Genomic DNA, 56,548 nt, shown 5'->3' with positions numbered 1-56,548 from the left:
GCGGACTCAAACCCATCCCAGCGTGGGTCCTGGACAAGGCGAGATACTGACATGCGCATCGCAGTCATCGGCTCGGGAATCTCTGGCCTGGCCAGTGCATGGTGGCTGGACGGCGAACATGACGTCACGTTGTTCGAGGCCAACGACTATCTCGGCGGACACACCCACACCCACGACATCGAGCTGGGCGGGACGCGGATGGCTGTGGACACCGGGTTCATCGTGTTCAATCCGCTGCACTATCCGCTGCTGAGCGCGCTGTTCGACGAGCTGGGGGTCACCTCGCGGCCCACCACCATGAGTTTCTCCATGCACAGCGAGCGTTCGGGCGTGGAGTACAACGCCACCTCGCTGGACGGCCTGTTCTGCCAGCGACGCAACCTCGTTTCGCCGCGCTTCTGGGGAATGCTCTCCGACCTGCGGCGCTTCTATCGCGATGCGCCGCTGCTGCTGGCCGAGCAGGAAGGTCCAACGCTGGGCGACTACCTGCGCAGCCAGCGCTATGGCCAAGCCTTCGTCGACGAGCATCTGCTGCCGATGGCGTCGGCGTTGTGGTCGTCGCCGACGGCGACCGTCCTGGACTTCCCCGCACGCTACCTGGCCCAGTTCATGGCCAACCACCAGATGCTGCAGATGACCGGCCGCGCGCCGTGGCGGGTGGTGGAAGGTGGTTCGGCGCGCTACGTGGACGCCCTGCGCCGCCGCTGGCGGGTGCACGAGCGCCTGGAGTGTCCCGTCCTCGCCGTCGAGCGGATGCCCTGGGGCGCGCGCGTGCACAGCGCTGCCGGCGTGGAAGGATTCGATGAAGTGATTCTCGCCTGCCACAGCAACCAGGCGCTGGCACTGCTGGCCGATGCCGATCCGATCGAGCGTGACGTACTCGGTGCCATCCGCTACCAGCCCAACGACGTCGTACTGCACACCGATGCATCCCTGCTGCCCCGCAACCGCAAGGCATGGGCTGCATGGAACGCGCATGTGCCACGCGATCCCGCCGCCCCCTGCACCGTCAGCTACTGCATGAACCTGCTGCAGGGACTGCCCGGCGACATCCCGCTGGTCGTGACGCTCAACCGCACCGAGGCGATCGACCCACGCCGCATACTGCGCCGCATGAGCTATGCACACCCGGTGCACGATCATGCTGCGGTCCGAGCCCAGCAGCGCTGGGCCGACGTACAGGGCCGCCGCCATACCTGGTTCGCCGGTGCCTACTGGGGGTGGGGTTTCCACGAAGATGGCATCCGCAGTGCCCGTCGTGTCGTCGACGCGATGCGGACCTGTTCCCCGCAGCCACGTCCCATGACGCAGGACGAGGCCGCCGCATGAGCGCCAGCGCCCTCTACTTCGGCCACGTGATACACCGCAGGCACCAGCCGCACGCGCACGCCTTCCGCTACCCGGTCGCGCAACTGCTGCTTGATCTCGACGAGCTGGACACGATCTTTGCCGGACGATGGCTGTGGTCCGTAAACCGTCGCAATCTGGCGGAGTTCCGGCGCAGCGACTACTTCGGCGACCCCTCGATGCCGCTTGCCGAGGCGGTCCGCCGCCATGTCGCAGGCGTGCGGGGTCATCGCCCGGCGGGTCCCATCCGCCTGCTGACCCATCTGCGCTTCGGCGGCCACGTCTTCAATCCGGTCAGTTTCTATTACTGCTACCAGCCTGACGGCAGCACACTGGACTGCATCGTGGCCGACATCACCAATACGCCCTGGAAAGAGCGCCACGCCTACGTCCTGTCAGTAGCAGAAGCGGCCAGCGAGCCGGGCTCACTGCGCTGGCAGTTCCAGAAGCGCTTCCATGTGTCGCCCTTCATGGCGATGGACTGCACCTACGACTGGCGGTTCAGCACGCCCGGCGAGGACCTCAGGATTCACATGCAGGTTCTGCAGGAGGGCGTGCGCCAGTTCGACGCCACGCAGCACATGCAGCGACGACCGCTGGACGCGCGCGGCCTGGCGAAGGTGCTCACCCTGTATCCATTGATGACCGTACAGGTCGTTGCAGCGATTCACTGGCATGCGCTGCGGTTGTGGCTCAAGCGCAACCCTGTCCATGACCACCCCTCACTTGCCGGAAAACCGCGATGAACGAGATGACTCCATCGGCAGCCATGCCCCGGGCCGGCGCGCTCGACGCATACCTGCGCCAACGCCTGCTGTCCCAGCTTGCGCCGCTGCGCGAAGGCCAGCTGCGGGTACGGGATGCCCTCGGCGAAACACTGCTGGGCGACGCTGCGGGGGAAATGCATGTCACTGTGACCATCGATGACCCGGCGTTCTACCGCAAAGTCGCCGCACAAGGCAGCGTAGGCGCCGGCGAGAGCTACATCCATGGCGACTGGCAGTGCGACGACCTGGTTGCGCTGGTACGCCTGCTGGTGCGCAACCGCGACCTGCTGGACGGCATGGAACGTGGCCCTGCACGCATCGGCGGCTGGCTGCTGCGCGGCTGGAACCGGCTGCGCCGCAACAGCCGCGAAGGCAGCCGGCGCAACATCGCGGCTCATTACGATCTCGGCAACGACTTCTTCGCCCTGTTCCTGTCAACGGACCTGATGTATTCATCGGCGCTGTTCGCCAGCGAGCAGGACACGCTCGAGGACGCCTCGCGACGCAAGCTCGATCGCATCTGCCAGCAGCTGCGCCTGGCACCCGGAGACCGGGTGGTCGAGATCGGCACGGGCTGGGGCGGATTCGCACTGCATGCCGCGCAGCATTACGGCTGCCATGTCACTACCACCACGATCTCCGCCGAGCAGCATGCGCTCGCCACGGCGCGGGTGCGCGCCGCGGGCCTGGAGGATCGCATCACCCTGCTGATGAAGGACTATCGCGACCTGGACGGGCAGTACGACAAGCTGGTCTCGATCGAGATGATCGAAGCGATCGGCGCCCAGTATCTGGACACCTACATGGCCACCCTGCAACGGCTGCTCACGCCGGACGGGCTGGCCCTGCTGCAGGCGATCACCATTGAAGACCACCGCTACGAGCAGGCGCGCCGAAGCGTGGACTACATCAAACGCCACGTGTTCCCCGGCAGCTTCATCCCTTCCATCAACGCGATCATGGCCGCCAAGACCCGTGCCAGCGATCTGCAGCTGCTGGCGCAGCAGGACTTCGGTCATTCCTATGCGCTCACGCTGCGGGCGTGGCGCCAGCGATTCCTCGCACAGCTTCCCGCAGTGCATGCGCAGGGGTTCGACGCGCGGTTCTGCCGTCTGTGGGAGTTCTACCTGGCCTACTGCGAGGGCGGCTTCCTGGAACGTTCGATCGGCGTTTCACACCTGCTGCTGGCACGCCCCGGCCATCGGGGCAGCGCGCACGCCACGGGTGCACACTGACATGCGCCGCACCTGGCTCAATCTGCTCGGCAATCAGGCGGTCTGGCTGTGCGCGGTCGCCGGCGCCGGGCACGGGCTGCAATGGCCAGCACTGCTGGCCGCCACACTGTTCGTGGCCAGCCAGCTCAGCACCAGTCCCCTGCCCCGGGTCGAGCTCCGCCTGCTGGTCCTGGCCCTGGCCTGTGCGTGGCTGGTCGATGGCGTCGCTGCCGCCGCGGGCGTGGTGCGTTATGCCGCTGCGCCCCTGGGCTGGGTACCACCGCCCTGGATCCTCGCACTCTGGGCGTCCTTCGCGATGACGATCAATGCATCGATGGCCTTCCTGCAGCGGCACACGGTGCTCCCCGTGTGCTTTGGCCTGCTGCTTGCCCCGCTGGCGTACCTGTCCGCCAGCCGCGGCTTCGACGCCGTGGAGCTTTCGTCCCCGGCCTGGAAAGGCCTGCTGACGCTGGGTATCGGCTGGAGCATCGCCCTGCCGCTGCTGTGCATCGCCGCGCGTCGCTGGTCGAGGGCGGCCATCCACCCACCCTTTGCCGGAGCCCGACCATGAACGCCCTGCCCTGGGTTGCCCTGTATGCCCTGCTCATCTTGGCCTGGGGATGGGCATGGCAACGTCGCCACCGCAACATCGGCATCGTCGATGTGCTGTGGGCGAAGGGCGTAGGTGCGTCAGCGCTGATACTGGCCCTGCTCGGTGACGGCGCCACGCTGCCGCGCGTGGCCCTTGCGGTGCTGGGCGGCCTGTGGGGCGGCCGACTCGCACTGCACCTGTGGGGCCGCGTGCGGCGCGAGGCCGAGGATGGGCGTTACCGATACCTGCGAGATCACTGGCAGAGCCACCAGGGCAAGATCTTCGGCTTCTTCATCGCCCAGGCGCTGCTGATCGTGCTGTTCTCCCTGCCATTCGTGGCCGTCGCCAGCAACGACTCGCCCGCCACGGCGGGCTGGGTTGCCGCCGCTGCCGCGGTCTGGCTGTTGAGCGTCGGCGGCGAGGCGCTGGCCGACCATCAGCTCGCACGGTTCCGCGCCGACCCGGCCAACAAGGGGCGCACCTGCCGCACCGGCCTCTGGCGGTACTCGCGGCACCCCAACTACTTCTTCGAATGGCTGCACTGGTTCACCTACGTCCTGCTCGCGGCCGGCTCGCCATTGGGCTGGCTTGCCTGGACAGGACCGGTGCTGATGTACCTGTTCCTGCGCTATCTCAGCGGCATTCCCTTCACCGAAAAGCAGGCGTTGCGCAGCCGTGGTGAGGACTACCGCGACTACCAGCGCAGCACGCCGATGTTCTTCCCGTGGTTCCCGCGTTCGTCCAAGGAGCACCTGCCATGACTGTCGCCACATCACTCGCAACGCCTGCCGATCCGGAAACCGGGCTGATCGCCTGGGCCGAGCGCGGCCTCATTCCGGATGTGGCCCTGCGCTCCGGTATCCGCCGGCTGTGCGCCCAACGCCTCCAGGAAGAGAGTGCCGGGGGCATCGAGGCGCAGTCCGCGCGCTTCAACCAGTGCCTTGAGCAGTTGGCCGGCAGCCCGGTCGCGCTTCATGTCGATGCCGCCAACCGGCAACACTATGAAGTCCCCGCCGCATTCTTCCAGGCCTGCCTGGGCAAGCGCCTGAAATACAGCAGCTGCTATTACCCGAGCGGTCGCGAGACCCTGGACGAAGCCGAAGTCGCCATGCTCGAGCTCTACGGCGAGCGTGCCAGCCTGGCTGACGGGCAGCACATCCTTGAACTGGGGTGTGGCTGGGGCTCGCTGACCCTGTGGATGGCCGAGCGCTTCCCGGGGGCGCGCATCACGGCGGTGTCCAATTCGCACAGCCAGCGCCAGCACATCCTTGAACAGTGCAGGCTGCGCGGGCTGGGCAATGTCGAGGTGATCACCTGCGATGTGAACCGGCTGGAGCTGCCCGCCGGCCGTTTCGACCGCTGCGTTTCGGTGGAGATGTTCGAGCACGTCCGCAACCATGCGCAGCTGATGTCACGCATCGCGCAGTGGCTGAAGCCCGACGGCGCGCTGTTCGTGCACATCTTCGCCCACCGCACCCTGATGTACCCCTTTGAAACCGAAGGCGGCGACAACTGGATGGGGCGGCACTTCTTCACGGGCGGGCTAATGCCTGCCGCTGACACCCTGCTGCACTTCCAGCAGGACCTGCGCCTGCAGCGGCGCTGGCTGCTGGATGGCACGCATTACCAGCGCACGGCTGACCACTGGCTGGCGAACCAGGATGCCGCGCGTGAACGCATCATGCCGATCCTGGAGGCAACCTATGGCAGGCCGGCGGCAAAGCAGTGGTGGAACCGCTGGCGCATGTTCTGGATGGCCTGCGCCGAGTTGTTCGGCTACGACAACGGCCAGCAGTGGCTGGTTGCCCATTACCTGTTCCGGCCACGTTGAGGTCACCATGCGCCCCCTTCCGCTGCTCTCGTTCCTGGCGATCGCCCTGTTCGGCACCGGCTGCAGTTCAAGTGACCTGCGCCCCCTGCCGCGGCCGCAGGCGGTCGACGTTCCCCGCTTCATGGGCGACTGGTACGTCATCGCCCATATCCCGTCCTGGCCGGAACGCGAAGCGTTTGACGCCATTGAAAGCTACGCGCCGCGGCCGGACGGCCGCATCCAGACCACCTTCACCTATCGCAAGGGCAGTTTCGACGCACCACAGCGATCGATGCACCCGATCGGCAGGGTCGAGAAGGAAGGCAACGGCGCCATCTGGGGCATGCAGTTCGTATGGCCCATTCAGGCCGAGTACGTCATTGCCTGGATCGATAGCGACTACCAGCAGACCATCGTTGCGCGTAGCAAGCGCGACTACGTGTGGTACATGGCCCGCACCCCGCAGGTCTCCGCGGAGGACTATGCGCAGGCAGTGAAGCGCATCGCCGAGATGGGATACGACACCCGCGAACTGCGGCGCGTGCCGCAGTCACTGCGCTAGTCCAACGACTCAGCGGAGGCTCCATCACCTGCTAGAGAGCCTTCCGCAGCTCCCGGAACACAGCTGGATGTGCCAGGTATCGAAGCACGTCGTGTGCATCCTCAACACCGTTGTCGACGTCCGCCATGTTGTGCACTTGGTCGCAGCCAAAGCTCTTGACGGTCAGTTCCGGGTGCAGGGCGACGAAGTCCTCCTCATCGGAAACGTTCAACCAATGCTTCACATTCGGAAGGCATCGAAGCGGCGGGCCAATTCCGACCTTGACCACATTCACCCCAAGCGGCGAACCGCAGGTCAGCAGGAGCCGGCAGCCGACCACGGAATGCAAGCGACGCAGAAGGTCATAGGCGATGACCGATCCGAGCGAATGCCCGATCACCACCACCTCTTCATCTGTCCGGAGTGAATCGAACAACTGTTCACGGACCTTTGCGTCGATGCGCGCCTTCAATCCGGGCTTCTGCAGGTACGCCGACGCCTGCCGCAGGAACTGACGCGCAACCGCCTTTCCTCGATCAGGCAGGATGCTTTCCAAAGCGCGTGCGATCGCTTTCAGCCACTTTTTGTGGATTCCTTTTGCCATGCGCTTTGCGGACAAAGGTTCATCGCCGGGATCAAGGGCCAGCGCAACCTGCGCATCAGAAATGCCATTGCCCCGCTGATATTCGATATAGAGTTCGGCGATCCGATCATCCACATAGTCCGAGTCCAGTGCATCCGGCCCCATCGGCGTGACTGCCGGCCCACTCTTGCCCCACGACTCGGTCTCCTCATGCAGCAGATCGCCGTAGAAGGCCGCGTGGAAGGTCACGTGGTCGGGAATGCTCATGCCCGCCGCCACCGCCCCCTTGCGCAGGGCATCGCCCCAGCTGCTGCGGATGATCTCCTCGGACTTTCCCTGGTTGTTGATTCCATGGATCAGCAGAATCTTGGTCACAGCAGAACCTCGGTTGGGACATCGATCAGCACGTCATCACCGCCACCCTGCCCCAGCTCGACAAAGCGATAGTTGAAGGCCTTGAGGAAGACGGGCACACCCTTGCCGAAAAGGCGGGGCGTAGCGCCGCCATGGATGTGTTCGGCGATGACCCGGATATCGCGTGGCACGTAGGAATCCGCTGAGCGCAACAGGCTCCAGCCCGAGCGATGGGCTGGCAGCGTCCCCCAAAGCGGCACCCCTCTCAAGCCGCTGTAGCCGCGCCAGCCTATGTGCGGCGAAACAGCTTTGAATCCATCGCCATCGCGCTCTCCCTCCACCGCAGGCAGAGCCGCAAACGCGATTTTTCGTGAACCCTCCTGCACCCATTCGATCTTGTCGGCACACAGCAGGGCCAGATCGAATGGAAGAACGGGCTGCCCTGTTCCTGCGTCCAGCCCCCGTCGTGCCAGACGTTGCGCGAGCTGGATGACCCGATCGCGCCGTCCCGAATACTCGTAGAGGTAGCCTGCCAGCACCGCCAGGTGCGGGAATGCCTCTCCATCCCTGGCAAAGGCCGCTGCCAATGCATCGGCGCGCGCCAGGGGGCGGCGCGCACGCCTCTCGCCCTGGCTCGACTCGTTCAGGCCGGGCTGCCATTGGTTGGTGTCGGGCCGGTAGAGAACGGCCTGCTTCGGCTCCTCTCCCAGGACTGCCGTAGCCACGCCCGGGTAGCTGGACAGCAGCAGGAAGTCGTCTCCTGCAGGCATAAGCATCGGCATGCCATCAAACTGCGAGGTACGGATCGCGCGCATACCGGCGACGCGCAGGGTATCCACGCGACTGCTCGTCCCGACGGCCACGAATGCCGGCAGGTGATCGCAGAAAACAGCCAAAGGTTCATCATCCCGTGATCGATCCACGAAGCCATCGCGCCGCCAGGACGGCCTCACACCCCGCTCCAACCCACTACGAGACGCAAGGGGCATCTGCAACGAAAACTGCATGTGCGCGACCATCATCTGCGAACGTCGCGCCGCGAGCTCGAGGGCATTCCTCGATGGAGGCTCCACTCCCGGGCGATTGTCCGCTGGAGGCCCGTAGCGACCTGCCGCAACGGGGAGAGCCGTCACTGGCGCGAGACCCTGCAGCCGCTTGTAGTCATTGTGAGGCGGCCGGATCTGCGTGTCGATTGTCGGGGAACATGCCTCGCCGAGCAGCTCGGCCCGGCGAGGTACTTCGAACTCCAGATAGTCTGCAAGCCGATGGTTGGTCACGACCGGCCTGAACTCGTGGTTGTCGTGCTCGACGGCTTCGGCGACATTGCCGGACAACGCATCGATCAGCACGTCTGAGAAAAGACAATAGGCAGGCGCTTCACCGGTAGCATCGATGTGGAAAGCCGCCTGGCCCTGTTGGCAGGACAGGAAACGGTCCACCTGCAGCGGGCGTGCAGTCCCCTTCTTGCTCACGATCGAGTCGCCGGTCAGCTTCAATGAGTCACTGCCGACCACGCGGCAGGCGTCACCGACCAGGCACAACTGACCCGCGCGCGCCTGCGGGTTGCTGCCGCCGATGTTGTACTCCGCCAGGCTGCGGCGCAGCGCTTCCACGTCGATCGCTTCCCGCCGGTCGTTGCCAGCATTGGTCAGCAGCCAGAACTCGTTGACATCCGAAGCAATCGCGCCGTGTCCGGCGAAGTACACCACCAGGCGGTCGATGAAATTCGTGGCAAGAAACTGCCCGATCCGGCGCCGCAACAGGTCCACGGTGATGCCATCCTGCGCGATCTCCGGGCTCTCGTCATCGTCTCCCAGATAGAGAACGGCATAGCTCTCCTGCAACGCCCAATCCTGCAGGCGGCGCGCTGAATTCACCGTCCCCGGCAGGTCGCCGTACGCTCCCATGTAACGGGATACGGCGATGATGACCATTGCCTTGTTCATCCCCATGCACGTCATCTCCGGACCTGCCGACAGCGCCTTAGCCCCCTTCAACGCCCCTAGGGAGACTGCTCCTCCTACCCAGCCTAGCACTCCGGCAACCAACACCCAAGCGCCCGATGTTGCTCGCGCCAGGTGCCACACAAAGCGCGCAGACCGGGCCCCGCTGCGCGGGAGCCCGGCCCTTCAGCCCGCTCAGGCTGCCAGGCGTTCGACCTGGCGACGGGTCAGGTCGTTGAAGCGGCCCAGCGACATCAGGTGCTGATGGATCAGGGCCAGCCAGCCGCTGCGGTGCCATTCGATCACGGTTTCCTCCGGCAGCGCGACGAACTTCTCGACGTCGACCACCTGGAAGCCGTTGAGGTTGAACTCCTGGCCGTTCGGAGCGCGTACGGTCGCGTTGCGCTCGACCAGCAGTCCCTTTTCGATGAGCGCCTTGGAGAAGGCCTGGGTCTGCTCGTGCTCGCGGGTGTACTGCCCGCAGAACTCCAGCGCCTGCTGCACCATGTCGGTGGCCTTGCCGTCGGCGAACAGCGCCTGACCTTCTTCGCCTCCCTTGACCACGCGCGGGCTCGCTTCATCGATGCCGAGCAGGAAGTCATTGTCCGCGCCGGTGTCGATGAAGATGAAGGGATGGCGACGCAGATAGGCCGGAACGTAGGCCTCGTCTTCCCACAGCCCGTCCTTGATGAACAGGTTCTCGTTGGTCACGCCGACGGCAGCCATCGGAACGGCGCCGGGGCCGGCGAACAGGATCGGGAAATGGTGCAGTGCCAGCGAGAACTCGCCGAGCACCAGCGGAATGGCATTGTTGCCGGCGGCAAAATCAAGCTTGCCCGGCAGGATGCGCAGGTCGGCGTGCACATCAGCCTGCAGCGGCACCGGACGGGTGTAGAACAGGGGGGTGCCGGCCTGCGCCGCTTCGGTGGTGGTGTCGCTGGTGGTCATCGTAGGAACCGTTTCATCATGCGCGCCTGCCATCCCGGGCGCGCCAGCGGGAACAACCTGAATCCCGCATTATCAACAAGCCGGGTGACGACCACCACCCCGGCACCGACTTATTTCAGCTGCAGCGGATAGCGCTGCCACAGGACGTGGACAAGGAAGCCCGCCAGCTCGGTGTCGCGCGCACTGACCGCGGCGCGGATCTTGTCCAGCAGGACCATGTCACTGCAGGAGCGCACGTCCGCGTGGTTGGCCTGCCCTGCCCGGCGTGCGCGGTAACGCGCGGCCCGCTGCGCATCGCTCATTGCGTACCCGAATTTGGGCGGACGACCGCGCTTGCGCGGCAGGGTCAGCTCCAGGGTTCCGGGGTCTTTGTCATCACGCATGAGTGGGGGCAGACAGCGGCAAGCAACGGCGGGTGCGCAATTTATCGTGAGGCATCACTTTAATCCAGCTTTTTCTACACTTTTGTTGCACCGCAATGCGCCCTGCTGCCACTCGCCGGCAGCAAGAGGGGCCCGCGAACGGGCCCCTTGCACACTTCAGGCAGCGCGTACCGGCTCGTAACCGTGCAGGTGCGCCTCACTGCTGGCGCGCCCCTGGCTGAGCGAGCGCAACGCAGTGGTGTAGCCCACCAGCTGCGCCAGCGGCGCAAAGCCGCTCACCTCGGCGCGACCGTCCTGGTCCTCGATGCGCGCGACGCGACCGTGGCGACGGTTGAGGTCGCCGACCACATCCCCCACCGACGCCGACGGCGAATGCACCGTTACCGCCATCACCGGCTCCAGCACCTGCGTGCCGGCACTGGCCAGCGCGGCCCTCACGGCCTCACTGCCGGCCCGGTGGAACGCCATGTCCGAGGAATCCTTGGCATGGGTCTGGCCGTCCACCAGGGTCACTTCGATGCCCACGACCGGATGCCCATGCGGCCCTTCCGACAGCGCCGCACGCACACCCTTCTCCACCGCTGCGATGAAGCCACGGGGAATCACGCCCCCTGCAATGCGGTCGTTGAACACCACCTGGTCGTCCTCGCGCGGCGCCACGTCCAGCACCACATGGGCGAACTGGCCCTGGCCGCCGCTCTGCTTGACGACCCTGCCGACAACGCCGGAGACCGCGCGCAACGGCGTTTCCTGGTAGGCAACGCGCGGCGAACCGATGCCGACATCGACCTTCCATTCGCTGCGCAGGCGCTCGACCATCACCTCCAGGTGCAGTTCGCCCATGCCCCATACCAGCGTTTCGCCGCTCTCAAGATCGGTTTCCACGCGGAACGAGGGATCCTCCTGGGCGAGGCTGGCCAGCCCCTGCGCCATGCGGATCAGGTCCGCTGCACGCGCAGGTTCCAGGCGCCACGCCAGCACCGGTGCCTGTGCCTGGATGCTCTCCAGGCGCAGCGGCTGGTCGCGTGCGCTCAGCGTTTCACCGCTGACTGCATCCTTCCAGCCCATCACCGCGACGATGTCACCAGCCACGGCCTGCTCGATGTCATGGGTCTGGTCCGCCTGCACCCGCACCAGACGGCTCACACGCCGACCCTGCGGATGCTGAGAGCTGGCCACAGCGTCGCCTGCCTTCAGCGTCCCCGAATACAGCCTCACGAAGCTCAGCGCACCGTGCTGCTGATGGGTGATCTTGAACAGCAGGCCCGCCAGCGGACCCTCCGGATCCGGCGGCAGCAGCACGTCGCCGGCCTCGCCTTCGGCAGTGACGGCAGGCCGATCCAACGGCGAAGGCAGGTAATCGACCACCGCATCCAGCAGCGCCTCGATGCCTTTGTCCTTGAACGCCGCACCCGCAAGCACCGGCACGCCCGCACCGGCCAGCGTCGCCCGCCGGAGTGCCGCGCGCAGCAGTTCCGCATCGATCACCCGGCCTTCCAGCCACGCATCGGCCAGACCCTCGTCATGGTCGGCCACGGCCTCCACCAGCGCGTCGCGCCGCGGTTGCCACTGGCTGCGTGCAGCGTCATCCCACGGCGTGATGGTCACCACGCCGCCGTCGCGCCACTGCAGCACGCGCTCATCCACCAGATCGACCCAGCCGTTGAAGTCGCTTTCGCTGCCCAGCGGCACACCCAGCGCCCACGGCCGCGCCTGCAGCTTGTCCTGCAGCTGCTCCAGCACGCGCTCGAACGAGGCGCCGACACGATCCATCTTGTTGACGAAGGCGATCAACGGCACCCGGTGCCGGCGCGCCTGGCGCCACACCGTTTCCGACTGCGGCTGCACGCCATCCACGGCAGAGAACACCGCAACGGCACCGTCGAGCACCCGCAGCGAACGCTCGACTTCAATGGCGAAATCGATGTGGCCCGGGGTGTCGATCAGGGTCAGCCGATGCGGCGGCAGATCGCGCGGCGCCCACTGCGCCTGCACGGCTGCTGCGCCGATGGTGATGCCACGTTCGCGCTCGATCGCCGAGAAATCGGTGGTGGCGTTGCCGTCATGGACCTCACCGACGCGGTGGATCTCGCCGCTCTTCCACAGCAGTCGTTCGGTGAGCGTGGTCTTGCCGGCGTCGATGTGGGCAATGATGCCGAGGTTGCGACGACGGGAAAGGATCTGGGTGTTCATGTGATGGGTTCCTGCAAGCCAACTTCGGGGGCCGCGCACCCCGGTTGGCGACAGGGTGCGCGGCTAGCGTTCGGTCTCGGCGATCTGGTGCATGGCACGTTCTCCTTGCGGTGCAGCGGGTGGATGAAAGGGACTGCGGAAACGAAAAGAGCGCCCCGGAGGGCGCTCTGTGGATGGTCCAACGGTGGCCGGTTCAGCGGCCCCGTCGAGCTCCAGGCAGACACGCCCGTTCCGCGCTTGCGCGGGTCAGGGTGAAAAACTTCAGGAGCGGCATCCGGTTCATGGGGCGCATTCTAGACCTGTGAATCTGGCGCGCAAGCGCTGATTGCGCGCACCAGTGGAACGATGAGGATTCCTTTCGCCGCCCGGATCAGGTGACCACCACCAGCGGCACGCCCCGCTTCGGATGCTCCAGTACGACCACGTCCTGCTGATAGACGCGTTGCAGCGTCTCCACGGTCAACACCTGCGCGGGTGAACCATCGGCGGCCACCCTGCCCTGCTCCAGCAGCACGATGCGGTCGGCATGGCCGGCGGCCAGATTCAGGTCGTGCAGCACCACGATCACGCACGCCCCGGCCTCGGCACAGGCACGCACGCTGCGCAGCGTGCGCTCCTGGTGGCGCAGATCCAGCGCGGCCGTCGGCTCATCAAGCAACAACAGCGGCGTGTCCTGCGCCAGCACGCGCGCGAACGTGGTCCGGGCCGATTCACCACCGGACAACTGCTGCACCTCGCGCAGGCGCAGCGCCTGCAGTTCGGTCGCGTCGATCGCGGCTTCCACCTGCGTGTCATCGCGTACGGGATCGGGCGGGTGTGGCAGGCGCCCCATCGCCACCACCTCCTCCACGCTGAAGGCGAAGCGCACGCCGTGCTCCTGCGGCATCACCGCGCGCTCGCGCGCCAGTGGTCCGGCCTTGTAGCTGGCCAGCGCTTTGCCAAGCAGGCTCACTTCACCCGCATCGGCATGCAGATCGCCCGCAGCCACAGCCAGCAGCGTCGATTTGCCAGCGCCGTTGGGCCCGACCAGTGCAGTGACCGTCGCCGGCTCGAACGCCAGGTTGATGCCGTGCAGGATCTCGCGCTGTCCGCGCCGCACCACGACATCGCGCAGTTGAAGCAGGCCCGTCATGGGGCTGCCTTGCGGCGCTGCTGCAGCACCAGCCAGAGGAAGAACGGTGCGCCCAGTGCGGCCGAGAACAGACCGAGCGGAATCTCCGCCGGCGGGTCGAGCGTGCGCGCGGCCGTATCGGCCACCACGATCAGCAGCGCCCCCAGCAGGCCGGAAAGAGGCAGCAACCAGCGGTGCCCCGGCCCCACCAGCAGGCGCGCCACGTGTGGCACCACCAGGCCGACGAAGCTGATCGAACCGGCGAACGCGACGGCCGCACCTACCAGCAGGGCACTGAACGCCACCAGCCGGCGGCGGGTCCGTGCCACGTCCAGGCCCAGATGCTGGGCCTGGCGTTCCCCCAGCGCCAGCATGTCCAGTGGCGTTGACAGGCGCTGCAGCGCGAACACGCCGATGGCGAACAACGGCACCACGGCGGCGACATCACTCCAGCTGGCGCGGGCCAGCGAACCCATCTGCCAGAACACCAGCGACTGCAGTTCGCTCTCGCTGGCAATGTAGGTCAGGAAACCGATCAGCGCCGAGCAGAACGCCGCCATGGCGATGCCGACCAGCAACAGGGTGGCATTGCCACTGCCCTTGCCCGGCCGGGCAAGCGCGTAGGTCAGGCCGATCGCCAGCGCACCGCCGACGAACGCGGCCACAGGCACCAGCCAGCCCGCCGCACCGGCGGCGCCCAGCACGATGGCGGCCACCGCACCCAGTGCAGCACCCTGGCTGACACCGACGATGCCGGGGTCGGCCAGCGGGTTACCGAACAGGCCCTGCAGGCTGGCACCGGCCATCGCCAGAGACGCGCCCACCATCGCACCCAGCAGGGCACGCGGAATGCGCAGTTGCCAGACCACGGCCAGATCGCGGCTGCTCACCGCCTGCGGATCGAGCAACCCCATCTTCACCGCCAGCGCCTGCATCACCTCCAGCGGCGGCAGCCGCAGCGGGCCCACGGCGAACGACGCCAGCACTGCCCCCAGCAGTGCCAGCAACACCACCATCAACATCGTCCGCCCGCGACGACGGCGCCGGTCCGCCGGACTCATGCCTTCGGCAGCGCCGCGAACGCCTTCGCCAGCGCCAGCGCACCGGCACCGGAGCCGACACTGGTGTACTTCAGCTGCACATCCGGCATCACCCAGACCCGGTTGGCCTGCCCGGCCGGCGTCTGCTTCAGCGTCGGGTACGACTTCCACAGACCCTCGGCACCGCCGAACAGCTGCAGATCGTGCTCGGTCACCAGAATCACCTCCGGTGCCGCGGCGACCACGCCCTCATTGCTCAGCTGCGAGTAGTTCTTCACTCCCGCTTCGGTGCCGATGTTGACGCCGCCGGCCAGCGCGATCAGTTGCGCCGATGCACTGTCGGCGCCCGCAACGGTCGGTGCGCCACCGGCACCGGTGGCCGACACATGGATCACACGCGGCGCATGGCCCAGGCCCCGGCCGATCGCTGCGGCCTCATCCAGCTGACGCTGCACCTGCGTGGCAAGCGTCTGCCCTGCTTCGGCCAGCCCGAGTGCGGCGGCGACCTTGCGCACCTTGTCCGGCGCCGGCTGCAGATCGTCGATGACCACCGCCGGCTCCCCCACCTCGCGCAGCTTCTTCGCCAGCTCGGTGTGGCGGCGCAGGCTGTTGCCCAGGAACAGCGAACCCTGCAGGCTCAGCACACCCTCCACACCCGTGGTGCGATTGAACAGGAACTGGTGCGGCGCAGCCCGGCCAGCCTCGGTGGTGGTGTTGGTCGGGGCGGCAAATACCTGCTTGCCCAGCCCCAGCGCCTCGATCACCGCGATGACGTCGTCGCCACCGGCGATGATCCGGCGGGTGTCGGTCACTGCGATATCGGCGCCGTCATCGGAATGCACCTTGGCCGGCAGCACGGCCTTCTGGTCATGCACGGCCGGCATCTCGGCACCGGCCACGCGTTGCCAGCCTGCCGGCAACGCGGTGTCCGCGGCGGCCGCCATTGCCGCCGGCGGTGGTTCGGAAGGCTTCTTCGCATCGGAGGGAGCCGACGAGCCGCCACAGGCAGCCAGTACCAGCGAGACGGCCAACGGAAGTGCGCACAGGCGCAGACGGGGCACGATGTTCATGGACGTTCTCCTTGCTGGCAGGGCGACGCGCACGCCGCCCTGCCGTGTGACTTACTGCTTCGGGGTGATGCGGGTGATGCGGTCACCCTTCGGGTCTTCAGCGCCGCGCGACTTGTTCACCGCGAACACGTTGCCCTTGCCATCGGCACGGACGTGGTTCGGCAAAGTGCCGCCGTCGAGGTTGGCGACCACCTTGCCCTCGCGGTCGACCACGGTCACGGTGCCGGCGCCACGGTTGCTGACATAGGCCAGGCCGGATGCATCATCGAAGGCGACGTTCAGCGCACCCGCGCCCACCGGCACATCGTGCAGCACCTTGCCGGCTGCGACGTCGACGATCAGCAGGTTGTCGGTGCCCTGCGACGCCACGTACAACCGGTTGCGCGTCGCGTCGAACGCCACGCCCGACGCGCTGATCGAGTTGCCCAGGTCGATCACCTTCTCGACCTCACCGCTGGCCACGTCGATCACCGCCGCCTCCGGCGTGCCGATGCTGACGGTGAACAGCTTGCCGCCCTTCTCGTCCAGCACCAGGCTCATCGGCGTGAACTTGCCGTCATCCACGCCCGATTCAAGCGTCACCGCGGGCAGCTCCTTGAACGTCTTCGCATCGAATACCGACAGGTGATCCTCACCGGTGGCCGAGGCAAACACCTTGCCGCGGGTACCATCGATCACCACGTCGCGCGCATGCGGCACCGCATCGACCGGGAACTGGTGCACCAGCGACAGATCCTTCTGGCGATAGACGGCCACGCTGTTCTGACGGGTATTGGTCACCCACACGTTGCCGTTGGCATCATCCACGCCCACGCCGTACACCGCATAGACCGCGCCGTTGGTACTGCCCGGCACCTGCGCCGGAGTGATCGCCTTGCTGACCTTCAGCGACGCCGGGTCGATCTTCAGCAGCTGCGACTGGGTCACCGGCGGCCGGCCGACCGCGGAGGTCACGAACAGCGCATTGCTGGCGGCGCTGTAGGCGGACTGGTACAGGCCCGGCACCAGCTTGTTGGACTGGGTGGTGAACTGCGCCTGGCCCGACAGCGGCAGCTGCGGCGAGACGCGCAGCTTCAGCACCGTCGCGGCGGCCGGCTGGCTCGCCCGCACCACGACCGGATGGGTGCCCGGCACGGCATCGGCGGGAATGGCCAGCTGGGTCTTGAAGTTGCCATCGGCATCAACCACCACCGGCTGGGCGTTCAACACGCTGTCGCCGCGCAGCAGGCTGACCTTCTGGCCCGGCACGAAGCCGCGACCGACCACATCGGCGGTGCTGCCCGGCACCACATTGTCGCCGCGCGAGACCACCTGGCCCTTGAACGTGGCGTTGGCCGGTTGATCGAATACCGGCTGTGCGGTGGCCGCGACGGCCAGCAGCAGGCCGGTGGCCAGAGTGGTGAAGCGAAGCGAAGGACGAAGGGAGGAACGGAACGACATGACAGGCTCCTTGCACACGTAGGCCGCGCCACGTGGCGCGGGATTCATCGGTTGCCTGGGCCGCTGCACGCGGGCAGCCTCGCCTGGGTAGTGGGGTCGCACGGCACACCGTGCGAAGGGATTCATTCGCTGGACGGCCCATCCGTTGTACTGGCGCCATCGCCTGCACTGCGATCGGTCACTCCGTACAGCTCATGCAGCGCCGCGTGGAAGGACGCCGGCAGCATCGGGCCATGACCCAGGCCAGGAAACTCGCGGTACTGCACGCTCAGGCCCGGCACCTTGGCCAGCCGCTCGGACAACTGCATCGCCGCATCCGGCGTGGCACCGCCAATGCGGCGCAGGTGCGCGACCACCCGTGGGTTGCTCAGGTCACGCTTGCCGCGGTCGCCGACGCGCTCGGCGCCTCCCAGCATCAACCAGACCCTCGCCGGCTGCCCATGCACGTTCTGCACGAACTGCTGTTCGGGATCGCCCAGCGCCGCGCCCTGCGCCCACCACAGTGACGGACTGGCGGCGAGATAGGCCTGGAACGCGGCCGGCCGGGTGTACAGCGCGTTGAGCACGAACAGGCCACCGAGCGAGTGCCCCCACAGCGCCTGCTGCCCGGTATCGACGTGCGCGCGACGCTCCACCTCGGGCTTGATGCGGCGTTCGATCACATCAAGAAACGCCGCAGCGCCCCCACCGACCGCCTGGGTTGCGCCGCTCTCGTCGTCGGCGCGATCGATCCATGCCGTGTAGTCACGGGTCCGCGCCTTCGAGTCGATGCGCAGGTCATTGTCATAGCCGATCAACACCAGCACCGGAGGCGCCTTGAGCGCTGCAAGTTCAGCCAGCAGCGGCTGGTCGAGCACCATCGCCACCGCATTGCCATCCAGCGCGTACAACACCGGCGAAGGTGCACTGGAGGCGCGGACCGGAATCGCCAGATTCACCCGCCAGCGGCGCTGCGTGTCGGCACTGTCGATCACGAAATGCTCGAAGCGATAGCTGGCGGCCGGCTCATCCAGCACGGTGTGGCCGATCTTCTGCAGCGGATTGCGCTGCTGCGCGTACGCATACGGGGTAGCCAGGAGCAGACCCATCATCAAGACGGCGAGGCCGCGGGCCAGCGGACCACGGTGCGGAGGCAGGACGAAATGCTTCATCGGAGGGCGACGTCAGCGGCCTGGGCCGCCATCTCACAAGGGACCGCAGTCTACCTTAAACGCGAATGATTATCACAACGATCACACGTCACGTTGTGTATCACGCGCGCGATATTGCGGCGTCATGGGAGGCATCATCTCGTTCCCGCCAAGCCGGGAGGGCCGATTCCAAGGACCGGGCGCTGCCGGCCGGGTGCCGCGTCAAGGGCCCGCAGGCACCGGGCCGTACGGGTTTTCCTGCGGCGTGCCCGGCAGCAGAGCGAACACCAGGATCACCAGGCCGCCCACCGGCACCAATGCCAGAAGATAGAGCCAGCCGGACTGGTTGCAGTCATGCAGACGGCGCACGGTGACGGCGATCAGCGGCACGATCGTCGCCAGCCACATCAGGCCCAGCAGCACCATCATGCCGATCAGGATGGCGCTCAGTGCATCCGGACTGGAGCGCATGAGGACCGCCAGCACGCCGGCCAGCAGCGACACCGCCGAGGCCACCAGAAACAGGAACAGCTGGAACATCCAGTATTCGCGGCGATTGGCCCGACCTTCGAACTGGGCGTAGCGCTTCAACGCCAGAGTCATGTCCTGCATGAACGCCATCCTTGAGAAGTGAGCCGGGGATTCTCCCGAATCAGCGTGAACCCGACAATGGGATTCGTTGCATAACAGCGATCAACGCCGCTTCGCCGCCCGCGCCGCCTCGCGCTCGGCGCGCAAACGGTCGAGCTTTTCCTTCAGCTTGATCTCCAGTCCGCGCGGCACCGGGTTGTAGTACACGCGCTCGCCCATCGCATCGGGGAAGCCGGTCTGATCCAGGGCGATCCCGCCTTCCGCATCGTGGTCATACTGGTACTCGGCGCCGTAACCCAGTTCCTTCATCAGCTTGGTCGGCGCGTTGCGCAGGTGCAGCGGCACCTCTTCGGTACCGCTCTGGCGCACGTCGGCCTTGGCCTGGTTGAACGCCGCGTAGCCTGCATTCGACTTGGCGGTGCTGGCCAGGTACAGCACCAGCTGGGCGAACGCGAGCTCGCCTTCGGGGCTGCCCAACCGTTCGTAGATGTCCCACGCTTCCAGCGCCATGCTCTGTGCACGCGGATCAGCCAGGCCGATGTCCTCGATCGCCATGCGCGTCAGCCGGCGCGCCAGGTACGACGGATCGCAGCCGCCGTCGAGCATGCGGGTCAGCCAGTACAGCGCCGCATCGGGATTGGAACTGCGCACCGACTTGTGCAACGCCGAGATCTGGTCGTAGAACTGCTCGCCGCCCTTGTCGAAACGACGGGTGCGGTCGGCCAGCACCTGGGTGAGCGTCTGCGGGGTGATGTGCCCGCCCTCGCCCCCTGCCAGTTCGGCGGCGATTTCCAGCAGGGTCAACGCGCGGCGCACGTCACCATCGGCAGCGGTGGCGATCTCCAGCAGCAGCTCGGGCGCAACCTCGATGGACTCCTGGCCCAGGCCGCGCTCGCGATCGCCCAGCGCCCGCTGCAGTGCCTCGACGATGTCGGTAGGCGAGACCGCCTCCAGCACGTGCACGCGGCAGCGTGAGAGCAATGCCGAGTTCAACTCGAAGGACGGGTTCTCGGTCGTGGCACCCACGAACAGGATGGTGCCGCGCTCGATATGCGGCAGGAACGCGTCCTGCTGCGCCTTGTTGAAGCGATGCACCTCATCGACGAACAGCACGGTACGCCGGCCTTCGGCGAAACGCTGCGCCGCTTCGGCCAGGACCTGACGCACCTCCGGCAGGCCGGACAGCACGGCGGAGATGGCGCGGAACTCGGCATCGGAATACTCGGCCAGCAGCAGCGACAACGTGGTCTTGCCACAGCCCGGCGGGCCCCACAGGATCATCGAATGCACGCGACCGGACTCGACCGCCCGGCGCAGTGCGCTGTCCGGAGCGAGCAGGCGCTTCTGTCCGACCATTTCGTCGAGCGTCTGCGGACGCATGCGCTCGGCGAGCGGGCGCAGATGATCCCGATCGACACTCAGCAGATCGGGGCCGGGGAAGGAAGTGGAGCGTTGTCTTGGCACCCGCTCATTGTACCGCGCCCCCCGTCGGTCGCGCCGGACCATGCCCGGCGGATCGGCGAAATGCGCACATCGGTAGCGCCGGGCCATGCCCGGCGTCACCCATCAGTTGCCGATGACGTCGGTGCCGGCCGGCGGGCTGAAGCGGAAGGTCGAGGCCGCGAACGTCGGGTTGCGCTTCCAGCCGCTGAAATTGATCACCGTGCGCTGGCCGACCGCGTCGGTGATCTCCATCCTCGCCAGCCCCTGGGCGTTGAAGCCCAGCGCGGCGTACTGGAAGCTGGCCTCGGTATCGCGCTTCGGCGACAGCGACAGCCACTGCAGGCCATCCCGTTGTGCCGCCTCCTCGCTGAGGTCGTACTGCTGCTCCAGCAGCGCCGGGTTGATCAGCGCGGTCAAAGGGCTGTTCTGCTCTTCCTTGCCCTGCTCGCGCACGGTGGCCTGCTCCAGGTCCGGCTCGTACATCCAGACCTTCTTGCCGTCGGCCACGATCAGCTGTTCGTGCGGCCGCACGTACTCCCAGCGGAACAGGCGCGGGGCAGAGAGGGCCACGCGGCCACTGGTCGACTCCTTGACCTTGCCGCGGCTGTCGAACACCTGCTGGCTGAACTGGCCATCCAGGCCCTTCAGGCCGCTGGTGAAGGTCTTCAGGTCATCGCGGGCACCCGCCCACGCACTGCCCGCGGCGGCGCAGGCCATGGCGAGAGTGCTGGCGGCAAGAATACGGCGGAGGCGGACGTTCATGCGGGAATCCTGTGGGCGCGGGCGCAAGGAAAAGTGGATGTCAGTGTGCCCGGGCAAAGATGAATGGGCGATCAGGGCGACATTATGCCGCCCCGCACGTCCATCGGCGATTCAGTTGGCCGGCGCAGGCAGCCTTCCGTACAGAACCTGCCCGCGGAAGCCGCGACGCACTTCGCGATACAGCGCGCGGAACGCGGTGTAGTCCTGCGGCTGGCACAGTGCCTCCGGTCCACGCACGGCATTCTGTTGCAGGCGATGGTGGACGATCACCTCCTGGCCCTGCCGGCTCCAGTCCACCTTGTACTCACCCGCGGCATTGGCGAAACGCTGGCTGGCCGGAATGGCGATGATCGGCGCGTTGGCCGGGAACTGCAGGCGATAGGTTTCTTCACGCAGGCTCGCGTTGCAGTAGAACGGCGTCTCGTTGGCCGGTGCAGACGCGGTAGCGTACAGCCCGCGCACCGACTCGCCGCCCGGCGGATCCGGCACCGCCATGCCCCCGGCCACGCTGAAGTCCACGTAGTCTTCCGCCTGGAAGGCCATGCGGTAGCCGAACGGCCGGGTCAGATCGACCGGGACGCCCAGCAGCTGCAGTTGGCCGCGGCCATCAAAACCGGACGCCGCCATGATCGACTCCTCGGCACGCGCTCGATTCTGCGCGTTGAGCTGGGCGAATTGTGCGCGCATACCAATCTCGGCATTCTCGCCCAGCTGCGGAATCGTCTCGCCACGCAGATTGCCGTTGGCGTCGAACGTGAAGCGCACCTCCATCGAGGTGGCATTGCGCTGCGGCGTGTTGGCCGGGGTGCGCGCCAGCGTGGCATCGCGCGTGCGCATCACCGGCGCACCCAGGTCACCTTCCGGCAACTGCCCGAAACGCGCCCATGCGGTAGTCGAATCCAGGTACAGATCAAATTCGGGAATGTAGGTGATGGCGTGGTTGAAGCGGCCCAGCACCGGGATCTTCGGCAGCGTCGGTCCGCCACCGGCACCAATCAGCACCGGTGAACTGGCGATGCCCTTGGCTGCCAGCAGCGCCTCCAGGATCGTCACATGGTCCTTGCAGTCGCCGTAGTGGTTGTCGAGGATGCTCTGCGCACTGTTCGGCTCCAGGCCGCCATTGCCCAGGTACACCGCCACATAGCGGATGTTCTGCGCCACCCAGCGGTACAGTGCATCGGCCTGCTCGCGCCGGTCGCTGATGCCAGCGGTGATCTCATCAGCCAGCGCCTGCAGCGCCGGGGTCACCTCGGCCGCCGGGCCGGCCTTGAGCTGGTAGGCGCGGCCCATCTGCGACCAGTCACGATAAGTGCTGGCCATGATGTTCGGGCCGAACTCCCAGCCCGCCGCCGACCAGTTCTGTGCCGGCATGGCTTCGCGCCGCTGGTAGCGCCAGCGCCACTGTGCCTGTCCGTTCTTCACCGTCGGGCGATCGCTGCCCTGCACGCCGCGACTGTCGACGAACATCGGCAGGTTGGCCGGTGCGCTCAGCGTCACCTCGGCATCCTCGTATTCGGTGAACACGTTGAAGGTCTCCCACAGGCCGAAGTAGCCCGGGAAGTACGGCGTGGCCTGGGTGCGGCGCACCTGGTAATACAGGCGCGTGCCCGGCGCCAGGTTCGGGAACACGATCACCCGCACCTTGCGGTCGGCGTACATCGCTGCCGAGGCGCTGGAATAGCTCTCCTGGGTGTAGATGCGATCTGCCGGAACGTCACGGCGCTGGCCATCGGCGGTGATGGTGTAGGCGTCGAGCACCTCCAGCGTCTCCATCTTCTCGCTGTAGCTCAGCCGCACCTGGCTGAACTGCTCGACCGAGGCCTTGGTCTTGAGCAGGACCTCGTAGGTCTCGGTCTGCACATTGCCTGCGTCGGGCCGCACCTGGTAGTCGGCGCGATAGCGGACGATGCTGAAGTTGTTGCTGGCTTCGGTATCGCCGCTGGTGGAAGGCGGCGCCGTAGCGGGCGCGGGGGTGGCGGTCTCCGCCAGGGCCGGGCTGGCGGCCATCAGGCCAGCCAGCGCCAGCGCCAGCGCGCGTGGTACGGGATGAAGCATTCGTCGGATCCTTGGACGTCGTGGGGGTACGTCGGGCGTTACTTCGGCGGCGGCGGTGCCAGCACCGTCCGGTCGCCGTTGTGCTCGGGCGCACTGACAACGCCGGCCGCTTCCATGGCCTCGATCAGTCGCGCCGCACGGTTGTAGCCGATCTTCAGCCGGCGCTGCACGCCGGAAATCGACGCGCGGCGGGTCTCCGTGACCACCCTCAGCGCCTCGTCATACAGCGGATCCGACTCGTCGCCGCCGGCACTGGTTTCCGGCAGGCCGGTGGCACCCACCACCACGCCGTCCCCCAGGGTCTGAACCTCGTCCAGCACGCCCTCGATGTAATCGGCCGGACCCATCGCCTTGAGATGCTCGACCACGCGATGCACTTCATCATCGGAGACGAACGCGCCGTGCACACGCTCGGGCATGGCGGTGCCCGGCGGCAGGTACAGCATGTCGCCGTGGCCCAGCAGCGTCTCCGCGCCGGACTGGTCGAGAATGGTGCGCGAGTCGATCTTCGAGCTCACCTGGAACGCGATGCGGGTGGGAATGTTGGCCTTGATCAGGCCGGTGATCACATCCACCGACGGACGCTGGGTGGCCAGGATCAGATGGATGCCGGCGGCACGCGCCTTCTGTGCCAGACGTGCGATCAGTTCTTCGACCTTCTTGCCGACGATCATCATCATGTCGGCGAATTCGTCGATGAAGATGACGATGAACGGCAGCGTCTCCAGCGGGCGCGGCGCTTCGCCCAGTTCCGGGTTCGGTTTGAACAACGGGTCCATCAGCGGCTGGCCGGCGTCCTCGGCGTCCTTCACCTTCTTGTTGAAGCCGGCCAGGTTGCGCACGCCCACCGCGCTCATCAGCTTGTAGCGGCGCTCCATCTCCGCCACGCACCAGCGCAGGCCGTTGGCGGCCTCCTTCATGTCGGTGACCACCGGCGCGAGCAGATGCGGGATGCCCTGGTAGACGCTCAGTTCGAGCATCTTCGGGTCGATCATCAGCATCCGCAGATCTTTCGGCGAGCCCTTGTACAGCAGGCTCAGCACCATCGCATTGACGGCCACGGACTTGCCCGAGCCGGTGGTACCGGCCACCAGCAGGTGGGGCATGCGCGCCAGGTCGGCCACGGTCGGGCGGCCGGCGATGTCCTTGCCCAGCGCCAGGGTCAGCACGCTGGAGGCCTTGTCGTACTCCTTCGAGCGCAGCAGCTCGGACAGGAAGATCATCTCGCGGGTGACGTTGGGAATCTCCAGGCCGATCACCGACTTGCCGGGAATCACATCGACCACGCGCACCGACTTGACCGACAGGCCGCGGGCGATGTCCTTGTCCAGCGAGCTGATCTGGCTGACCTTGATGCCCGGCGCCGGCTCGATCTCGAAGCGGGTGATGACAGGGCCCGGATAGGCGCCAACCACCTGCGCGTCGATGCGGAAATCCTTCAGCTTGAACTCGATCTGCCGCGACAGGGTCTCCAGCGTCTCCTCGTCATAACCCTTGGGCTGTGGCTTGGGGTCATCGAGCAGGGCCAGCGGCGGCAGGTCCGAACCATCGCCGTTGACGCCGCGGAACATCGGTATCTGGTTGTCACGCTTGGCCCGGTCGCTCTTCTCGATCACCGGTTCCGGGCGCGGTTCGATCTTCACCGGCTCGCGCTTGGCGCGCACCTCGGCGTCCGCCTTGCGGACTTCCTGGCGCTCCTCGCGCAGGGCACGGGTCTGCTTCCACTCGGTCGCCTGTTCCTTCTTGCGCTCCAGCAGCGGCGCCAGCGACATCACCCCACGGCCGATCTTCTCCATCACCGTGAACCACGACAGGCCGGTGGCCAGGGTGATCGAGGCCAGCAGCAGCACCAGCACGAACAGGTTCGCGCCCAGCGCTCCGAACCCGACGGTCAGCGAGTTGCCCACCAGCTTGCCAAGGATGCCGCCCGCACTGGAGACGTCACCATTGAACAGGCGCACATGCAGGAAGCCGGTGCCGGCGATCAGGAAGCCGACCAGACCGACCAGGCGCAGGGCCGGATCGAGGTCGTTCTCGCCCTTGCTTTCCCGCTTGAGGCCGAACATGGCGATCCAGGCCAGCGCGCCGAGCACCACCGGCAGCAGGAACGCGATGTAGCCGAACAGCTGCAGCAGCACGTCGGCGATCCAGGCACCGGCGCGGCCGCCCATGTTGTGCACCGGCGCGACCACGCTGCCGGTGTGCGACCAGCCGGGGTCCGACGCCGAGTAGGTGAACAGACTTGCCGCCAGGTACAGCAGGGCCGGCGCGATCGCGATCAGGCCCAGGTCGCGCCAGAGGCGCTGGCGGCGGGGGTTGTCGGTCGTCGCTGCCGCTGCGGCCGTGCGACGTGAGGCCTTGCTGTCGTCGGACTTGGAGCGTTCGGGGACCTGCTTCGCCACCTTAGACCATACCTTTGGAATGCGCTGTTAGTGATTGATAATAAATGAGACGGCGTCAGTTTTCAGTTATGCGACGCTGCGAGACGCCCTCCGGGGCCGGAAACCGTCGATGGGTGACGGCGTTCTGTTCATCGGCTTGAATCGCCCTGCCCCAGCCGCCACTCTATGACCTGCCATGGATGCTGCGCAAACATCGCCAGCGCCTTGTCCCACTTACCTTTTCGCGAGTTTACATGAGCACCAGCCTGCCCTCCCGCCACCAACGGCTTGTCATCCTCGGTTCCGGTCCGGCCGGCTGGACCGCTGCGGTCTACGCCGCCCGCGCCAACCTGAAGCCGGTCGTCATCACCGGCCTGCAGCAGGGCGGTCAGCTGATGACCACGACCGAGGTCGACAACTGGCCGGGTGACGCCCATGGCCTGATGGGCCCGGACCTGATGGCGCGCATGCAGGCCCACGCCGAGCGCTTCGAGACCGAAGTCATCTTCGACCACATCCACACCGCCGACCTGTCCCAGCGCCCGTTCCGGCTGATCGGCGACAGTCACGAATACACCTGTGACGCGCTGATCATCGCCACCGGCGCCACCGCCAAGTACCTGGGCATCCCGACCGAAGAGGCCTTCAAGGGCCGCGGCGTGTCCGCCTGCGCCACCTGCGACGGGTTCTTCTACCGTGACCAGGACGTGGTCGTGGTCGGTGGTGGCAACACTGCGGTGGAAGAGGCCCTGTACCTGTCCAACATCGCCCGCAAGGTCTACCTGGTCCACCGCCGCGACACCCTCAAGGCGGAAAAGATCATGCAGGACAAGCTGTTCGCCAAGGTCGCAGCCGGCAAGATCGAAACCGTCTGGCACCACCAGGTCGAGGAAGTGCTGGGCAACGATGCCGGCGTGACCGGTGTGCGCGTGAAGTCCACCCTGGACGGCAGCACCCGCGACATCGACGCGCACGGCTTCTTCGTGGCCATCGGTCATCACCCGAACACCACCCTGTTCGACGGCCAGCTGGCGATGAACAACGGCTACCTGGAAATCCGCTCGGGCCTGGGCGGCAACGCCACCCAGACTTCGGTGGAAGGCGTGTTCGCCGCGGGCGACGTGGCCGACCAGCACTATCGGCAGGCCATCACCTCCGCCGGCTTCGGCTGCATGGCCGCACTGGATGCCGAGCGCTACCTGGATGCACAGGGCAAGGCCGGCTGAGGATTGCTTCACGCCATGACTGACCCTGGGGGCCGGCGCGGAAGCGCCGGCCTTTCTGTTTTCTTCTGACCTATCCTTGGCCCATGCCCTCCCCCCGTTTCCTCGACTCGCTGCAGTCCGTTACCGCCACCGACTGGGACGCGCTGCATGATGGCCGCAATCCCTTCGTCAGCTACGCCTTCCTGGCCGGACTCGAAGCCCACGGTTGCCTGCGCGGCGACTGGGGCTGGCAGGCATGGCATTTCACCCTGTGGGAGGGCGATGTCCTGGTCGCGGCGATTCCCGGCTACCTGAAGACCAACTCCCACGGCGAATTCGTGTTCGACCACGCCTGGGCCAATGCCTATGCCCGGCATGGCCGCGACTACTACCCGAAATGGCTCGGCGCCGTGCCGTACTCGCCGGTCACCGGGCCGCGGCTGCTGGCCCGGGACGATGCAGCCCGCGCGGGCGTGCTGTCGGCCCTGCGCGAGGCGCTGCCCGCGCTGGACGTGTCCTCGGCGCACATCAACTTCCACACTGCGGCGGACGAAGCGCTGTTCGGCGATGACTGGCTGCTGCGCGAGGACATCCAGTTCCAGTGGCAGAACCCGGGTGACTGGACGACGTTCGATCAGTTCCTCGGCGCCATGGATCACAAGCACCGCAAGAACATCCGCCAGGAGCGCGCCCGGGTCACCCGCCAGGGCATCGGCTTCCGCGTCGTGCACGGCGATGAGGCCAGCCGTGCCGACCTGCAGGCGATGTACCGCTTCTACCTGCAGACCTTCGTCGAGTACGGCAATGCACCGGCGCTCACCGAGCCCTTCCTGCGCCACCTGGCCAGCAGCCTCGGGCGCGGCCTGGTGATGTTCCTGGCCGAACAGGACGGCGAACCGATTGCCGGCGCCCTGTGCCTGCGTGGGGGCGACACGCTGTATGGCCGCTACTGGGGTGGCGCTACCCTGCCTGGCCTGCACTTCGAGGCCTGCTACTACCAGGGCATCGAGTACTGCCTGCGCGAAGGCCTGACCCGCTTCGAGCCCGGCGCACAGGGCGAACACAAGCTGGCGCGCGGCTTCCTGCCGACGCGGGTGCGCAGCCGGCACTGGGTGGCCGATGCGGATTTCGCAGAAGCTCTGCAGGACTGGTGCCGGCAGGAGCGCAGGGACGTGCGGCGCTATGAGCAGACGCTGCAGCAACACAGCCCGTTCCGCACGCAGGAATAGCGCCACCGCAGAATGGATGCGCCGGCATCGCTACACTCCCGGCATGACCCGTCAATTGCCCTGGCGCCTGGACGATGCGCCGGACGCCCCCTTCCCGCCCGCTGAAACCGCGCTGCGCAGTCCTGACGGCCTGCTGGCCGTAGGCGGCGACCTGCATCCGGCACGCCTGTTGAATGCCTATGCCGGCGGCATCTTCCCGTGGTTCAGCGACGGCGAGCCGATCCTGTGGTGGTCACCGGACCCCCGCATGGTGTTCCGCACCTCCGGCGTACACCTGTCCAGCCGCTTCCGCCGCCAGCTGCGCGGCAGCCACTGGGAGGTGAAGGCCGACACCGCCTTCAGCCAGGTGATGCGCGCCTGCGCTGCCGCGCCGCGCCCCGGACAGGACGGCACCTGGATCAGCGCGGCAATGGTCGAGGCCTACAGCCGGCTGCACGACCTCGGGTTCGCCCATTCCGTCGAGGTCTGGGACCGGCAGACCCTGGTCGGTGGCATCTATGGCGTGGCCATCGGCACGATGTTCTTCGGCGAAAGCATGTTCAGCGGCGCCAGCGGCGGCTCCAAGATCGCGCTGGCCGCGCTGGCGGCCACCCTGCATGGCTGGGGCTGGGAACTGATCGATGCACAGGTGGAGAATCCGCATCTGCTGCGGATGGGTGCGGTGCACCTGCCACGCGCCGCGTTTCTGGACCATGTGCGCCAGGCCGTGCGCCGCCCGGGGCGTGAAGGCCCGTGGACCCGGCACATGGGCCGCCTGCCGGCCCGCGTCCTGGCCGGGGGTTAACATAAACTTTGCAAGCTGGCCGCGTCCCGCGTAAAATACTGCGCCTTAGGCCCAGCGTGGCCGTTTTCTGAACCGCACAGGACTACATGTCGAAAGACGATTCCATCGAGTTCGAGGGCACCGTCAGCGAGACGCTGCCGAACACCACTTTCCGCGTTCGTCTGGAAAATGGGCACGAGATCATCGCCCACATCTCCGGCCGCATGCGCAAGAACTACATCCGCATCCTCACCGGTGACCGGGTCAAGGTTGAAATGACCCCGTACGACCTGACCAAGGGTCGCATCACCTACCGCATGAAGTAAGCGGTCGGCGCGTCGCGCCACTTCGACAAGGCCAGCCTGGGTTGCTGGCCTTTTGTCATGCCTGCTCTCCGGCCCTGCCGGAGGTCATCGTGACCGATCTCACCATGGCGTCAGTCAGCCCTGCTTGCGGCAGATTCGCAGTTGCGACAGCGGCAGCATTCTGGGATCCGATCCACTCCGGATCGCCACCCCTGCCCCGCCATGAAGCTGACTTCCCTGCTCGTCCCCTTGTCCTTGTCCGCCATCGCCCTGCTGGCCTCGCCCGCCCATGCGGCCGATACCCCGGCGGCGCAGTGCGTGCCGCTGTCCGGCGAACAGCAGATCGTTCGCGCCAGTGCCGACAGGAACATCCTGCTCCGCTCCGGCGAAGCGCACTATGTCGTGCATTTCCGCAACAGCTGCCCTTCCGCCGTGCGGGCCACCCGCCTCGGCTTCACGACCGACGGCAAGGAGGCTGACACGCTGTGCAGCGAGGGCCGAAGCAAGCTGGACACCGGTCGCGGCTCCTGCGAGGTGGCGCGCATCGAGCCGATCGATGCCGAGCGGTTCACGCGCGAAGCGCGCCGTCGCAGCCGCTGACACCCGACAGCACAAGGGCGGCCGAAGCCGCCCTTGCCCTTTCCAGTCCTTCACGCCACAGCCCGTGGCGTCAGCTCACTCCACCGTGGCCGGCAGGCCGACATGCTTCTCCTGACTCAGACAGGGCCGGCCTTGCTGCTGGCGCTTTGTCGTGGGCGCTGGAAATTCCGACTGACATCGGTGGCGCACGTTTGCAACTCATTGCATGGCCCGCCCCGTGCCCCGCCCGCAGCATGGCACGCCCGCCGCTCCATGCGGCATTGATGTGTGATCAACATGCCCACGCCGCCTGCCCTCCTCATCCTGGGCCTTGCCGCCTCCCTGGCCGCCGCCCCCACACCACCTGCAGGCACACTTGCGGAGCTGCCGGCAATGCTCGCGGCAACCGCCGCAATCGCACCGGTCGACAGCCTGGACGAGCTGCACTACCGGTCGTTCTCCGAGCAGAACCCGGACACCAACCCGCTGCGAAGCTGGACAAGCGGCAAGGACGCAGCCTTCGCCGGACCGATCAAAAGCATGACCCTGCTGGAGCGGCGCGACCGCTGCGACACCTTGCTGGTGGTCTCCACCACAGTTGCACCGGAGACCCTGGAGCAACGCTGGAGCGAGCGCGGCGCCAGCTTCGTGACCGGTACGGACGGGCGGCGGCGCTGGACACTGTCGTTGCCGGCGGCAGACCACCTGCACGCAGCAGACGATTGGCTCGCCCATTTCCATGGTCGATATGTGGTACTGGAAGCCACGCCGGAACGCTGTCGGCGTCGCCTGGACGACGCGACGGCAGACGCGACCACCTCATCCGTCGCGCCCATCCTCGACGCCATGCTGGCCAGCCACGCACGGAATGCGGCCGATGGCACCGTCCTGGCCTGGACGATCGACCTGGCCAATCCTCCTGCCGGACAGGCTCCGGACACAGGAAATCCTGCCGCCAACGCTCAACTGTTCCAGCTGGACGCGGCCGGGCGTACCCGGCTCATTGTCAACTGGCTATGGACAGACTGCTCGCGCGCCCGCCTGGCCTCCTTCGTCTTGCAGGCAGCATCGGCCGATCGCCTCGACTGGAAGGTCGAGGTCGTTCCATCCGACGCTCTGTGCGAACTGCGCGCCACAGGGGCGTGGCAGATCCCACCTGCACCCTGAACACCCCCCGTAATCGACAAGGGCGGCCGAAGCCGCCCTTGCCCTTTCCAGTCCTTCCCGCCACAGCCCGTGGCGTCAGCTCACTCCACCGTGGCCGGCAGCAGCCGCTCCGGCTCGGCCTGGGTCTCGACCACCAGCTCGTCGTCGCGGACATCGATGCTGACCTTGCCGCCGTTGACCAGCTTGCCGAACAACAGCTCGTCGGCCAGCGGACGCTTGATCTTGTCCTGGATCACGCGGGCCATCGGACGGGCGCCCATCAGCGGGTCGAAGCCATGGTGAGCCAGCCAGTCGCGCGCGGTCGGCGTGGCCGACAGGCTGACATGCTTCTCCTGCAGCAGCATCTCCAGCTCGATCAGGAACTTGTCCACCACACGCAGGATGTGCTCGAAGCCCAGCGCCTGGAACTGCACCACCGCATCGAGGCGGTTGCGGAATTCCGGCGTGAAGCTGCGGCGGATGGTCTCCATCGCGTCGGTGGCGTGGTCCTGCTTGGTGAAGCCGATCGAACGCCGCGAGGCCTGGGCCGCGCCGGCATTGGTGGTCATCACCAGCACCACGTTCTTGAAGTTCGCTTCACGTCCGTTGGTGTCGGTCAGCACGCCACGGTCCATGACCTGCAGCAGGATGTTGAAGATGTCCGGGTGCGCCTTCTCGATTTCGTCCAGCAGCAGCACGCAATGCGGCGTCTTGACGATCTTCTCGGTCAGCAGGCCACCCTGATCGAAGCCGACGTATCCCGGGGGCGCACCGATCAGACGGCTGATCGAATGCGGCTCCATGTACTCGGACATGTCGAAGCGGACCAGCTCGATGCCCAGCTGAAGGGCCAGCTGCTTGGTCACTTCGGTCTTGCCGACACCGGTCGGGCCGGCGAACAGGAAGTTGCCGATCGGCTTTTCCGGATTGCCCAGGCCCGAGCGCGCCAGCTTGATCGCCGACGACAGGGTCTCGATGGCCGGGTCCTGGCCGAAGATCACCATCTTCAGGTTGCGCTCCAGGTGCTGCAGCACATCCTTGTCGGTGGCGCTGACCTGCTTGGTCGGGATGCGCGCCATCTTGGCAATGATGGCCTCCACTTCCTCCACGTCGATCAGTTCCTTGCGCTGGTCCTCCGGCAGCAGCCGCTGGCGCGCACCTGCCTCGTCGATCACGTCGATGGCCTTGTCCGGCAGCAGGCGGTCACCGATATGCTTGACCGACAGGTCCACCGCGGCCTGCAGCGCCTCGTCGGAGTACGTCACGCCGTGGTGGGCTTCGTACTTGCCCTTCAGGCCCTGCAGGATCTCGTAGGTCTCACCCACGGTCGGCTCGACGATGTCGATCTTCTGGAAGCGGCGCGCCAGGGCGCGATCCTTCTCGAAGATGCCGCGGTACTCCTGGAACGTGGTCGAGCCGATGCAGCGCAGCTCGCCCGACGCCAGCGCCGGCTTGATCAGGTTGGACGCATCCATGGTGCCGCCCGACGCCGAACCGGCACCGATGATGGTGTGGATCTCGTCGATGAACAGCACGGCGTTGGTCACCTTCTTCAGGGCCGTCAGCACGCTCTTCAGGCGCTTCTCGAAGTCGCCACGGTACTTGGTGCCAGCCACCAGTGCGCCCAGGTCGAGCGAATAGATGACGGCATCGGCCAGCACCTCCGGCACCGAGCCCTCGACGATACGCCGGGCCAGGCCTTCGGCGATCGCGGTCTTGCCGACGCCGGCCTCGCCCACGTAGAGCGGGTTGTTCTTGCGACGACGGCACAGGACCTGGATGGTCCGCTCGATCTCGTCGGCACGCCCGACCAGCGGGTCGATGCGTCCGGCCCGGGCCTGCTCGTTGAGGTTGCTGGCGAACTCGGTCAGGGCATCCCCCTTCGGCTCGCCCTCCCCGCCCTCGGCCCGGCTCTCGCCTTCGGAGGAAGGCTGTTCGCCCTCCTCGCCCAGCTTGGCAATGCCATGGGACAGGTAATTGACCACGTCCAGGCGGGTCACGTCCTGCTGGTTGAGGTAGTAGACGGCATGGGAGTCCTTCTCGCCGAAGATGGCGACCAGCACATTGGCGCCGGTGACCTCCTTCTTGCCCGAGGACTGCACGTGGTACACGGCCCGCTGCAGTACGCGCTGGAAGCCCAGCGTCGGCTGGGTGTCGCGGCCATCGTCTTCCGCCAGGCGGGACACGGAGGCCTCGATGGCCTGCTCCAGCTCCTGGCGCAGGCGGTCGGCATCGGCACCACAGGCCTTCAGTACGGCCTGGGCGGACGGGTTGTCGAGCAGTGCCAGCAGCAGGTGTTCGACCGTCATGAACTCATGCCGGGCCTCACGGGCGCGCTTGTAGCACTGGCCGATGGTGTGTTCGAGGTCTTTGCTGAACATGGATTACTCCGGCGGCAGATGGGGACAATATGCGGCCTGACTACGCGATTTCCATCACCCTAGCGGATTGCTGCGTTCAGATGGCGTTAGCAGTGCGGATTGCTTGATCTTCATTCACTCCCGGAAGCCCACTCACCATTAGCGAACCCTACCTGAGCCGCTGGCGATTGCGACGTGATGGTCCCGCCATCCGTACCCCGCACGCCCGGCTCTGGCCGGTACTGACCGCCGACGACATGCCGGCAATGCTGAAGATCAGCAGTGAAAGCGAAGAACAGAACAGCCATCGCCTGCTGCGCTGGTGGGACGGCGACGGTGCCGCGCGCCTGCTGGCGCACGAGGGGCCGGCCATCCTGATCGAGCGCGCCGACGGCCAATCGCTGCGGGAGCGCTCGATCGGCGGCGATGACAGCACCTGTACCACGATCCTGTGCCAGGTCCTGCAGCGGCTGCACCGGCCACGGAGCGCACCGCCAGCGGAGCTGGTCTGCCTGCCTACATGGTTCGCCGACCTGCTGCAGCCAAGGGGCCCGCTGCCGCCACTGCTGGAACAGTGCAGATCGCTGGCGGATGCGCTGCTGGCGGCCGAACAGGAGGTCCGGCCGCTGCACGGTGACCTGCACCACGACAACGTGCTCGACTTCGGCACGCGCGGCTGGCTGGCGATCGACCCGAAACGGCTGCTCGGTGATCGCGCGTTCGACTACACCACGCTGTTCAGCAATCCCGACCTGTGCGGTCCCGGCATCCACGTGGCCACCCGGCCGGAGCGCTTTGCGGCCCGGGTGACCCAGGTCTGCGCCCTGGCGGAGCTGGATCGCACGCGCCTGCTGCGCTGGATCGCTGCCAGCGCCGGGCTGTCGGCCGTATGGTTCCGCAATGATGGCGATACCGCCGACGTCGATGAGACGGTGGCGCGGATGGCGCTGGAGGCACTCGCGGAAGCGTGACCCAGCTGTAGAGCCGAGCCTGCGCTCGGCTGCTTCTGGCTGAAATCTGGATGCCTGGGCGAACAGCAGCCGAGCGCGGGCTCGGCTCTACAGGCTTCCGCCCTGGTAGGTGCCCACCTTGGTGGGCACGCCGCGCCAGGCGCAGTTAGGCCCGCACCAAAAGCCGGTCAGGCCTTTTCCATCGTGCACAGCAGCGGATGCTGGTTCATCCGTGAATACTCGTTGACCTGGCCGACCTTGGTCTCGGCCACTTCGCGGGTGAATACGCCACAGACGCCGCGACCGCGGGTATGGACATGCAGCATCACCTGCGTCGCCTTGTCCAGGTCCATGTTGAAGAACTGCTGCAGCACGTCCACCACGAAATCCATCGGGGTGTAGTCGTCGTTGAGCAGCATGACCTGGTAGAACGGCGGCGGCGCCACTTCCGGGCGCGCGGGCTCCACGGCGATGCCGTGCTCGTGGTGGGAATCGGGGGAAGACTCGCGGGGCATCCGGTCATTATAGAGGTTGCCGCGCGCCCGCGTCGGCCCTCCCGGAATGGACGGCACGGACGGCCGCCGTCACAATTGTCCTTCCCACCCCGGTTTCACAGGATTTTCATGAAAAGGACCCTTCTGCCTGCCCTGTTGATCGCCCTGGCCTGTGCCGGTCCGGCGAGCGCAGCCGATGCCGACGCTGCCGTCGGTCGCCAGCTGGACAAGCTGGGCTACAACTACGAGGTCGACGAGGATGGCGACTACCGGCTGGTGTTCGACGTCGAGGGCGACCGCACCCAGATGGTGTACGTGCGCTCGGCGGTGGAAGACTTCGGCAGCCACAACATCCGTGAGATCTGGTCGCCGGGCTACACGTCCAAGACCAAGCAGTTCCCGGTCGCGGTCGCCAACCGCCTGCTGGAGGACTCGCAGGACGCCAAGATGGGCGGCTGGGTGAAACAGGAGGCGACCGCGATGTTCGTGGTGAAGATCGACGCCGATGCCACCGCCGACCAGCTCAGCGACGCCATCGATGCCGCGATCCGCACCGCCGACGCGATGGAACTGGAACTGACCAAGAAGGACGATCTCTGAGGTGAACGCCACGCCGGACCCGCGCTGGGCACCGCACGCCACCGTCGCCACCATCGTGGTCGACGGCGGTCGCGTGCTGCTGGTCGAGGAGACCATCGATGGCCGCGCCGTGCTCAACCAGCCTGCCGGGCACCTCGAACCCGGCGAGAGCCTGGCCGAGGCGGCGCTGCGCGAGACCCGCGAGGAGACCGGCTGGACGGTTCAGCTGACCGACTTCATCGGCTGTTACCAATGGACGGCGGGCGACGGTACGACGTTCCTTCGCTTCTGCTACGCGGCGCGCCCGGTCTCGCATGATCCGGCGCAGCCGCTCGACACCGGCATCGACCGCGCGCTGTGGATGACCCCGGCCGAGCTGCAGGCCGCCGGGCAGCGCCAGCGCAGCCCGCTGGTATGGCAGGTCGTGGCGGACTATCTGGGTGGCCAGCGCCACCCGCTTACGCTGGTCCGGGAGGTCGCATGAGCACCCCGCGCGTGATGGTGGGCGTTTCCGGTGGCGTCGATTCGTCGGTCGCCGCCTGGCGGCTGGTGCAGCAGGGCGAGGCCGTGGCCGGCCTGTTCATGCAGAACTGGGCCGACGACGGCAGCGGCGACTGCCGCGCTGAGGATGATCGCCGCGATGCGGTGGCGGTCTGCGGTCTGCTGGGCATTCCCTTCCATTTCCGCGACTTCTCCAGCGAGTACTGGCAAGGCGTGTTCGAGCATTTCCTGGCCGAGTACGCCGCCGGCCGCACCCCCAATCCGGACGTGCTGTGCAACCGCGAGGTGAAGTTCAAGCACTTCCTGGATGCGGCGCGTGAACTGGGCGCCGAGCGCATCGCCACCGGCCATTACGCGCGGGTGACCCAGCGCGGCCACCAGTGGCTGCTGCTGCGCGGCGCCGACCGCTCCAAGGACCAGAGCTACTTCCTGCACCAGCTGGGGCAGGCGCAGCTGGCCGCCACCCTGTTCCCGATCGGCGACCTGGAAAAGAGCGACCTGCGCCGGATCGCCCGAGACGTCAGCCTGCCGACCCATGCCAAGAAGGACTCCACCGGCATCTGCTTCATCGGCGAGCGCGACTTCCGCGAGTTCCTCGGCCGCTACCTGCCGGCCCGGCCGGGACAGATCCTCGACCCGGCCGACGGCAGCGTGATTGCCGAGCATCCGGGCGTGTTCTATTTCACGCTCGGCCAGCGCGAGGGCCTGAACATCGGCGGCGTGCGTGGCCGCCCGGCCGCGCCGTGGTACGTGGTCGGCAAGGACGTGGCCAGCAACGTGCTGTATGTCGACCAGGACCGCGACAGCCCGTGGATGCTGTCCGAGCGCCTGCGTTCGGAAACCGCGCACTGGATCGCCGGCGCACCACCGGCCCGGCGTTTCGAATGCACCGCCCAGACCCGCTACCGCCAGCCCGACGAGCCGTGTACGGTCGATGTGCTGGACGATGGCAGCGTGCTGGTCACCTTTGCCCGCCCGCAGCGGGCTGTCACGCCCGGCCAGTCGCTGGTGCTGTATGACGGCGAGATCTGCCTGGGCGGTGCGGTGATCGCCGCCACCGATGCGCCGCTGGAACAGCGCCTGCGCACCACCCCTTCTCCTTTTGAGGTAATCGCTGCATGAGTTTCACTGTCGACGACCGCGTCCTGGCCCTGGCCGGCATTGCCCAGGCCCTGCAGCAGGTGCGCCGCATCGCCGATACCGGCCATTCCGACGCCGCCGCTGTACGTACCGCGGTGGACAGCGTGTTCCGCGTCGACGCGTCCTCTCCGCAGGAGGTGTTCGGCGACCGCCACGCGCTGAAGTCGGGCCTGCGCCTGCTGCACAACTACTTCCGCAACCAGGGCCAGGATCCGATCCTGCCCAAGCTGGCGTTGTCGGTGCTGCAGCTGGAGCGCCGTTTCGTGCAGGACGGCGCGACCGTCAACAAGGTGGCCTCGGGCATCGAGCAGGCGCAGCGCAAGGCCGCCGAACTGGGCGACAGCGGTCACCCGGATGTGCTGGCCAGCCTCGGCGGCGTCTATGCGGACACCATCAGCCATCTCAAGCCGCGGGTGATGGTGCAGGGCAACCCGCACTACCTGGGCCAGGCCGGTGTGGTCTCCGAGATCCGTGCCCTGCTGCTGGCCGCCGTCCGCGCCGCGGTGCTGTGGCGGCAGGTGGGCGGCAGCTACTGGGACTTCCTCTTTGGCCGCAAGGCGATGGTCGAGGCCGTGGACCGCCTGCTGGCCTGACCGTTGCATCCGCCGGGCATGGCCCGGCGCTACCGCATGGCCTGACCGTCGGGGCGCTCCCAGGGTAGCGCCGGGCCATGCCCGGCGGGCGTGAGGCGCCGGAAATCCGGCGCATTCAGAAAGCGCATCGACGTTAAAGAGAAAGGGCGCACGGCCGATACATCCTCCGTGCACCTCCCGAGAACGTCCATGTACTCACGCATTTTCATCCGTCTGGCCGCCCCCCTGGCCCTGACCCTGCTGCTCCCCTTCGCCATCGGTTTCGAATGGCCGGCCGCCCTGCGCTGGGCGATCCTGACCACGATGACGCTGAGCTGGCTGGGCTTTGCGTGGTGGACCGCGCGCGCCCAGGCGCACCGCTCACCGGAACAGGCCCGCGTCCTGCGTGAACAGGACCAGCTGCTGACCGAGCTGCGCAGCTTCGTCGGCAACGAAATCGACGGTTCGCGCGGTGAAGTGGAACGCGCCCGCGACCTGATCCGCCAGGCGGTATCGAGCCTGGGCGGCAGCTTCGATGCAATGAACCGCAAGTCGCGCCAGCAGAGCCAGGCGCTGTCGCGCATCGTCGACCGTGCCGGCGATGAAGGCAGTGCGGGCCTCGACGTTGCGCGGTTCGCCCAGCATGCCAGCCATCGCATGGAGCAGCTGGTGGAAGCGCTGGAACAGGTCAGCGGCCAGAGTTCGACCACCGTGCAGCACATCGACCAGATGGCACAGCACCTGGACGGCATCTTCGCGCTGCTGGAAGACGTCAAGTCGATTGCCGACCAGACCAACCTGCTGGCGCTGAATGCCGCCATCGAAGCGGCCCGTGCCGGCGAGGCCGGCCGCGGCTTCGCGGTGGTCGCCGACGAAGTGCGCAACCTGTCCGAGCGCTCGACCACCTTCAACGAACAGATCCGCAAGCTGGCGCACAGCTCCAAGGACGCCATCGCCAAGGTCCGCGAGACGGTCTCGCACATGGCATCGCGCGACATGGACCGCTCCCGCGAAGCACGCCAGGAAGCAGCAGCCATGCTGGACAACGTGGCGCAGATCAATGCTTCGCTGGGCGAAGGCATGCGCGAGGTGTCCGAGTGCGCGCGTGCCATCGACGGCAGCGTCGCCGAGGCCGTGCGCGCGCTGCAGTTCGAAGATATCGCCACGCAGGCGCTGGGTGGCGTGCATACCCACCTCGACCGCCTGACCGCGATCAACCGCGAAGCGGTGGCCCTGCAGGAACTCCTGCACCGCAATGGCGGCGTGTTCGACGAAGAGATCGCCAGCGCGCTGCAGCGCACCGGCAACCGTCTGCGCGAACTGCGCAACGAATGGGAGCGCCCGCCGCACAAGCCGGTCGCCCAGCAGAACATGGGCGCCGGTACCGTCGAACTGTTCTGACACGCGTGCCCGCTGCCCTCTCCGGCAGTCTGCAAGGCCCCGGCTCGACCGGGGCCTTTGCCTGTGATCCACCGCCGAATGCACCCTGTACGCGCCCCATGGCCCTGATCAGCGCCCCGCTCTCCTCCCTCACCGACATCGAACGCCCGCGCAACGCGAGCGTGCGCGAACAGCTGCAGCAGCTGGAAGAGGTCGCGCATGAGGAGATCCGCGAGCTGCAGCAGCTCGCCGATGCGCGCCCGCCCTCGCCCGGTACCACCAGCGAACTGCTGGGCATGGCTTGGGACCTGGGGTTGGATGGAGATGCCCTGAAGTAGTGCCGGGCGTCTGCCGGGTCTATCGCGGCCCGAACATGAAAGAGCCGAGCGTCGGCTCGGCTCTACGGTGGAACCAGGCCCATGCTTGGCTGAGGCGCAGGGATATCCATCGCCCCGACCAGAAAGCGCCGCCGAGCCCAGGCTCGGCTCATGTGCGCCGCAGGTTCATCTCAACCGGACAGGCCTGGAGACCGCGGGTACGCGGTCACAAATCGTCAACGCACCAGCAGTGCTTCGTTGCCGGCGTCCGTGCGCGACGGTGACTGATGCTGCTGGCGCAGCCACTGCGCCAGGTCGCGCGGGCTCAGCGGCCGCGAGTACAGGTAGCCCTGAATCTCGTCGCAGCCCTGGCGGCGCAGCATGTCTTCTTCCTGGTGCGTTTCCACGCCTTCGGCCACGACCTTCATGCCCAGCGCGTGGCCCAGGTGCACGATGGCCTGGGTCACCTCGGCTGTACCCGAGTCGTGCAGCATGCCCTGCACGAAGCTGCGGTCGATCTTCAGGCGGCCCACCGGGAACCGGTTGAGGTAGTTGAGGTTGGAGAATCCTGTTCCGAAATCGTCCACCGCCAGCGGCACACCATGCCGTTCCAGCACGTCGAAGCAATGACGCAGGATGTCGGTGTCACGGATCAGCGCCGACTCGGTCAGCTCCAGTTCCAGGCGCTGTGGCGGCCAGCCATGGGCATGGCAGATCTCGATCACCCGCTCGGCGAATCCGCGATCACGCAGCTGCACGGCCGAGACGTTCACCGCGATGCGGTCGAAGTGAAGACCGGCTCTGTCCCACGCAGTGGCCTGACGGCAGGCTTCGTTCAGTACCCAGTCGCCGATGCGCACGATTTCACCGCACTTCTCGGCGATGGGAATGAACTCGGCCGGGCTGCAGTAGCCGATGCCGGGTCGATGCCAGCGCAGCAGTGCTTCGATGGCCGGCGGCTCGCCAAGGTGGGCGTGCAGCAGCGGCTGATAGGCCAGGCTGAACTCCTCGCGCTCGATCGCGCCATGGAGTGCATGCTCCAGCTCAAGCCGGCGCTGGATGCGGGCCAGTGCGTCCTGGCTGTAGTACTGGTATGTGTTGCGACCGGCTTCCTTGGCCGCATACATCGCGGCATCGGCGGCGCGCAGCAGTGAATCGAAATCGGTCTGGGTATCGCCCAGCATGGCGATGCCCACGCTGGCCCCCACCTTCAGCGTGGTATCGCCGCGGCGCAGCGGCTCGGCCAGCGAGCCGATCAGCTTGCGCGCCACGTGGCCAGCGTCTTCCGGTTCGGCCAGGTCGCGCAGCACCACGATGAATTCGTCACCGCTGAAGCGGCCGAACAGATCGTTGTTGCGCAGGTTCTGGTGCAGCCGGGTGGCCGCCGCCTTCAGCAGCGCATCACCGGTGGCATGGCCGAAGCTGTCGTTGATGGTCTTGAAGCCATCCAGGTCGATGAACAGCATCGCCAGTGAGGTGCCGCGATCACGCGCTTCCTCGATTGCTTCGGCCGTCTGCTCGCCCAGCAGCACCCGGTTCGGCAGGCCGGTCAGCAGGTCGTAATGGGCCAGCAGCTCGATGCGCTCGTTGGCCTCGCGCTCACGCGTGATGTCACGGAAAAGCACCACGAAGCGTGGCGGCAGGCCATCGCGCCGATCCAGCTCGATCAGCACCTGCACCCATACGCGCAGGCCGGATTGACGATAGAAGCAGAGATCCAGCTGCTCGGGCAGCCCGCCACCGGCAATCCGGCCCAGCGCCGCCTCGAACGCACTGCGCGAGTCCTCGGTGTACAGCGCCAACGCCTGGTCCAGGGTGATCGGCTCCTTGCGCAGTCCGTGGATGCGATAGCACTCTTCGGTCCATTGCATGTGCCGGGTCTGCACCTCGATCTCGCACCCGCCGATGCGGCCCAGCGCCGAAACGCGGTTGAGCAGTTCGGTACGCCAGCGGATCAGCGCATCGGTCTGGTGCTGTTCGGTGATGTTCTGCACCTGGCCCAGCAGCCGCTTGGGCTGGCCCTCGCCGTCCAGCAGCGGCTGCATCCACAGCCGCAGATGCAGCGATGGTTCGCCGCTGCCGCGGGCCAGCTCCAGCTCGAGGCTGGCGGAGCGGCCATCGCGCCACAAGCGGCGCCAGGCTGCCCGCAGCGCTCCGCGTGAACGCGGATGCAGCTGCTTGAGCCAGCGTCGCTGGCCTGGCACGTTGCCGGGCTCAAGTGCGAGCAGCGAACGCAGTTCGGGCGACCACCAGAAGGAGCCCGTGCCTGGATCGAACGACCAGCTGCCCATGCTGGCGATGCGCTGCGCCTCGCTCAGGTGCACCTGCTGTTCGTGCAGCAACGCCTCCAGCTGCTTCTGCTGTTCGATGTCGGTGTGGGTGCCGACCATCCGCAGCGGCTGGCCGTCGGCAGTGCGCGCGACCACGCGGCCACGATCAAGCACCCAGCGCCACTGCCCGTCGGGCTGGCGGAAGCGGAACTGTGCGCTGTACTGGTCGCTGGTTCCACGCAGGTGCTGATCCAGCGCGGCGCGCACGTGGACGATGTCCTCGCCGTGCACGCGCGCCAGCATTCCGCTGGCGGTCTCTTCACCCAGGCCAGGGGTGCGGGTGACGCGATCGCTGGGAATATCCCAGTCCCACAGGCTGTGGCCAGCGCTGTCCAGCGCCAGTTCCCAGCGTCCGCCACCCGCCAGCGGCACCGGTTCCGGCACGCTCAGGGTGAAGGCCAGCAGATTGCCGGCGCCGTCATGCACGGCGCGCAGGTGGCCGTCGTAATGCCCGCGCGGCCCTCCCGGCAGGCTGCACGCAACAATGCCACCGTCGGCCGCCAGCAGACGCAGGTCCTCCAGCATGGGCGCGTAGGCCGCGACCGTCGCCGGCAGGCCATGCTCGCGCGCCGCCGGATTGGCCGCCAGCGGACGGCCAGTGCGGTCGACGATGACCAGCGCCGACGCGAGCGGATGCTGCAGCAGGCTGGCGATGATCCCTTGGTCCACGCGATCTTGCTCCGGATGAAACGCCCGACAGCGGGGCACGCAGTGGTTAACGGCGCCTGCGGCGGATAATTGAGTGGCTACGGGGCACCTGCGCGGTAAGATGGCCGGCGCCCCTACCTGCTGCCCTGTCCATGCCCGCAGAACCGACCGGCACCGCCCCTGTTCCCGACCCGCGGATGGCCCAATCGCTGGGCCGCGATCGTCGGCGGATCGTGCTGAGTTACCTGGCGATGGCCCTGGCCTGGATGATCGCCACCGACAGCGCCGTGCAGCTGCTGGTACCCGATCCGTACCAGGCCTCGCTGTGGCAGAGCCTGAAAGGGTCGTTCTTCGCCCTGGCCAGCGCCGGGCTGCTGTACCTGCTGCTGCGGCCGCTGGCCGAGCACGTGCTGCTCACCCATGCCCGCCTGCAGGCCTCCGAGCTGCGCCTGCGGCAGATGTTCGAGGGCAATCCCGGGCCGATCCTGGTCTACGATCTGGACAGCCTGGCCATTCTCGATGCCAATCCCGCGGCCTGCAGCGCCTTCGGCTGGGAGCGCGAGGAACTGCTTGAGCGCACCATCGACGTCCTCTGGCCGCCCGGCCAGGACCAGGCGCTGCAGACCAAGCTCGAAGCCATCCGGGAGGCGCCCGAGCAGCTGTGCATCCTGCGGGCACAGCTGCAGCTGCGCGATGGCAGCCTGCGGCAGATGGAGCTGCGCTCGAACGCAATCGGTTACGACGGCCACAACGCACGCCTGCTGATTGCCATCGATCGCACCGCCGAGGACCTGGCGCAGCTGCGCCGGGACCAGGCACTGGCACGGGTGGAGGAAGCGCATGAGCTGGCGAAGATCGGCGCCTGGGAACTGGACCCCTCCAGCGGGCTGGGCCGGTACTCCAGCCAGGTCTATCGCCTGCTCGGCCGGCGCCCGCCGGAAGCCCGCCGCTGGCATCGCTTCGACGAACTGCTGGTGGCGGCCGATCCGGCCACGGCCGCGCAGGCCGACCAGCTGCTGGCCGAACTGTGTTCCGGCGAACCGGTGCAGGTGGACGTGCTGCTGCCGCTGCTGTCGATGGATGGCCGCGCATTGATGGTGCACCTGCGCGCGGCCAGCGGCGTTGACGAGGCCGGCCGCGACCGTGTGCTCGGCACGCTGCAGGACGTGACCGAGCGCGAGCAGTCCCGGCGGCTGCTGCGCGAACGCGAGGAACAGTTCCGCGAACTGGTGCGCGTACTGCCGGACGGCGTGGTCATCCTCTTCGAGGAGCACGTGCTGTACGCCAACGCCTGGGCCGCGAGCCTGTTCGGCTATGGCGGCCATGCCCTGCTCGGCGAGCCGCTGGCGGCTCTGGTCGCCGACAGCGATCTGGCGCGGGTACGTGTGCAGCTCCGGGCCGGCCAGCCCCAGCATGGCCCCGGCCACAGCAGCGTGGTGGCGATGCAGCGTGCCGATGGCCGCAGCTTCCACGCCGGCCTGGCCGTGGGCGAGGTGCGCTATGGCGGCCGCGACTGCAAGCTGCTGATCGTGCGTGACCTGAGCGACTCAGAGCGCACCCGCAGTGCGCTGGAGACCAGCAACCGCGAACTGCAGGCCATGGCCGGCCGGTTGTTCTCGCTGCAGGAGGACGAGCGCCGCGCGATCTCGCGCGACCTGCACGATGACATCGGGCAGGCCATCACCGCCATCAAGCTCTCCGCCTATGCCGCGCAGGACGAAGACGATCCGAAGCGCCGCAGCGAGGATCTGGCACAGATCGTCAGCCTGGCCGACACCACGGTGGCCAAGCTGCGTGACATCTCCACCCTGCTGCGGCCACCACAGCTGGATGCGCTGGGCCTGGAGGCAGCATTGAGCTGGCAGGCACGGGTACTGTTCCGCTCCTCACCGGTGGAACTGCTGGCCGAAATCGAGCCCCTGCCGCATCGGCCCGACAACAGCATCGAGCAGGCCTGCTTCCGCATCGCCCAGGAAAGCCTGACCAACGTACTGCGCCACGCCCGCGCCAGCCAGGTACAGCTGCAGCTGCGCGATGTCGGCCGGCGCGGGCTGCACCTGCAGATCCGCGACGACGGCGAGGGTTTCGACCCTGACGGCCCGCGCGGCCTGGGCCTGATCGTCATGCGCGAACGTGCGCAGAGCGTGGGCGGCCACGTGCGGATCGAGTCGGCGCACGGCGCCGGCACCCTGGTCGATGTCCATCTTCCCTACCAGGCAGCCTGCGCGGCTGCCGTCGAAACACCGGATTACTGAGCCTATGTGGAATCCCAATCTGCCACTGGTCAGCATCGACGATGCCCCTGACCGCCTTGGCGCCGGCAATCCCGAGCTGCAGGCGATGGTGGCCGAAGCCGCTTCGGGTGGCACGCCGCTGATGCTGATGCATGTGGACATCGACCACTTCGCGTCGGTCAACGAGAACATGAGCGCGGAAGTAGGTGACCAGGCGCTGGTACTGGTGGCGCAACGCCTGCAGTCCTACCTGCGCGGGCGCGGCAAGCTGTGGCGCCATGGCAGCGACGAGTTCCTGATCGCCGTGCCGCGCGACGCCGACCTGCCGCTGGCGGAGGACTTCGCCGAAGAAATCCGCCAGCAGATGGAACTGCCGCTGTCGGTGCTGCCCTATACCCTGTTCATGACCGGCAAGCTGGGCGTCAGCCTGTGCCCGGAGCATGCCAGCAGCACCTCGCGCCTGCTCGATCATGCTGAAGATGCGCTGTACCAGGCCGCCCGCGAGGGTGGCAACGCGGTGCGCATCCATGCCGTGGACACACCACCCAGCGCGCACAGCGAGAGCATCATCGCGCGCCAGATCGTCGATGCCATCCCCAATGCCGAGCTGAAGCTGCGCTACCAGCCCCTGGTCAGCGCACGCGATGGCCATGTGGTGGGCATGGAAGCCCTGCTGCGCTGGCAGTCGCCGACGCTGGGGATGCTGGTACCGGAGCGCTTCATGCGAACGGCCGAGCGCCTCGGCATCATCGTGCAGATCGGCACCTGGGTGCTGGAGGGTGCGCTCAAGCAGGCCCGGCTGTGGCGCGACCAGGGTTTCGACGACTTCACCATTGCGGTCAATGTCTCCACCCTGCAGCTGCTGCGACCGAACTTCTTCGCCGAAGTGATGTCGCTGCTGCAGGCAGCGGGCGTGCCGGCGCAGATGCTGACGCTGGAGATCAATGAAAGCGCACTGACCAACAACGTCAATTTCGTGCACGAGACCCTGGCCAACCTGCGCAACGAAGGCATCAGCCTGAGCCTGGACAACTTCGGCACCGGCGACTCCAGCCTGAGCGCGCTGGTGCGCTATCCGGTGGACAAGCTGAAGATCGACCGCAGCTTCATCAAAAGCGCACCCGCCGGCAACCGCGAGGCCGCCATCGCCCGTGCGATCATCGCCATGGGCCACCAGCTGGGCATGACGGTGATCGCCAACGGTGTGGAATCGCAGGCACAGCTGGGCTTCCTGCGCCGCAACGACTGCGATGTGTTCCAGGGCTATCTGTTCGGCGAACCGATGTCGGCCGATGCCGCGGGCATGACCCTGCGCCGGCGCTACCTGCGCCCGGAAGCATTCGCCGAGACCCGCCCGGACCGCACCCTGCTGCTGCTGGACGATGAAGAGAACGTGCTGCGCTCGCTGGTGCGGCTGTTCCGTCGCGACGGCTACCGCATCCTCGCCGCCGGCAACGTGCGCGACGCCTTCGATCTGCTGGCGATCAACGATGTGCAGGTGATCCTGTCCGACCAGCGCATGAGCGACATGAGCGGCACCGAGTTCCTGGGTCGGGTGAAAATGCTGTACCCGGACACCATCCGCCTCGTGCTGTCCGGCTACACCGATCTGAACACGGTGACCGACGCGATCAACCGCGGCGCGATCTATCGCTTCCTGACCAAGCCATGGAACGACGACGAGCTGCGCAAACACATCCACCAGGCCTTCCGCACCTACGAGGAACAGCGCCGCAGCAACGCCGGCCCGGTGGCCATGGACGCAGGTGACGGTGGCGAGGATCGCCCGCCGTTGCGATGATGGCGGCCGCCGGGCATGGCCCGGCGCTACCGTGCATCTGTGCCGCCCGGCGGCTCAGCGCGGCTGCTTCACCGGCAGCACCACGCGGAAGCGCGAGCCGACGCCGGGGGTGCTGTCCAGATCGATGCGACCGTGGTGCTTGTTGATGATGCTGTAGGAGATCGACAGGCCCAGGCCGGTCCCGCTGCCCACCGGCTTGGTGGTGAAGAACGGGTCGAAGATGCGCTGGCGCAGTTCGGGCGAGATGCCGCCACCGGTGTCCTCGAACTCGACCCAGACATGGTCGCCCTCCACGCCGGTACGCACGGTGATGGTGCCGCGCTCGGCGATGGCATGGCCGGCGTTGAGCAGCAGGTTCATGTAGACCTGGTTGAGTTCGGACGGCAGGCACTCGACCAGCGGCAGCTGGCCGAACTCACGCACCAGGGTGACCTTGTACTTGAGCTCGTTCCAGATGATGTTGATGGTGGACTCGAGGCCGGCGTGCAGGTCGACCAGCTTCCACGACTCATCGCGGCCGGAGTACGAGAAGTCCTTGAGGTCGCGCACGATGCGTGTCACCCGCTCGATGCCTTCGCGTGATTCGGCCATCAGCTGTGGCAGATCGCGGCTGATGAAGTCGATGTCCAGCCGGTCACGGATGTCGTCGATCTCCGGGATGAGCGCCTTCGGGTCGGGCGCACGCAGGGCGCGCTCGTAGGCCTCGATCACGGTGAACAGGCTGCGCAGGTACTCCTGCAGGCTGCCGAGATTGGAGTGCACGTAGCCGATCGGGTTGTTGATCTCGTGCGCGACGCCGGCGGCAAGCTGGCCGATGGACGCCATCTTCTCCGACTGCAGCAGCTTTTCCTGCGTGCCGTTCAATCGAAGGTAGGCCTGGCGCAGTTCGGCATGGCGCTGCTGCAGCTCGCGCTCGTAGTCTTCCTGGCCCTCGATGTGGCGGAACAGCGCCAGGTAGTGGCCCTGCCCGGGCGGACCGTGATGGTACAGATGCGCGATCACCACGCCCTCGCCCAGCGGCAGGCTGCCGTTCCAGTGACCGTTCTGGCGGGCGTGCTCCAGCGCGTCCGGCGGCAGCAGCTGACGCAGGCGCTGTGGCGCCGGCAGCAGGGCTTCGTCGCTGGCCAGCAGGTTCTGCGCGGCCGGATTGGCCAAGGCGACCTGACCGTCTTCGGTGAACAGCAGCAGGCCCTCGCGCAGGCGTTCAAGCAACGCCTGCAGCACCGGCTGTGGTGGAAGGGGGGCGGTAACCAGGACGTTGGCAGCGGACACGGCGGCTCAGGGGCATTCGAACAGGCGCCCAATATACGCGGTCGTGCCGCAGGCGACAGCCTGCGTGCCGGGAGGTCCGCGCGAAGTTGCGTCAGGCCACCGCCAGAGGACGGCCAGCGGTGACTGCGTGGGCCTGCCCCTTGGCATCGTAGGCCGAGGCCTCTTCGCTGCGGCCCAGCTGGCGCAGCGCCCAGTTCACTTCGCGGCGCCTGCGCGACAGCAGCACGCCGTTGGCACGATTGCGCTCGGCCAGCTCCTGCAGCTGTTCGCCCTCGCCCACCGGCGGTGCGCCTTCCAGCGCACGCAGCGCCTCCAGCTTGGCGCCGGTGGCGCGGATCAATGCGTGCACGTCATGCTCGACCAGGGCCTGGCGTTCGACGTCCAGGGCCAGCGCCAGGCGCTGCAACGGCTCGCTCATCGCCGCGGTCATCCGTGCAGCTGCTGGTCCAGCTCAAGCATGCGCGAAGCGATCGCGTCCGGATTGATCGTATAGGTGCCGTTCTGCAGCGATTCGCGCACGGCGGCCACACGCTGGGCGTCGATCGCCGGCGCCGTGGTCAGTTCGCGTTCGATGGCCTGCAGATTGGTGGCCTCGCCGGTCAGGCGCAGGCTGTCGGCCGCGTCCACCGGGCGTGCCGGCGAGTCGCTGCTGACGCCGGGCTTGCTGGCCGGGTTCGTCACGCTGCGCAGTGCCTGGGGGACCTGCAGGTTGCCGTCGATTTTCTGGCTCATGGGGTGTCCTGGAGTTGCCGTTCACAAGGGATAACGGCCGCAGGGCCGTGATCTTTAGGGAAATCTTGCGGGAATTCAACGCGCCACGATTACGTCACCACGGGCATCCACCGTGCCCTGCACGATGCGCCGCGAGGACAGGTTCTCCACCGAGATGCGTTCGTTCTCGCCGGCATCGCCCATCGCCCGGCCCGCGATGCGCACCTCGACCGAGCCGCGCCGCGACACCAGCGCCACATTGTCTCCGCGCTTGATGAGACGCTGGGTGACCAGATCGTTGCTCGACAGCAGCGTTCCAGCCTGCAGCGGGCGCCGGGCGATGCGGCCGATCGCTGCATTGGGATCGGCCAGCACGGCCCCGGCAATCCGTGCGGCATCGCGTTGGGCGGTACTGATATCGGCAGCCGTCAGCGTTTCTCCAGCAGCGATGCCGCGTGCAAGCACCAGCACCGTCTGGTTGCGCCGCACCTTCACCGGTACGAACAGGCGCCAGCCGCCCGCATCGGGGCAGCTGACCTCGACCGTGGTGTTCGCTGTCGGCTGCACCTGCAGCGCTCCCCCGCACCGGGGAAGACGCAGCGCGTCAGCCACCTGGGCCTCGCCTTCGCTGCCGGCGGGCAGGCTCGACAACGCCGCCGCACGGATGCTGGCCACCGGCTGCCAGTCGGCGGCCAGTGCCCAGGGCGAGGCAATGGCCAGTGCGACTGCCAGGATGGAGGAGATCGGGCGCATGGCGCCTCCTGTCGATGGGACCTGGCCCGGACGCGTGCAAGCGGCGTGCCAGTGCGATGCGCGGCACGTCGCTGCGGCGCCGCTGGATCGGACCCTCAAGTTCCCGCCGCTGCACGCCGATACAGCAGCCATGTCCCATGACCTGCTCAACCGGATCGACCAGCGGACCCGCCTGGCCGGCCACAACCGACTGGCGCTGCTGCTGTTCCGCCTCGGCGGACGTCAGCTTTTTGGCGTCAATGTATTCAAGGTGCAGGAAGTGCTGCGGCGCCCGGAGCTGTTCCAGGTGCCCGGCCTGCCCGGGCAGTTCGCCGGCGTGGCCGATGTACGCGGACGCTCGGTGCCGGTCCTGGACCTGGGCCTGGCGATCGGCCATCCCGAGCGCGAGCCGGATGCCGATACCTCGCCCGGCTACCTGGTCGTCACTGAATTCAACCGCTCGATCCAGGGCTTCCTGGTCAGCGGCGTGGAGCGCATCGTCAACATCGCAGTGGAGGACATCCATCCGCCACCGGAACTGGGCGCTGAATCGAGCTATCTGACGGCGGTTACCCGCTTCCAGGGTGAGCTGATCCAGGTGATCGACGTGGAAAGCGTGCTGGCCGACATCGCGCAGATCCGGGGCGAGGCCGTGCTCGATCCGCAGATGGCCATGCCCGCCGATGGCCCGCAGCTGCAGGTGCTGGTGGTGGACGACTCGCGGGTGGCACGCCAGCAGATCCGCAGCGTGCTGGACCAGCTGGGGGTCGGCGCCACCCTGCTGTCCGATGGCCGGCAGGCGCTGGACCACCTGCTGCAGATCCACGCCTCGGGCGAGAATCCCGCCGACCGCTACGCCATGGTCATCTCCGATATCGAGATGCCGGCGATGGACGGCTACACGCTGACGACGGAAATCCGGCGCCATCCGGGGCTGGCGGGGCTGTACGTGTTGCTGCATACCTCGCTGTCGGGCGTATTCAACAACGCGATGGTCGAGCGCGTGGGCGCCAATGCCTTCGTCGCCAAGTACTCCCCGCACGAGCTGGCCGATTTCGTGCTGGACCGCCTGCGCAAGGTGGCGATGGCGGCCTGAGGCCGCCTGGGTTTTCCGCCGGGCATGGCCCGGCGCTACCGGATGTTGGCCGCCCCCTGGCTTCTCCGCCGGGCATGGCCCGGCGCTACCGGATGTTGGCCGCCCCTTGGGTAGCGCCGGGCCGTGCCCGGCGAGCGTAGCGGCGCCCCGCCCTTTCCTTTTGGCACACCGCTTGCAGCTTCCCGGGCAACGTTCCCGTGGGAGTGCTTTGTGCGCAACCTGATTACCGACTACCTGGGCGTACATGCCCAGGCCATGCCGTTGCGCGAACAGCGGATGAAGCTGATCGCCAGCAATCTCGGCAATGCCGATACCCCCGGCTACAAGGCCCAGGACCTGGACTTCGACGCCGCCCTGCGCAGCGCACAGGGACAGGATGGCAACGGCCTGATGGCCACCACCCACGAGCAGCACTATGCGATCAACAACGGCCTGAATCCGTTCCAGATCGCGCGCGAGGGTGTCCAGCCCAGCCTTGACGGCAATACCGTCGATCCGGATGCAGAGCGCGCCGCCTACGGTCGCGCCGCGCTGGAGTACCGCGCATCGCTCAGCTTCGTCGAGAGCAAGGTCCGTTCCATGCTGACCGCGATCACGGGGCAATAAGCCATGAGCAACCTGCCGATCTTCGACATCGCCGGCTCCGCGCTGCAGGCGCAGTCGGTGCGCATGAGCACCATCGCCTCCAACCTGTCCAACGCCGACACCGTTGCCGGCTCGGCCGAGGCCGTCTACAAGCCGCTGGAGCCGATCTTCCAGGCGGTCACGAGCAAGGATGACCCGAACATCACCTCGGTGCAGGTGAAGGAAATCACCCGCAGCGAGGCGGCGCCGATCAAGCGCTACGAGCCCGGCCACCCGCTCGCCGATGCCGACGGCTACATCTACCAGCCCGACGTCGATCCTGTCGCGCAGATGGTCAATCTGATCTCGACCTCGCGCAACTACCAGGCCGGCGTGGAGATGTTGACCACCGCCAAGGAACTGGCCCTGGCCACCCTGACCATGGGCCGCTGAGGCCCGCAGTACCGGATACCGCCATGACCACTGCCGTCAACAACCAGACCAGCCAGGACGTCTACTCCGCCCTGGGCCTGAATGCTCCCAACAGCAACGCCACCAAGAAGAAGAACACCCTGGACCAGGCCGACTTCCTGCGCCTGATGACCGAGCAGCTGCAGCACCAGGACCCGCTCAAGCCCATGGACAACACGCAGATGGTCGCGCAGATGGCGCAGATGTCGACCGTGCAGGGCATCACCGATCTGAACACCACGGTGCAGGGCTTCCAGCAGTCGATGGCCAGCGACCAGGTGCTGCGTGGCGCCGCGCTGGTGGGACACCAGGTACTGGTGCCGTCCGAGAAGCTGGTGCTGGAGAACGAAGGCAGCGTCGAAGGCACGGTGGCCGCGCCCGGCGCCGGCATCATCACCGTGGACATCACCGATGCCAACGGTGCCAAGGTCACCTCGATCAGCGTCGAAGCCAAGGCCGCAGGCGAAACCGCATTCCAGTGGGATGGCAAGGATGCCGCCGGCAACCGCATGGAGCCGGGCAAGTACAGCGTGGTCGCCAACCATGTCGATACCGCTGGCAAGAGCACCAAGCTGTCCACCTATGTGCAGGCACCGGTGGAAAGCGTGACCGTCGGTTCCGATGGCCTGTACCTGAACCTCAAGGGCCTGGGCACGGCCCCGATCGACTACGTGCTCCGCGTCAGCTGAGCCGCCTACCCGCATCTACCAGGAGCATCCCATGGGCTTCAATGTCTCGCTGTCCGGCATCAATGCCGCCAACTCCGACCTGAGCGTCACCGCCAACAACGTCGCCAACGTCAACACCACCGGCTTCAAGCAGTCGCGCGCCGAGTTCGCCGACCTGTTCGCCGCCACCAGCTACGGCCTGTCGAAGAACGCGGTCGGCTCGGGCGTGCGCGTCTCCAACGTGGCCCAGCAGTTCATCCAGGGCAACAACGAGCAGACCGGCCGCAGCCTGGACATGGCGATTTCCGGTGAGGGCTTCTTCACCATGAACATGAACGGCCAGCGGGTGTACTCGCGTGCCGGCAACTTCCAGACCGATGCCGCAGGCTACGTGACCAACCCGCAGGGCGCGCGCCTGCAGGTGTTCGCGCCCAATGCCGACGGCACCAACTTCGATGCCGGTCGCATGATCGACCTGCAGCTGCTGACCACCGACAGCCCGCCCCGGCAGACCAGCGATGTAAAGGTTGGTTTCACCCTGCCGGCCAACGCCAAGGAACCGACGGTGCAGCCGTTCGATGCCACCAATTCCAACAGCTACAACCACTCCAGCGGCGGCATTACCGTGTATGACTCGCTGGGCGTGAGCCACATCCAGGTGTCGTACTTCGTCAAGGAAGCCGGCGTCAACCAGTGGACCGTGCACAACTTCGTCGACGGCGAACCCGCAGGTACCCCGACCCCGGTCACCTTCGACAACAGCGGCAAGCTGACCGCACCGGCCAACGGCAGGATCAGCCTCGGCACGTTCACCCCGACCACCGGCGCGGGCGAGTTGAACATGACCCTGGACGTGAGCGGCTCGACCCAGTACGGCGAGAAGTTCGCCCTGCGCAACACCCAGCAGGACGGTTACGCCGCGGGCAAGCTCAACGAAATCACGGTGTCGGACACCGGCGTGGTCTACGCACGCTACTCCAATGGCGACGACAAGCCGCTCGGCCAGGTTGCGCTGACCACCTTCAACAACCCGCAGGGCCTGGAGCAGAAGGGCAACAACGTGTGGGCGGAGACGTTCGACTCGGGTACGGCCCGTACCGGCATGCCCGATACCTCCAACCTCGGCAAGATCCAGGCCGGCTCGCTGGAGGCGTCCACCGTCGACCTGACCGAGCAGCTGGTCAACATGATCACCGCGCAGCGCAACTTCCAGGCCAACGCACAGATGATCACCACCCAGGACCAGATCACCCAGACCGTCATCAACATCCGTTGATGAGCTGCTGACCCTGTCACGGAACTCCCCGCATGGATAAAGCCCTCTACGTGGCGATGACCGGTGCCCGCGCCTCCCTGCAGGCGCAGGGAACGCTCAGCCACAACCTCGCCAACTCCGATACCCCCGGCTTCAAGGAAGCGCTGGCCAACACCGAAGCCTTCCCGATCCAGGGCAAGGGCTTTGCCTCGCGGGTCGATGCGCTGCACGTCGACGCCGGCTTCAACCGCCGGCCCGGTGCGCAGCACATCACCGGCAAGCCGCTGGACCTGGCGCTGCAGACCGGCACCTGGCTGGCCGTGCAGTCCACCGACGGCAGCGAAGCGTATACGCGCGGCGCGGCACTGTCGGTGACACCGAACGGTCAGCTGGTGACTTCCGGTGGGCGCCCGGTACTGGATGACAACAACAACCCGATCGCCATTCCGCCATACCAGGCGATGGAGATCGGCAACGACGGCACGATCTCCATCATTCCGCAGGGTGAAGGCCCGCAGACCATGGCCATGATCGGCCGGATCAAGGTGGTGCAGGCACCGGACGAACGGCTCGAGCGCGGTCTTGATGGCCTGTTCCGCAACACCGATCCGCTGCAGCCGTTCGCCCAGGCCCTCGGGCCCACCGTACACAGCGGCCAGCTGGAGGGCAGCAACGTCGATGCCGCCGGTGCACTGGTGCAGATGATCCAGCTGCAGCGCCAATACGAAATGCAGGTGCAGGTGATCAAGCACGGTGATGACAACGCACGCAGCGCCAACAGCCTGCTGCGACTGGGCAGCTGACGGAATTCCGCCGGCGCCGCGTAACGGCACTGGCACACCGCTTGCACGCCGTACCCCATGGGCCGCAGCACGCGGCCGGTTTCAGCAGACAGGACTCCGAAGATGAACCAGGCATTGTGGATCGCGAAAACCGGACTGGATGCGCAGCAGATGCGCATGTCGGTGGTTTCCAACAACCTCGCCAACACCAACACCACCGGCTTCAAGCAGGACCGCGCCAGCTTCGAGGATCTGTTGTACCAGCAGGTCCGCCAGCCGGGCGGCGCATCGTCGGCGCAGACCCAGCTGCCGACCGGCCTGCAGCTGGGCACAGGCGTGCGCGTGGTGGCCACCGCCAAGAACTTCGAGCAGGGCAGCCAGCAGCAGACCGGCCGCGCGCTGGACGTGATGGTCAATGGCCGGGGCTTCTTCGAGGTGCAGCTGCCCGATGGCAGCTCCGCCTACACCCGCGACGGCTCGTTCAAGATCAACCAGGACAGCGAACTGGTCACCAACAGCGGTTACCCGGTGCAGCCCGGCATCCAGATTCCCGAAGGCGCGCAGTCGGTAACCATCGGCAGCGACGGCACCATCAGCGTGAAGATGGCCGACGACGCCGCATCGGTGGAAATCGGTGCGCTGACCCTGACCGACTTCGTCAATCCCGCAGGCCTGCAGGCGCGCGGCGAGAACCTGTTCCTGGAAACCACCGCCTCGGGGCCGGCGCAGAACGGCAACCCGGGCCTGAACGGGCTCGGCAACGTGGTCCAGGGTGCGCTTGAAGGCAGCAACGTGAACGTGGTGGAGGAGCTGGTGTCGATGATCGAAACCCAGCGCGCCTACGAGATGAACGCCAAGGCGATCTCGACCACCGACTCCATGCTGGCCTACCTCAACAACAAGATCTGACCGGCCCAACCGGGATAACGCCATGTCGCCCATTTCCACCCTCGCCCGCACTGTCCTCGCCAGCACGGTGGCCGCCCTGCTCGGCGGCTGCGTGATTGCCGGCGACGTGCGCCCCTACCCCGCGATGGCGCCGCTGCAGCCAATCATGCCGCCCCAAGCGGAGCCGACGGCCGGTGCGATCTATGCGGCAGGTCCAACCCTGCAGCTGTACTCGGACCGCCGCGCGCGTGATGTCGGCGACCTGCTGACCATCACGCTGCTGGAAAACACCACCGCGCAGACCAGCGCCAACACCGCCACCAACAAGGAATCGAACCTGAGCCTGGGGACGCCCTCGATCTTCGGTGCGCCGGTCACCCTGGGCGGCAAGGACATCCTCAGCGCCAGCGCAAAGGGCGCGCGCGACTTCACCGGCAAGGGCAACAGCGCACAGAGCAACCGCCTGCAGGGCAGCGTCACGGTCACCGTGATCCAGCGCCTGCCCAATGGCAACCTGGTCGTGCAGGGACAGAAGAATCTGCGCCTGAACCAGGGCGACGAGCTGGTGCAGGTGCAGGGCATCGTGCGCCCGGGTGACATCAGCCCGGACAACACCCTTCCCTCCAGCCGTGTGGCCGAGGCCCGCATCGTCTACGGCGGCCGTGGCCCGGTCGCGCAATCCAACGCGATGGGCTGGCTGAGCCGCTTCTTCAACTCCGGCCTGACGCCGTTCTGAGCATGCCATGACGCTTACCTTCTTCTCTTCCTGGCGCCGCCTGTCATCGCTGTGCTGCCTGGTGCTGCTGGCAGTGGCTGCACCCGCCAATGCCGAGCGCATCAAGGATCTGGCCCAGGTCGGCGGCGTGCGCGGCAACGCGCTGGTCGGCTACGGCCTGGTGGTCGGCCTGGACGGCAGTGGCGACCGCACCAGCCAGGCCCCCTTCACCGTGCAGAGCCTGAAGAACCTGCTGGGCGAGCTGGGCGTGAATGTGCCGGCCAACGTCAATCCGCAGCTGAAGAACGTCGCCGCCGTGGCGATCCACGCCGAACTGCCACCGTTCGCCAAGCCAGGGCAGCCCATCGATGTCACCGTGTCCTCGATCGGCAACGCGGTGTCGCTGCGTGGCGGCTCGCTGCTGATGGCGCCGCTGCGCGGTGCTGATGGCCAGGTCTACGCCATCGCACAGGGCAACCTGATCGTGGGCGGCTTCGGTGCGCAGGGCAAGGATGGCTCGCGGGTGTCGGTGAACGTGCCCAGCGTCGGCCGCATTCCCAACGGTGCCACGGTCGAACGCGCGTTGCCGGATGTGTTCGGCGCCAACGGCGAAATCACCCTGAACCTGCACAACAACGACTTCACCACCGTCTCGCGGATGGTCGCCGCGCTCAACAACGCCTTCGGCGAAGGCGCGGCACGTGCCGTCGACGGCGTGACTGTGGCGGTGGCCGCGCCAACCGAGCCGGGTGCACGCATCGGCCTGCTTGCCCGCATCGAGAACCTGGAGCTGACCCCGGGCAGCGCCCCGGCCAAGGTCGTGGTCAACTCGCGTACGGGCACGGTGGTCATCGGCCAGCAGGTCCGCGTCGGCCCTGCGGCGATCTCGCACGGTTCGTTGACGGTGACCATCCAGGAGAACACCAACGTCAGCCAGCCCAACGCACTGGCCGGCGGCAACACGGTGGTCAGCCCGCAGTCGACCATCACCGCCACCAACGATGGCAGCCGCATGTTCAAGTTCAATGGCGGCACCACCCTGGACGAGATCGTGCACGCGGTGAACGCCGTCGGCGCCGCGCCGGGCGACCTCATCGCGATCCTGGAGGCACTGAAGCAGGCCGGCGCGCTGAGCGCCGAACTCGAGGTGATCTGACATGCGC

General features: G+C 67.0%; 55 protein-coding genes (2 of these 55 only partly in view). 33 read left to right on the top strand and 22 right to left on the bottom strand.

The window, feature by feature from the left end; all coding sequences use genetic code 11:
- The 8 genes in view from ACVOKU_RS03390 to ACVOKU_RS03355 are tightly spaced (at most 7 nt apart) and all read left to right on the top strand, a layout consistent with a single transcriptional unit that may run on beyond the window.
- Window positions 1-50, top strand: partial view of an acyl-CoA desaturase gene (locus ACVOKU_RS03390; protein ID WP_481559070.1) — the 3' end only. Its footprint begins 901 nt before the window's first position; only the last 50 of its 951 coding nucleotides appear in the window; the start codon falls outside the window, past its left edge; its stop codon occupies window positions 48-50.
- Window position 51: 1 nt separating this feature from the next.
- Window positions 52-1,329, top strand: coding sequence for an NAD(P)/FAD-dependent oxidoreductase (locus ACVOKU_RS03385; protein ID WP_481559069.1), 1,278 nt, complete (start codon window positions 52-54; stop codon window positions 1,327-1,329).
- On the top strand, window positions 1,326-2,093 hold the full coding sequence (locus tag ACVOKU_RS03380; protein ID WP_481559068.1) for a DUF1365 domain-containing protein: 768 nt from the start codon (window positions 1,326-1,328) through the stop codon (window positions 2,091-2,093). The genes ACVOKU_RS03385 and ACVOKU_RS03380 overlap by 4 nt, the downstream gene beginning before the upstream one ends.
- Window positions 2,090-3,349, top strand: a complete 1,260-nt coding sequence (locus ACVOKU_RS03375) for a class I SAM-dependent methyltransferase (RefSeq protein WP_481559067.1) — start codon at window positions 2,090-2,092, stop codon at window positions 3,347-3,349. Before ACVOKU_RS03380 ends, ACVOKU_RS03375 begins: the two co-directional genes overlap by 4 nt.
- A gap of 1 nt (window position 3,350) precedes the next feature.
- Window positions 3,351-3,899 carry a DUF2878 domain-containing protein gene (locus tag ACVOKU_RS03370; protein WP_481559066.1) on the top strand — a complete coding sequence of 183 codons (549 nt, stop codon included), beginning with the start codon at window positions 3,351-3,353 and terminating at the stop codon, window positions 3,897-3,899.
- Entirely contained in the window at window positions 3,896-4,681 is a 786-nt protein-coding gene (locus tag ACVOKU_RS03365; RefSeq protein WP_481559065.1) for a DUF1295 domain-containing protein, read from the top strand. The genes ACVOKU_RS03370 and ACVOKU_RS03365 overlap by 4 nt, the downstream gene beginning before the upstream one ends.
- Window positions 4,678-5,751, top strand: coding sequence for a class I SAM-dependent methyltransferase (locus ACVOKU_RS03360; RefSeq protein ID WP_197571033.1), 1,074 nt, complete (start codon window positions 4,678-4,680; stop codon window positions 5,749-5,751). Before ACVOKU_RS03365 ends, ACVOKU_RS03360 begins: the two co-directional genes overlap by 4 nt.
- Window positions 5,752-5,758: 7 nt before the next feature.
- Window positions 5,759-6,292, top strand: a complete 534-nt coding sequence (locus ACVOKU_RS03355) for a lipocalin family protein (RefSeq protein ID WP_481559064.1) — start codon at window positions 5,759-5,761, stop codon at window positions 6,290-6,292.
- Between the two features lie 31 nt (window positions 6,293-6,323).
- Here the strand turns inward: ACVOKU_RS03355 and ACVOKU_RS03350 are convergent, their stop codons facing one another.
- From ACVOKU_RS03350 to ACVOKU_RS03280, 15 genes are all read right to left on the bottom strand, one after another.
- Entirely contained in the window at window positions 6,324-7,229 is a 906-nt protein-coding gene (locus tag ACVOKU_RS03350; RefSeq protein ID WP_481559063.1) for a hypothetical protein, read from the bottom strand.
- Complete coding sequence (locus ACVOKU_RS03345) at window positions 7,226-9,160, bottom strand: hypothetical protein (RefSeq protein ID WP_481559062.1); 1,935 nt, start codon at window positions 9,158-9,160, stop codon at window positions 7,226-7,228. The genes ACVOKU_RS03350 and ACVOKU_RS03345 overlap by 4 nt, the downstream gene beginning before the upstream one ends.
- A 186-nt stretch (window positions 9,161-9,346) precedes the next feature.
- Entirely contained in the window at window positions 9,347-10,099 is a 753-nt protein-coding gene (locus ACVOKU_RS03340; RefSeq protein WP_053518557.1) for a SapC family protein, read from the bottom strand.
- Window positions 10,100-10,209: 110 nt separating this feature from the next.
- Window positions 10,210-10,482 (bottom strand): hypothetical protein, encoded by a 273-nt coding sequence (locus tag ACVOKU_RS03335; RefSeq protein ID WP_005409616.1) that lies wholly within the window; start codon window positions 10,480-10,482, stop codon window positions 10,210-10,212.
- Window positions 10,483-10,638: 156 nt separating this feature from the next.
- Entirely contained in the window at window positions 10,639-12,675 is a 2,037-nt protein-coding gene (fusA, locus tag ACVOKU_RS03330; protein ID WP_481559061.1) for an elongation factor G, read from the bottom strand.
- 370 nt (window positions 12,676-13,045) lie between these two features.
- A complete protein-coding gene (locus tag ACVOKU_RS03325) occupies window positions 13,046-13,807 on the bottom strand; it encodes a heme ABC transporter ATP-binding protein (RefSeq protein ID WP_481559060.1) in 762 nt (253 codons plus the stop codon).
- Window positions 13,804-14,847: a FecCD family ABC transporter permease gene (locus ACVOKU_RS03320; RefSeq protein ID WP_481559059.1), complete on the bottom strand. Its 1,044-nt coding sequence runs from the start codon at window positions 14,845-14,847 to the stop codon at window positions 13,804-13,806. Before ACVOKU_RS03320 ends, ACVOKU_RS03325 begins: the two co-directional genes overlap by 4 nt.
- Window positions 14,844-15,896 carry a heme/hemin ABC transporter substrate-binding protein gene (locus ACVOKU_RS03315; protein ID WP_481559058.1) on the bottom strand — a complete coding sequence of 351 codons (1,053 nt, stop codon included), beginning with the start codon at window positions 15,894-15,896 and terminating at the stop codon, window positions 14,844-14,846. Before ACVOKU_RS03315 ends, ACVOKU_RS03320 begins: the two co-directional genes overlap by 4 nt.
- A 51-nt stretch (window positions 15,897-15,947) precedes the next feature.
- Complete coding sequence (locus tag ACVOKU_RS03310) at window positions 15,948-17,336, bottom strand: YncE family protein (protein WP_481559057.1); 1,389 nt, start codon at window positions 17,334-17,336, stop codon at window positions 15,948-15,950.
- 122 nt (window positions 17,337-17,458) lie between these two features.
- On the bottom strand, window positions 17,459-18,487 hold the full coding sequence (locus ACVOKU_RS03305) for an alpha/beta hydrolase (protein ID WP_481559056.1): 1,029 nt from the start codon (window positions 18,485-18,487) through the stop codon (window positions 17,459-17,461).
- A gap of 201 nt (window positions 18,488-18,688) precedes the next feature.
- Window positions 18,689-19,078, bottom strand: a complete 390-nt coding sequence (locus tag ACVOKU_RS03300) for a DUF805 domain-containing protein (RefSeq protein WP_481559055.1) — start codon at window positions 19,076-19,078, stop codon at window positions 18,689-18,691.
- Window positions 19,079-19,159: 81 nt separating this feature from the next.
- Window positions 19,160-20,437, bottom strand: a complete 1,278-nt coding sequence (locus ACVOKU_RS03295; protein ID WP_227255445.1) for a replication-associated recombination protein A — start codon at window positions 20,435-20,437, stop codon at window positions 19,160-19,162.
- 186 nt (window positions 20,438-20,623) lie between these two features.
- Window positions 20,624-21,262, bottom strand: coding sequence for an outer membrane lipoprotein periplasmic chaperone LolA (gene lolA, locus ACVOKU_RS03290; protein WP_074898869.1), 639 nt, complete (start codon window positions 21,260-21,262; stop codon window positions 20,624-20,626).
- A 111-nt stretch (window positions 21,263-21,373) separates the two neighbouring features.
- On the bottom strand, window positions 21,374-23,317 hold the full coding sequence (locus ACVOKU_RS03285) for a DUF3857 domain-containing protein (RefSeq protein ID WP_481559054.1): 1,944 nt from the start codon (window positions 23,315-23,317) through the stop codon (window positions 21,374-21,376).
- 38 nt (window positions 23,318-23,355) lie between these two features.
- Entirely contained in the window at window positions 23,356-25,719 is a 2,364-nt protein-coding gene (locus ACVOKU_RS03280; protein ID WP_053517949.1) for a DNA translocase FtsK, read from the bottom strand.
- A gap of 233 nt (window positions 25,720-25,952) precedes the next feature.
- Here ACVOKU_RS03280 and trxB point away from each other — a divergent pair, with 233 nt between their 5' ends.
- The 6 genes from trxB (at window position 25,953) to ACVOKU_RS03250 (ending at window position 30,946) form a co-directional block, all read left to right on the top strand.
- Window positions 25,953-26,924 (top strand): thioredoxin-disulfide reductase, encoded by a 972-nt coding sequence (gene trxB / locus ACVOKU_RS03275; protein ID WP_053517948.1) that lies wholly within the window; start codon window positions 25,953-25,955, stop codon window positions 26,922-26,924.
- Between the two features lie 83 nt (window positions 26,925-27,007).
- Window positions 27,008-28,132, top strand: a complete 1,125-nt coding sequence (locus ACVOKU_RS03270; protein ID WP_481559053.1) for a GNAT family N-acetyltransferase — start codon at window positions 27,008-27,010, stop codon at window positions 28,130-28,132.
- Window positions 28,133-28,175: 43 nt separating this feature from the next.
- Complete coding sequence (gene aat / locus ACVOKU_RS03265; RefSeq protein ID WP_481559052.1) at window positions 28,176-28,916, top strand: leucyl/phenylalanyl-tRNA--protein transferase; 741 nt, start codon at window positions 28,176-28,178, stop codon at window positions 28,914-28,916.
- Between the two features lie 86 nt (window positions 28,917-29,002).
- Window positions 29,003-29,221 (top strand): translation initiation factor IF-1, encoded by a 219-nt coding sequence (gene infA, locus ACVOKU_RS03260; RefSeq protein WP_005409596.1) that lies wholly within the window; start codon window positions 29,003-29,005, stop codon window positions 29,219-29,221.
- Window positions 29,222-29,422: 201 nt separating this feature from the next.
- Window positions 29,423-29,800, top strand: coding sequence for a hypothetical protein (locus ACVOKU_RS03255; RefSeq protein ID WP_481559051.1), 378 nt, complete (start codon window positions 29,423-29,425; stop codon window positions 29,798-29,800).
- A 267-nt stretch (window positions 29,801-30,067) separates the two neighbouring features.
- Window positions 30,068-30,946, top strand: a complete 879-nt coding sequence (locus ACVOKU_RS03250; RefSeq protein WP_481559050.1) for a hypothetical protein — start codon at window positions 30,068-30,070, stop codon at window positions 30,944-30,946.
- Window positions 30,947-31,026: 80 nt separating this feature from the next.
- On the opposite strand, the gene clpA is transcribed toward ACVOKU_RS03250, so the two are convergent.
- Window positions 31,027-33,306 (bottom strand): ATP-dependent Clp protease ATP-binding subunit ClpA, encoded by a 2,280-nt coding sequence (gene clpA, locus ACVOKU_RS03245; RefSeq protein ID WP_481559049.1) that lies wholly within the window; start codon window positions 33,304-33,306, stop codon window positions 31,027-31,029.
- 137 nt (window positions 33,307-33,443) lie between these two features.
- Here clpA and ACVOKU_RS03240 point away from each other — a divergent pair, with 137 nt between their 5' ends.
- The gene (locus ACVOKU_RS03240) at window positions 33,444-34,256 is read left to right on the top strand and encodes an APH(6) family putative aminoglycoside O-phosphotransferase (protein WP_481559274.1); all 813 of its coding nucleotides are present in this window, start codon (window positions 33,444-33,446) and stop codon (window positions 34,254-34,256) included.
- Between the two features lie 167 nt (window positions 34,257-34,423).
- On the opposite strand, the gene clpS is transcribed toward ACVOKU_RS03240, so the two are convergent.
- On the bottom strand, window positions 34,424-34,750 hold the full coding sequence (gene clpS, locus ACVOKU_RS03235; protein ID WP_053517940.1) for an ATP-dependent Clp protease adapter ClpS: 327 nt from the start codon (window positions 34,748-34,750) through the stop codon (window positions 34,424-34,426).
- 108 nt (window positions 34,751-34,858) lie between these two features.
- Between clpS and ACVOKU_RS03230 the strand changes: the two genes are divergently transcribed.
- The 6 genes from ACVOKU_RS03230 to ACVOKU_RS03205 all read left to right on the top strand — a co-directional run bounded on the left by ACVOKU_RS03230 (window position 34,859) and on the right by ACVOKU_RS03205 (window position 39,239).
- Window positions 34,859-35,329, top strand: a complete 471-nt coding sequence (locus tag ACVOKU_RS03230) for a hypothetical protein (protein WP_111186999.1) — start codon at window positions 34,859-34,861, stop codon at window positions 35,327-35,329.
- Between the two features lies 1 nt (window position 35,330).
- Window positions 35,331-35,792, top strand: coding sequence for an NUDIX hydrolase (locus ACVOKU_RS03225; protein WP_481559048.1), 462 nt, complete (start codon window positions 35,331-35,333; stop codon window positions 35,790-35,792).
- A complete protein-coding gene (mnmA, locus tag ACVOKU_RS03220; protein ID WP_065175703.1) occupies window positions 35,789-36,931 on the top strand; it encodes a tRNA 2-thiouridine(34) synthase MnmA in 1,143 nt (380 codons plus the stop codon). Before ACVOKU_RS03225 ends, mnmA begins: the two co-directional genes overlap by 4 nt.
- Window positions 36,928-37,542, top strand: a complete 615-nt coding sequence (hflD, locus tag ACVOKU_RS03215) for a high frequency lysogenization protein HflD (protein WP_263178200.1) — start codon at window positions 36,928-36,930, stop codon at window positions 37,540-37,542. Before mnmA ends, hflD begins: the two co-directional genes overlap by 4 nt.
- A 189-nt stretch (window positions 37,543-37,731) precedes the next feature.
- Window positions 37,732-38,922, top strand: a complete 1,191-nt coding sequence (locus ACVOKU_RS03210) for a methyl-accepting chemotaxis protein (protein ID WP_053517932.1) — start codon at window positions 37,732-37,734, stop codon at window positions 38,920-38,922.
- A gap of 98 nt (window positions 38,923-39,020) precedes the next feature.
- Window positions 39,021-39,239, top strand: a complete 219-nt coding sequence (locus ACVOKU_RS03205) for a hypothetical protein (protein ID WP_481559047.1) — start codon at window positions 39,021-39,023, stop codon at window positions 39,237-39,239.
- A 215-nt stretch (window positions 39,240-39,454) separates the two neighbouring features.
- On the opposite strand, the gene ACVOKU_RS03200 is transcribed toward ACVOKU_RS03205, so the two are convergent.
- Window positions 39,455-42,217 carry a bifunctional diguanylate cyclase/phosphodiesterase gene (locus ACVOKU_RS03200; protein WP_481559046.1) on the bottom strand — a complete coding sequence of 921 codons (2,763 nt, stop codon included), beginning with the start codon at window positions 42,215-42,217 and terminating at the stop codon, window positions 39,455-39,457.
- A 131-nt stretch (window positions 42,218-42,348) separates the two neighbouring features.
- Here ACVOKU_RS03200 and ACVOKU_RS03195 point away from each other — a divergent pair, with 131 nt between their 5' ends.
- Both ACVOKU_RS03195 and ACVOKU_RS03190 read left to right on the top strand, forming a co-directional pair.
- Entirely contained in the window at window positions 42,349-44,451 is a 2,103-nt protein-coding gene (locus tag ACVOKU_RS03195; protein WP_053517926.1) for a sensor histidine kinase, read from the top strand.
- Between the two features lie 4 nt (window positions 44,452-44,455).
- On the top strand, window positions 44,456-46,231 hold the full coding sequence (locus ACVOKU_RS03190; RefSeq protein WP_481559045.1) for an EAL domain-containing protein: 1,776 nt from the start codon (window positions 44,456-44,458) through the stop codon (window positions 46,229-46,231).
- A gap of 54 nt (window positions 46,232-46,285) precedes the next feature.
- Here the strand turns inward: ACVOKU_RS03190 and ACVOKU_RS03185 are convergent, their stop codons facing one another.
- The 4 genes from ACVOKU_RS03185 to flgA all read right to left on the bottom strand — a co-directional run bounded on the left by ACVOKU_RS03185 (window position 46,286) and on the right by flgA (window position 48,967).
- Window positions 46,286-47,503: an ATP-binding protein gene (locus ACVOKU_RS03185; RefSeq protein ID WP_279942853.1), complete on the bottom strand. Its 1,218-nt coding sequence runs from the start codon at window positions 47,501-47,503 to the stop codon at window positions 46,286-46,288.
- A 91-nt stretch (window positions 47,504-47,594) separates the two neighbouring features.
- Window positions 47,595-47,933, bottom strand: coding sequence for a flagella protein (locus ACVOKU_RS03180; RefSeq protein ID WP_053517922.1), 339 nt, complete (start codon window positions 47,931-47,933; stop codon window positions 47,595-47,597).
- Entirely contained in the window at window positions 47,930-48,235 is a 306-nt protein-coding gene (gene flgM / locus ACVOKU_RS03175; RefSeq protein WP_368866194.1) for a flagellar biosynthesis anti-sigma factor FlgM, read from the bottom strand. The genes ACVOKU_RS03180 and flgM overlap by 4 nt, the downstream gene beginning before the upstream one ends.
- A gap of 75 nt (window positions 48,236-48,310) precedes the next feature.
- Window positions 48,311-48,967, bottom strand: coding sequence for a flagellar basal body P-ring formation chaperone FlgA (gene flgA / locus ACVOKU_RS03170; protein ID WP_476341591.1), 657 nt, complete (start codon window positions 48,965-48,967; stop codon window positions 48,311-48,313).
- 130 nt (window positions 48,968-49,097) lie between these two features.
- On the opposite strand from flgA, the gene ACVOKU_RS03165 reads away from it, so the two are divergent.
- From ACVOKU_RS03165 to flgJ, 10 genes are all read left to right on the top strand, one after another.
- Window positions 49,098-50,042, top strand: a complete 945-nt coding sequence (locus ACVOKU_RS03165; RefSeq protein WP_053517918.1) for a chemotaxis protein — start codon at window positions 49,098-49,100, stop codon at window positions 50,040-50,042.
- A 210-nt stretch (window positions 50,043-50,252) separates the two neighbouring features.
- Complete coding sequence (flgB, locus tag ACVOKU_RS03160) at window positions 50,253-50,648, top strand: flagellar basal body rod protein FlgB (RefSeq protein WP_053517917.1); 396 nt, start codon at window positions 50,253-50,255, stop codon at window positions 50,646-50,648.
- 3 nt (window positions 50,649-50,651) lie between these two features.
- Window positions 50,652-51,059 carry a flagellar basal body rod protein FlgC gene (flgC, locus tag ACVOKU_RS03155; RefSeq protein ID WP_053517916.1) on the top strand — a complete coding sequence of 136 codons (408 nt, stop codon included), beginning with the start codon at window positions 50,652-50,654 and terminating at the stop codon, window positions 51,057-51,059.
- Window positions 51,060-51,082: 23 nt separating this feature from the next.
- Window positions 51,083-51,766, top strand: coding sequence for a flagellar hook assembly protein FlgD (locus ACVOKU_RS03150; RefSeq protein ID WP_053517914.1), 684 nt, complete (start codon window positions 51,083-51,085; stop codon window positions 51,764-51,766).
- Window positions 51,767-51,797: 31 nt separating this feature from the next.
- Window positions 51,798-53,021 carry a flagellar hook protein FlgE gene (gene flgE, locus ACVOKU_RS03145; protein ID WP_053517912.1) on the top strand — a complete coding sequence of 408 codons (1,224 nt, stop codon included), beginning with the start codon at window positions 51,798-51,800 and terminating at the stop codon, window positions 53,019-53,021.
- Window positions 53,022-53,053: 32 nt separating this feature from the next.
- A complete protein-coding gene (locus tag ACVOKU_RS03140; protein WP_053517911.1) occupies window positions 53,054-53,803 on the top strand; it encodes a flagellar basal body rod protein FlgF in 750 nt (249 codons plus the stop codon).
- A gap of 102 nt (window positions 53,804-53,905) precedes the next feature.
- The gene (flgG, locus tag ACVOKU_RS03135) at window positions 53,906-54,691 is read left to right on the top strand and encodes a flagellar basal-body rod protein FlgG (protein WP_053517910.1); all 786 of its coding nucleotides are present in this window, start codon (window positions 53,906-53,908) and stop codon (window positions 54,689-54,691) included.
- 22 nt (window positions 54,692-54,713) lie between these two features.
- A complete protein-coding gene (gene flgH / locus ACVOKU_RS03130; RefSeq protein ID WP_065175710.1) occupies window positions 54,714-55,406 on the top strand; it encodes a flagellar basal body L-ring protein FlgH in 693 nt (230 codons plus the stop codon).
- 7 nt (window positions 55,407-55,413) lie between these two features.
- Entirely contained in the window at window positions 55,414-56,541 is a 1,128-nt protein-coding gene (locus ACVOKU_RS03125; protein ID WP_481559044.1) for a flagellar basal body P-ring protein FlgI, read from the top strand.
- Window position 56,542: 1 nt separating this feature from the next.
- Window positions 56,543-56,548: the 5' portion of a flagellar assembly peptidoglycan hydrolase FlgJ gene (gene flgJ / locus ACVOKU_RS03120; RefSeq protein WP_197599950.1), read on the top strand. The gene runs 1,191 nt beyond the window's last position; the window shows 6 of its 1,197 coding nt (coding positions 1-6); it begins with the start codon at window positions 56,543-56,545; its stop codon lies off the right edge, out of view.

This window comes from Stenotrophomonas sp. STEN147 (genome assembly GCF_056757995.1).
The sequence above is the reverse complement of the archived record's forward strand: the minus strand, read 5'-3'. Positions and strand labels throughout refer to the sequence as shown.

Coding starts and splice junctions, on each gene's coding strand:
- ACVOKU_RS03385 (WP_481559069.1), top strand. CDS start 52: ATGCGCATCGCAGTCATCGGCTCGGGAATCTCTGGCCTGGCCAGTGCA.
- ACVOKU_RS03380 (WP_481559068.1), top strand. CDS start 1,326: ATGAGCGCCAGCGCCCTCTACTTCGGCCACGTGATACACCGCAGGCAC.
- ACVOKU_RS03375 (WP_481559067.1), top strand. CDS start 2,090: ATGAACGAGATGACTCCATCGGCAGCCATGCCCCGGGCCGGCGCGCTC.
- ACVOKU_RS03370 (WP_481559066.1), top strand. CDS start 3,351: ATGCGCCGCACCTGGCTCAATCTGCTCGGCAATCAGGCGGTCTGGCTG.
- ACVOKU_RS03365 (WP_481559065.1), top strand. CDS start 3,896: ATGAACGCCCTGCCCTGGGTTGCCCTGTATGCCCTGCTCATCTTGGCC.
- ACVOKU_RS03360 (WP_197571033.1), top strand. CDS start 4,678: ATGACTGTCGCCACATCACTCGCAACGCCTGCCGATCCGGAAACCGGG.
- ACVOKU_RS03355 (WP_481559064.1), top strand. CDS start 5,759: ATGCGCCCCCTTCCGCTGCTCTCGTTCCTGGCGATCGCCCTGTTCGGC.
- ACVOKU_RS03345 (WP_481559062.1), bottom strand. CDS start 9,160: ATGGGGATGAACAAGGCAATGGTCATCATCGCCGTATCCCGTTACATG.
- ACVOKU_RS03340 (WP_053518557.1), bottom strand. CDS start 10,099: ATGACCACCAGCGACACCACCACCGAAGCGGCGCAGGCCGGCACCCCC.
- ACVOKU_RS03335 (WP_005409616.1), bottom strand. CDS start 10,482: ATGCGTGATGACAAAGACCCCGGAACCCTGGAGCTGACCCTGCCGCGC.
- fusA (WP_481559061.1), bottom strand. CDS start 12,675: ATGAACACCCAGATCCTTTCCCGTCGTCGCAACCTCGGCATCATTGCC.
- ACVOKU_RS03325 (WP_481559060.1), bottom strand. CDS start 13,807: ATGACGGGCCTGCTTCAACTGCGCGATGTCGTGGTGCGGCGCGGACAG.
- ACVOKU_RS03320 (WP_481559059.1), bottom strand. CDS start 14,847: ATGAGTCCGGCGGACCGGCGCCGTCGTCGCGGGCGGACGATGTTGATG.
- ACVOKU_RS03315 (WP_481559058.1), bottom strand. CDS start 15,896: ATGAACATCGTGCCCCGTCTGCGCCTGTGCGCACTTCCGTTGGCCGTC.
- ACVOKU_RS03310 (WP_481559057.1), bottom strand. CDS start 17,336: ATGTCGTTCCGTTCCTCCCTTCGTCCTTCGCTTCGCTTCACCACTCTG.
- ACVOKU_RS03305 (WP_481559056.1), bottom strand. CDS start 18,487: ATGAAGCATTTCGTCCTGCCTCCGCACCGTGGTCCGCTGGCCCGCGGC.
- ACVOKU_RS03300 (WP_481559055.1), bottom strand. CDS start 19,078: ATGCAGGACATGACTCTGGCGTTGAAGCGCTACGCCCAGTTCGAAGGT.
- ACVOKU_RS03295 (WP_227255445.1), bottom strand. CDS start 20,437: ATGCGTCCGCAGACGCTCGACGAAATGGTCGGACAGAAGCGCCTGCTC.
- lolA (WP_074898869.1), bottom strand. CDS start 21,262: ATGAACGTCCGCCTCCGCCGTATTCTTGCCGCCAGCACTCTCGCCATG.
- ACVOKU_RS03285 (WP_481559054.1), bottom strand. CDS start 23,317: ATGCTTCATCCCGTACCACGCGCGCTGGCGCTGGCGCTGGCTGGCCTG.
- trxB (WP_053517948.1), top strand. CDS start 25,953: ATGAGCACCAGCCTGCCCTCCCGCCACCAACGGCTTGTCATCCTCGGT.
- ACVOKU_RS03270 (WP_481559053.1), top strand. CDS start 27,008: ATGCCCTCCCCCCGTTTCCTCGACTCGCTGCAGTCCGTTACCGCCACC.
- aat (WP_481559052.1), top strand. CDS start 28,176: ATGACCCGTCAATTGCCCTGGCGCCTGGACGATGCGCCGGACGCCCCC.
- infA (WP_005409596.1), top strand. CDS start 29,003: ATGTCGAAAGACGATTCCATCGAGTTCGAGGGCACCGTCAGCGAGACG.
- ACVOKU_RS03255 (WP_481559051.1), top strand. CDS start 29,423: ATGAAGCTGACTTCCCTGCTCGTCCCCTTGTCCTTGTCCGCCATCGCC.
- clpA (WP_481559049.1), bottom strand. CDS start 33,306: ATGTTCAGCAAAGACCTCGAACACACCATCGGCCAGTGCTACAAGCGC.
- clpS (WP_053517940.1), bottom strand. CDS start 34,750: ATGCCCCGCGAGTCTTCCCCCGATTCCCACCACGAGCACGGCATCGCC.
- ACVOKU_RS03230 (WP_111186999.1), top strand. CDS start 34,859: ATGAAAAGGACCCTTCTGCCTGCCCTGTTGATCGCCCTGGCCTGTGCC.
- mnmA (WP_065175703.1), top strand. CDS start 35,789: ATGAGCACCCCGCGCGTGATGGTGGGCGTTTCCGGTGGCGTCGATTCG.
- hflD (WP_263178200.1), top strand. CDS start 36,928: ATGAGTTTCACTGTCGACGACCGCGTCCTGGCCCTGGCCGGCATTGCC.
- ACVOKU_RS03210 (WP_053517932.1), top strand. CDS start 37,732: ATGTACTCACGCATTTTCATCCGTCTGGCCGCCCCCCTGGCCCTGACC.
- ACVOKU_RS03205 (WP_481559047.1), top strand. CDS start 39,021: ATGGCCCTGATCAGCGCCCCGCTCTCCTCCCTCACCGACATCGAACGC.
- ACVOKU_RS03195 (WP_053517926.1), top strand. CDS start 42,349: ATGCCCGCAGAACCGACCGGCACCGCCCCTGTTCCCGACCCGCGGATG.
- ACVOKU_RS03190 (WP_481559045.1), top strand. CDS start 44,456: ATGTGGAATCCCAATCTGCCACTGGTCAGCATCGACGATGCCCCTGAC.
- ACVOKU_RS03180 (WP_053517922.1), bottom strand. CDS start 47,933: ATGACCGCGGCGATGAGCGAGCCGTTGCAGCGCCTGGCGCTGGCCCTG.
- flgM (WP_368866194.1), bottom strand. CDS start 48,235: ATGAGCCAGAAAATCGACGGCAACCTGCAGGTCCCCCAGGCACTGCGC.
- flgA (WP_476341591.1), bottom strand. CDS start 48,967: ATGCGCCCGATCTCCTCCATCCTGGCAGTCGCACTGGCCATTGCCTCG.
- ACVOKU_RS03165 (WP_053517918.1), top strand. CDS start 49,098: ATGTCCCATGACCTGCTCAACCGGATCGACCAGCGGACCCGCCTGGCC.
- flgC (WP_053517916.1), top strand. CDS start 50,652: ATGAGCAACCTGCCGATCTTCGACATCGCCGGCTCCGCGCTGCAGGCG.
- ACVOKU_RS03150 (WP_053517914.1), top strand. CDS start 51,083: ATGACCACTGCCGTCAACAACCAGACCAGCCAGGACGTCTACTCCGCC.
- flgE (WP_053517912.1), top strand. CDS start 51,798: ATGGGCTTCAATGTCTCGCTGTCCGGCATCAATGCCGCCAACTCCGAC.
- ACVOKU_RS03140 (WP_053517911.1), top strand. CDS start 53,054: ATGGATAAAGCCCTCTACGTGGCGATGACCGGTGCCCGCGCCTCCCTG.
- flgG (WP_053517910.1), top strand. CDS start 53,906: ATGAACCAGGCATTGTGGATCGCGAAAACCGGACTGGATGCGCAGCAG.
- flgH (WP_065175710.1), top strand. CDS start 54,714: ATGTCGCCCATTTCCACCCTCGCCCGCACTGTCCTCGCCAGCACGGTG.
- ACVOKU_RS03125 (WP_481559044.1), top strand. CDS start 55,414: ATGACGCTTACCTTCTTCTCTTCCTGGCGCCGCCTGTCATCGCTGTGC.